The organism is Gordonia sp. BP-119, assembly GCF_016924115.1.
Lineage (GTDB): Bacteria > Actinomycetota > Actinomycetes > Mycobacteriales > Mycobacteriaceae > Gordonia > Gordonia hongkongensis.
Genome location: NZ_JAFFZF010000009.1, coordinates 1 through 55,390 on the forward strand (window position 1 = coordinate 1; position 55,390 = coordinate 55,390).

57 protein-coding genes and 1 tRNA gene (1 of these 58 cut by a window edge) are annotated in these 55,390 nt (G+C 68.9%); 37 read left to right on the plus strand and 21 right to left on the minus strand.

The features are described from left to right. Nucleotides 1-794, minus strand: a 794-nt coding sequence (locus JW364_RS07490; protein ID WP_205334513.1) for a TetR/AcrR family transcriptional regulator, incomplete at its 3' end; no start/stop codon positions are given. 41 nt (nucleotides 795-835) lie between these two features. Here JW364_RS07490 and JW364_RS07495 point away from each other — a divergent pair. The 6 genes from JW364_RS07495 to JW364_RS07520 all read left to right on the plus strand — a co-directional run bounded on the left by JW364_RS07495 (nucleotide 836) and on the right by JW364_RS07520 (nucleotide 6,411). Beyond that, nucleotides 836-2,176: a DUF445 domain-containing protein gene (locus JW364_RS07495; protein ID WP_058251273.1), complete on the plus strand. Its 1,341-nt coding sequence runs from the start codon at nucleotides 836-838 to the stop codon at nucleotides 2,174-2,176. 146 nt (nucleotides 2,177-2,322) lie between these two features. Beyond that, nucleotides 2,323-2,844: a helix-turn-helix domain-containing protein gene (locus tag JW364_RS07500; RefSeq protein WP_065630156.1), complete on the plus strand. Its 522-nt coding sequence runs from the start codon at nucleotides 2,323-2,325 to the stop codon at nucleotides 2,842-2,844. Between the two features lie 3 nt (nucleotides 2,845-2,847). Beyond that, nucleotides 2,848-4,020 (plus strand): heparin-binding hemagglutinin, encoded by a 1,173-nt coding sequence (locus JW364_RS07505; RefSeq protein ID WP_068970379.1) that lies wholly within the window; start codon nucleotides 2,848-2,850, stop codon nucleotides 4,018-4,020. Nucleotides 4,021-4,088: 68 nt separating this feature from the next. Continuing rightward, complete coding sequence (locus tag JW364_RS07510) at nucleotides 4,089-4,412, plus strand: DUF2516 family protein (protein WP_068970378.1); 324 nt, start codon at nucleotides 4,089-4,091, stop codon at nucleotides 4,410-4,412. 6 nt (nucleotides 4,413-4,418) lie between these two features. Next, a complete protein-coding gene (locus tag JW364_RS07515) occupies nucleotides 4,419-5,237 on the plus strand; it encodes a MerR family transcriptional regulator (protein WP_068970377.1) in 819 nt (272 codons plus the stop codon). 58 nt (nucleotides 5,238-5,295) lie between these two features. After that, nucleotides 5,296-6,411, plus strand: coding sequence for an alpha/beta fold hydrolase (locus JW364_RS07520; RefSeq protein WP_068970376.1), 1,116 nt, complete (start codon nucleotides 5,296-5,298; stop codon nucleotides 6,409-6,411). A 13-nt stretch (nucleotides 6,412-6,424) separates the two neighbouring features. Here JW364_RS07520 and JW364_RS07525 read toward each other — a convergent pair whose 3' ends face one another. Further along, nucleotides 6,425-7,519 (minus strand): UDP-N-acetylmuramate dehydrogenase, encoded by a 1,095-nt coding sequence (locus JW364_RS07525; protein ID WP_068970375.1) that lies wholly within the window; start codon nucleotides 7,517-7,519, stop codon nucleotides 6,425-6,427. Nucleotides 7,520-7,557: 38 nt separating this feature from the next. Here JW364_RS07525 and JW364_RS07530 point away from each other — a divergent pair, with 38 nt between their 5' ends. From JW364_RS07530 to JW364_RS07550, 5 genes are all read left to right on the plus strand, one after another. Further along, on the plus strand, nucleotides 7,558-8,064 hold the full coding sequence (locus JW364_RS07530; RefSeq protein WP_068970374.1) for a DUF2505 domain-containing protein: 507 nt from the start codon (nucleotides 7,558-7,560) through the stop codon (nucleotides 8,062-8,064). Between the two features lie 10 nt (nucleotides 8,065-8,074). Further along, entirely contained in the window at nucleotides 8,075-8,587 is a 513-nt protein-coding gene (locus tag JW364_RS07535; RefSeq protein WP_058251265.1) for a DUF2505 domain-containing protein, read from the plus strand. A gap of 110 nt (nucleotides 8,588-8,697) precedes the next feature. Then, nucleotides 8,698-9,396 (plus strand): methylase, encoded by a 699-nt coding sequence (locus JW364_RS07540; protein WP_068970384.1) that lies wholly within the window; start codon nucleotides 8,698-8,700, stop codon nucleotides 9,394-9,396. Between the two features lie 10 nt (nucleotides 9,397-9,406). Next, nucleotides 9,407-10,282 carry a carbon-nitrogen hydrolase family protein gene (locus JW364_RS07545; protein ID WP_068970383.1) on the plus strand — a complete coding sequence of 292 codons (876 nt, stop codon included), beginning with the start codon at nucleotides 9,407-9,409 and terminating at the stop codon, nucleotides 10,280-10,282. Then, entirely contained in the window at nucleotides 10,279-11,463 is a 1,185-nt protein-coding gene (locus JW364_RS07550; RefSeq protein WP_068970373.1) for a DUF2993 domain-containing protein, read from the plus strand. Before JW364_RS07545 ends, JW364_RS07550 begins: the two co-directional genes overlap by 4 nt. Before the next feature lie 13 nt (nucleotides 11,464-11,476). On the opposite strand, the gene JW364_RS07555 is transcribed toward JW364_RS07550, so the two are convergent. Then, on the minus strand, nucleotides 11,477-12,100 hold the full coding sequence (locus JW364_RS07555; RefSeq protein ID WP_068970372.1) for a hypothetical protein: 624 nt from the start codon (nucleotides 12,098-12,100) through the stop codon (nucleotides 11,477-11,479). A gap of 231 nt (nucleotides 12,101-12,331) precedes the next feature. Between JW364_RS07555 and JW364_RS24405 the strand changes: the two genes are divergently transcribed. Further along, nucleotides 12,332-12,460 (plus strand): hypothetical protein, encoded by a 129-nt coding sequence (locus JW364_RS24405; RefSeq protein ID WP_275892296.1) that lies wholly within the window; start codon nucleotides 12,332-12,334, stop codon nucleotides 12,458-12,460. Nucleotides 12,461-12,983: 523 nt separating this feature from the next. Here the strand turns inward: JW364_RS24405 and purU are convergent. Beyond that, nucleotides 12,984-13,880, minus strand: coding sequence for a formyltetrahydrofolate deformylase (gene purU / locus JW364_RS07560; RefSeq protein WP_205333407.1), 897 nt, complete (start codon nucleotides 13,878-13,880; stop codon nucleotides 12,984-12,986). A 27-nt stretch (nucleotides 13,881-13,907) separates the two neighbouring features. Here purU and deoC point away from each other — a divergent pair, with 27 nt between their 5' ends. Then, on the plus strand, nucleotides 13,908-14,585 hold the full coding sequence (gene deoC / locus JW364_RS07565; RefSeq protein WP_189340044.1) for a deoxyribose-phosphate aldolase: 678 nt from the start codon (nucleotides 13,908-13,910) through the stop codon (nucleotides 14,583-14,585). Between the two features lie 33 nt (nucleotides 14,586-14,618). On the opposite strand, the gene JW364_RS07570 is transcribed toward deoC, so the two are convergent. Next, on the minus strand, nucleotides 14,619-15,596 hold the full coding sequence (locus JW364_RS07570; RefSeq protein ID WP_068970371.1) for an NAD(P)/FAD-dependent oxidoreductase: 978 nt from the start codon (nucleotides 15,594-15,596) through the stop codon (nucleotides 14,619-14,621). After that, on the minus strand, nucleotides 15,593-16,486 hold the full coding sequence (locus tag JW364_RS07575) for a trans-aconitate 2-methyltransferase (RefSeq protein WP_205333408.1): 894 nt from the start codon (nucleotides 16,484-16,486) through the stop codon (nucleotides 15,593-15,595). The genes JW364_RS07570 and JW364_RS07575 overlap by 4 nt, the downstream gene beginning before the upstream one ends. 47 nt (nucleotides 16,487-16,533) lie before the next feature. Between JW364_RS07575 and JW364_RS07580 the strand changes: the two genes are divergently transcribed. Beyond that, nucleotides 16,534-17,136 (plus strand): helix-turn-helix domain-containing protein, encoded by a 603-nt coding sequence (locus JW364_RS07580; RefSeq protein ID WP_058251259.1) that lies wholly within the window; start codon nucleotides 16,534-16,536, stop codon nucleotides 17,134-17,136. Nucleotides 17,137-17,199: 63 nt separating this feature from the next. After that, nucleotides 17,200-18,456 (plus strand): Ig-like domain-containing protein, encoded by a 1,257-nt coding sequence (locus tag JW364_RS07585; RefSeq protein ID WP_068972262.1) that lies wholly within the window; start codon nucleotides 17,200-17,202, stop codon nucleotides 18,454-18,456. Between the two features lie 3 nt (nucleotides 18,457-18,459). On the opposite strand, the gene JW364_RS07590 is transcribed toward JW364_RS07585, so the two are convergent. Next, nucleotides 18,460-19,224 carry an SDR family NAD(P)-dependent oxidoreductase gene (locus JW364_RS07590; RefSeq protein ID WP_068972261.1) on the minus strand — a complete coding sequence of 255 codons (765 nt, stop codon included), beginning with the start codon at nucleotides 19,222-19,224 and terminating at the stop codon, nucleotides 18,460-18,462. 38 nt (nucleotides 19,225-19,262) lie between these two features. Between JW364_RS07590 and JW364_RS07595 the strand changes: the two genes are divergently transcribed. From JW364_RS07595 to JW364_RS07605, 3 genes are read left to right on the plus strand one after another with little or no spacing between them, the layout of a single operon-like run. Then, nucleotides 19,263-20,390, plus strand: coding sequence for an ROK family transcriptional regulator (locus tag JW364_RS07595; protein WP_068972260.1), 1,128 nt, complete (start codon nucleotides 19,263-19,265; stop codon nucleotides 20,388-20,390). 58 nt (nucleotides 20,391-20,448) lie between these two features. Then, nucleotides 20,449-21,258, plus strand: coding sequence for a transglutaminase family protein (locus JW364_RS07600; RefSeq protein WP_068972259.1), 810 nt, complete (start codon nucleotides 20,449-20,451; stop codon nucleotides 21,256-21,258). Nucleotides 21,259-21,262: 4 nt separating this feature from the next. Beyond that, entirely contained in the window at nucleotides 21,263-22,414 is a 1,152-nt protein-coding gene (locus tag JW364_RS07605; RefSeq protein WP_068972258.1) for a putative zinc-binding metallopeptidase, read from the plus strand. Nucleotides 22,415-22,572: 158 nt separating this feature from the next. On the opposite strand, the gene otsB is transcribed toward JW364_RS07605, so the two are convergent. The 4 genes from otsB to JW364_RS07625 all read right to left on the minus strand — a co-directional run bounded on the left by otsB (nucleotide 22,573) and on the right by JW364_RS07625 (nucleotide 26,723). Beyond that, complete coding sequence (otsB, locus tag JW364_RS07610) at nucleotides 22,573-23,361, minus strand: trehalose-phosphatase (protein WP_068972257.1); 789 nt, start codon at nucleotides 23,359-23,361, stop codon at nucleotides 22,573-22,575. Continuing rightward, nucleotides 23,358-24,845 (minus strand): trehalose-6-phosphate synthase, encoded by a 1,488-nt coding sequence (locus JW364_RS07615; RefSeq protein WP_068972256.1) that lies wholly within the window; start codon nucleotides 24,843-24,845, stop codon nucleotides 23,358-23,360. Before JW364_RS07615 ends, otsB begins: the two co-directional genes overlap by 4 nt. 46 nt (nucleotides 24,846-24,891) lie before the next feature. Further along, nucleotides 24,892-25,062, minus strand: a complete 171-nt coding sequence (locus JW364_RS07620; protein WP_165630609.1) for a hypothetical protein — start codon at nucleotides 25,060-25,062, stop codon at nucleotides 24,892-24,894. Nucleotides 25,063-25,226: 164 nt separating this feature from the next. Then, nucleotides 25,227-26,723, minus strand: a complete 1,497-nt coding sequence (locus tag JW364_RS07625) for a threonine/serine exporter ThrE family protein (protein WP_068972255.1) — start codon at nucleotides 26,721-26,723, stop codon at nucleotides 25,227-25,229. 189 nt (nucleotides 26,724-26,912) lie between these two features. Here JW364_RS07625 and JW364_RS07630 point away from each other — a divergent pair, with 189 nt between their 5' ends. Beyond that, nucleotides 26,913-27,299 (plus strand): RidA family protein, encoded by a 387-nt coding sequence (locus JW364_RS07630; protein ID WP_058251249.1) that lies wholly within the window; start codon nucleotides 26,913-26,915, stop codon nucleotides 27,297-27,299. Nucleotides 27,300-27,367: 68 nt separating this feature from the next. After that, nucleotides 27,368-27,442 (plus strand) — tRNA-Thr (locus JW364_RS07635). Nucleotides 27,443-27,514: 72 nt separating this feature from the next. On the opposite strand, the gene JW364_RS07640 is transcribed toward JW364_RS07635, so the two are convergent. Further along, nucleotides 27,515-27,868, minus strand: coding sequence for a hypothetical protein (locus tag JW364_RS07640; protein WP_058251248.1), 354 nt, complete (start codon nucleotides 27,866-27,868; stop codon nucleotides 27,515-27,517). Nucleotides 27,869-27,940: 72 nt separating this feature from the next. Between JW364_RS07640 and JW364_RS07645 the strand changes: the two genes are divergently transcribed. After that, on the plus strand, nucleotides 27,941-29,578 hold the full coding sequence (locus tag JW364_RS07645) for a carboxylesterase/lipase family protein (protein WP_189340147.1): 1,638 nt from the start codon (nucleotides 27,941-27,943) through the stop codon (nucleotides 29,576-29,578). A gap of 12 nt (nucleotides 29,579-29,590) precedes the next feature. On the opposite strand, the gene JW364_RS07650 is transcribed toward JW364_RS07645, so the two are convergent. Then, nucleotides 29,591-33,364 (minus strand): hypothetical protein, encoded by a 3,774-nt coding sequence (locus tag JW364_RS07650; RefSeq protein ID WP_068972253.1) that lies wholly within the window; start codon nucleotides 33,362-33,364, stop codon nucleotides 29,591-29,593. Nucleotides 33,365-33,863: 499 nt separating this feature from the next. Here JW364_RS07650 and JW364_RS07655 point away from each other — a divergent pair, with 499 nt between their 5' ends. Genes JW364_RS07655 through JW364_RS07670 form a run of 4 tightly spaced genes read left to right on the plus strand, consistent with a single transcriptional unit; the run spans nucleotide 33,864 to nucleotide 36,962 of the window. Continuing rightward, nucleotides 33,864-35,069 (plus strand): winged helix DNA-binding domain-containing protein, encoded by a 1,206-nt coding sequence (locus JW364_RS07655; RefSeq protein ID WP_068972252.1) that lies wholly within the window; start codon nucleotides 33,864-33,866, stop codon nucleotides 35,067-35,069. Nucleotides 35,070-35,111: 42 nt separating this feature from the next. Further along, nucleotides 35,112-35,474: a helix-turn-helix transcriptional regulator gene (locus JW364_RS07660; RefSeq protein ID WP_068972251.1), complete on the plus strand. Its 363-nt coding sequence runs from the start codon at nucleotides 35,112-35,114 to the stop codon at nucleotides 35,472-35,474. After that, complete coding sequence (arsB, locus tag JW364_RS07665; protein ID WP_068972250.1) at nucleotides 35,471-36,559, plus strand: ACR3 family arsenite efflux transporter; 1,089 nt, start codon at nucleotides 35,471-35,473, stop codon at nucleotides 36,557-36,559. The genes JW364_RS07660 and arsB overlap by 4 nt, the downstream gene beginning before the upstream one ends. Beyond that, on the plus strand, nucleotides 36,552-36,962 hold the full coding sequence (locus JW364_RS07670; RefSeq protein ID WP_068972249.1) for a low molecular weight phosphatase family protein: 411 nt from the start codon (nucleotides 36,552-36,554) through the stop codon (nucleotides 36,960-36,962). Before arsB ends, JW364_RS07670 begins: the two co-directional genes overlap by 8 nt. 62 nt (nucleotides 36,963-37,024) lie before the next feature. On the opposite strand, the gene JW364_RS07675 is transcribed toward JW364_RS07670, so the two are convergent. Continuing rightward, complete coding sequence (locus tag JW364_RS07675) at nucleotides 37,025-37,510, minus strand: ArsI/CadI family heavy metal resistance metalloenzyme (protein WP_068972263.1); 486 nt, start codon at nucleotides 37,508-37,510, stop codon at nucleotides 37,025-37,027. 101 nt (nucleotides 37,511-37,611) lie between these two features. On the opposite strand from JW364_RS07675, the gene JW364_RS07680 reads away from it, so the two are divergent. Further along, on the plus strand, nucleotides 37,612-37,974 hold the full coding sequence (locus JW364_RS07680) for an Rv2640c family ArsR-like transcriptional regulator (protein WP_068972248.1): 363 nt from the start codon (nucleotides 37,612-37,614) through the stop codon (nucleotides 37,972-37,974). 28 nt (nucleotides 37,975-38,002) lie between these two features. On the opposite strand, the gene JW364_RS07685 is transcribed toward JW364_RS07680, so the two are convergent. Further along, the gene (locus tag JW364_RS07685; RefSeq protein WP_058251240.1) at nucleotides 38,003-38,242 is read right to left on the minus strand and encodes a three-helix bundle dimerization domain-containing protein; all 240 of its coding nucleotides are present in this window, start codon (nucleotides 38,240-38,242) and stop codon (nucleotides 38,003-38,005) included. 172 nt (nucleotides 38,243-38,414) lie between these two features. Here JW364_RS07685 and JW364_RS07690 point away from each other — a divergent pair, with 172 nt between their 5' ends. From JW364_RS07690 to JW364_RS07705, 4 genes are all read left to right on the plus strand, one after another. Continuing rightward, a complete protein-coding gene (locus JW364_RS07690; protein ID WP_058251239.1) occupies nucleotides 38,415-38,624 on the plus strand; it encodes a hypothetical protein in 210 nt (69 codons plus the stop codon). 114 nt (nucleotides 38,625-38,738) lie between these two features. Further along, on the plus strand, nucleotides 38,739-39,425 hold the full coding sequence (locus JW364_RS07695) for a DUF899 family protein (protein ID WP_205333409.1): 687 nt from the start codon (nucleotides 38,739-38,741) through the stop codon (nucleotides 39,423-39,425). A gap of 93 nt (nucleotides 39,426-39,518) precedes the next feature. Continuing rightward, nucleotides 39,519-40,241: a response regulator transcription factor gene (locus JW364_RS07700; RefSeq protein ID WP_068972246.1), complete on the plus strand. Its 723-nt coding sequence runs from the start codon at nucleotides 39,519-39,521 to the stop codon at nucleotides 40,239-40,241. Then, nucleotides 40,225-41,709 carry an ATP-binding protein gene (locus JW364_RS07705; protein ID WP_374100801.1) on the plus strand — a complete coding sequence of 495 codons (1,485 nt, stop codon included), beginning with the start codon at nucleotides 40,225-40,227 and terminating at the stop codon, nucleotides 41,707-41,709. Before JW364_RS07700 ends, JW364_RS07705 begins: the two co-directional genes overlap by 17 nt. On the opposite strand, the gene JW364_RS07710 is transcribed toward JW364_RS07705, so the two are convergent. Further along, complete coding sequence (locus tag JW364_RS07710) at nucleotides 41,706-42,545, minus strand: hypothetical protein (RefSeq protein ID WP_068972244.1); 840 nt, start codon at nucleotides 42,543-42,545, stop codon at nucleotides 41,706-41,708. The genes JW364_RS07705 and JW364_RS07710 overlap by 4 nt on opposite strands. A 17-nt stretch (nucleotides 42,546-42,562) precedes the next feature. Next, nucleotides 42,563-43,558, minus strand: a complete 996-nt coding sequence (locus JW364_RS07715; RefSeq protein WP_205333410.1) for a DNA adenine methylase — start codon at nucleotides 43,556-43,558, stop codon at nucleotides 42,563-42,565. A gap of 200 nt (nucleotides 43,559-43,758) precedes the next feature. Between JW364_RS07715 and JW364_RS07720 the strand changes: the two genes are divergently transcribed. Beyond that, a complete protein-coding gene (locus JW364_RS07720; protein ID WP_004020640.1) occupies nucleotides 43,759-44,184 on the plus strand; it encodes an HIT family protein in 426 nt (141 codons plus the stop codon). Nucleotides 44,185-44,275: 91 nt separating this feature from the next. Here the strand turns inward: JW364_RS07720 and JW364_RS07725 are convergent, their stop codons facing one another. Beyond that, nucleotides 44,276-46,396, minus strand: a complete 2,121-nt coding sequence (locus JW364_RS07725; RefSeq protein ID WP_205333411.1) for an ATP-dependent DNA helicase RecQ — start codon at nucleotides 46,394-46,396, stop codon at nucleotides 44,276-44,278. A gap of 137 nt (nucleotides 46,397-46,533) precedes the next feature. On the opposite strand from JW364_RS07725, the gene JW364_RS07730 reads away from it, so the two are divergent. From JW364_RS07730 to purD, 3 genes are read left to right on the plus strand one after another with little or no spacing between them, the layout of a single operon-like run. Next, the gene (locus JW364_RS07730; protein WP_159370074.1) at nucleotides 46,534-47,799 is read left to right on the plus strand and encodes a bifunctional glycosyltransferase family 2/GtrA family protein; all 1,266 of its coding nucleotides are present in this window, start codon (nucleotides 46,534-46,536) and stop codon (nucleotides 47,797-47,799) included. Continuing rightward, entirely contained in the window at nucleotides 47,796-49,874 is a 2,079-nt protein-coding gene (locus tag JW364_RS07735; RefSeq protein ID WP_205333412.1) for a glycosyltransferase family 39 protein, read from the plus strand. The genes JW364_RS07730 and JW364_RS07735 overlap by 4 nt, the downstream gene beginning before the upstream one ends. 54 nt (nucleotides 49,875-49,928) lie before the next feature. Continuing rightward, complete coding sequence (gene purD / locus JW364_RS07740) at nucleotides 49,929-51,182, plus strand: phosphoribosylamine--glycine ligase (protein ID WP_203235892.1); 1,254 nt, start codon at nucleotides 49,929-49,931, stop codon at nucleotides 51,180-51,182. Between the two features lie 74 nt (nucleotides 51,183-51,256). On the opposite strand, the gene JW364_RS07745 is transcribed toward purD, so the two are convergent. The 3 genes from JW364_RS07745 to JW364_RS07755 are packed head-to-tail and all read right to left on the minus strand — an operon-like array spanning nucleotide 51,257 to nucleotide 53,582. Beyond that, nucleotides 51,257-52,201, minus strand: a complete 945-nt coding sequence (locus JW364_RS07745; protein WP_159370077.1) for an alpha/beta hydrolase family protein — start codon at nucleotides 52,199-52,201, stop codon at nucleotides 51,257-51,259. Then, entirely contained in the window at nucleotides 52,198-52,773 is a 576-nt protein-coding gene (locus tag JW364_RS07750) for a nucleoside deaminase (RefSeq protein WP_240198813.1), read from the minus strand. The genes JW364_RS07745 and JW364_RS07750 overlap by 4 nt, the downstream gene beginning before the upstream one ends. A gap of 53 nt (nucleotides 52,774-52,826) precedes the next feature. Continuing rightward, complete coding sequence (locus tag JW364_RS07755) at nucleotides 52,827-53,582, minus strand: DUF6882 domain-containing protein (protein ID WP_205333413.1); 756 nt, start codon at nucleotides 53,580-53,582, stop codon at nucleotides 52,827-52,829. A 181-nt stretch (nucleotides 53,583-53,763) separates the two neighbouring features. Between JW364_RS07755 and JW364_RS07760 the strand changes: the two genes are divergently transcribed. The 3 genes from JW364_RS07760 to purB all read left to right on the plus strand — a co-directional run. Beyond that, the gene (locus tag JW364_RS07760) at nucleotides 53,764-54,357 is read left to right on the plus strand and encodes a TetR/AcrR family transcriptional regulator (RefSeq protein ID WP_205333427.1); all 594 of its coding nucleotides are present in this window, start codon (nucleotides 53,764-53,766) and stop codon (nucleotides 54,355-54,357) included. A 99-nt stretch (nucleotides 54,358-54,456) separates the two neighbouring features. Next, on the plus strand, nucleotides 54,457-54,858 hold the full coding sequence (locus tag JW364_RS07765) for a hypothetical protein (protein WP_205333414.1): 402 nt from the start codon (nucleotides 54,457-54,459) through the stop codon (nucleotides 54,856-54,858). A 63-nt stretch (nucleotides 54,859-54,921) separates the two neighbouring features. Next, nucleotides 54,922-55,390 carry the 5' end (the start) of an adenylosuccinate lyase gene (gene purB, locus JW364_RS07770; RefSeq protein WP_058251227.1) on the plus strand. The gene runs 959 nt beyond the window's last position, so only the first 469 of its 1,428 coding nucleotides appear in the window; it begins with the start codon at nucleotides 54,922-54,924; its stop codon lies off the right edge, out of view.

Below are 55,390 nucleotides of genomic sequence, written 5' to 3' on the forward strand. Positions count from 1 at the left end.
GGCAGGGGGTCGGCGGGTGGGGGATCGAAGAGCGCAGGCGGCGCCGCCAGGAACTTCTCCCGGGACCCGTTGACCTGCCATACACCCACGACCGCGCTCCAGACCATCATGGTCAGATAATCCACGACTTCGTCGGCGCTGAGGGTGCGTTTGGTCATCCACCAGTCCACGACGTGCTGGATACCGCCCACGAGCGCGTGCGACCAGAGCTCGGCGCCGGTGGTATCTGCGCCGCGTTCGGCCATCCGCAGCTGGATGTTCCCCATCACCAACTGGGTGACCAGACGCACCGAATCGGCGGGCGCCGGTGACGAGGTGGGCGAACTGGCCAGGGCGAACCGGTACAGCTGCGGTTCGTCGTCGACGGCGTGCACGTACACCCCGATGATGGTGTGGGTGAGCGTGTACTCGTCGAGATCGTCGGCGATGGCCTCGGTCAGCCGCGGGTAGATCGTCTTCTCGAAGAACCGCACCGTCGTCGCGACGCCGAGGTCGCTCTTGTCGGCGAAGTAGCGGTACAGGACGGTCTTGGAGACGCCGATGTGGGCGGCGATCTCGTCCATTCCGACGTCGGCGCCCAGTTCACGGACCGCGGCGATGACACCGTCGGTGAGTTCGGTGCGTCGGGCGAGCTTGTGCTTCTCCCACCGCTGTTTGCGACCGTCGGGTTTGGCGCCGGTCTCGGCGACCGACTCGGTGACCGTCGTCAGGACCTGTTCCAGCCCGCGCGTCACGTTGGCCGCGGCCGCCACTGCGGCGCGCGCGGCCGCGGCGGGATTCGGGCGGTTGGCCATCACGCAGCCAGCGTAGTCGCTCGATGGGTGACACTGGTTCCATGGCATCGACAGTCATCCCAGGAGTCGCCGGTCAGCACGACGGTCCGCCGGCCACGGCGTCCGCGCCCGGATTCGGCGGGAACAGCGCCGGCGACGAGGGCAGACGCAGGGACCTTCGCAAGATGAAAGCGGTGGCCACCGGCTTCCTGGTCTTCGCCGCGATCGTGTATCTGTTCACCCGCTACCTCGAGCATCGCGACGGCGCCGACGTCGCGGCCTGGGTCGGCTACGTCCGCGCGGCCTCCGAAGCCGGGATGGTCGGCGCGCTGGCCGACTGGTTCGCGGTGACCGCCCTGTTCCGCCACCCGCTGGGCATCCCGATCCCGCACACGGCTCTGATCCGCAAGAAGAAGGACGACATCGGCGAACAACTCGGCGGCTTCATCGAAGAGAACTTCATGACGCCCGATGTGGTGGTGTACCGAGCCGAGCAGCTGGATCTGCCCCGACGGTTGTCGACGTGGGTGGCCGACCCGCGCAACGCGCCGCGGGTGAGTGGCGAAGCCGCCCGAGCGATCAAGCTCGCCGCGGAGATGCTGCGCGACGAGGACGTCGAACAACTCATCCAGGCCGCGTTGAAGTGGGCGGCCGAACCCCAGTGGGCGCCGCCCACCGGCCGCATCCTCGAACAGCTGATCGCCGAGGATCGTCTGGAGCCGGTATTCCAGCTGCTGTGTGACCGGGCTCATGAATGGGCGGTCGGCAGCCAGGATCTGATCGATCGGGTCGTGGACCGGGACGGACCCCAGTGGACGCCGAAGTTCGTCAACAGTCTGGTGGGGGACCGGATCTATCGCGAGCTCGTCGACTTCACCTACAAGGTGCGAGTGGATCCCGATCACGAATTACGGCGTGCCATGCACGAATTCGTGGAGAAGTTCGCCGACGATCTGCAACACGACCCCGAGATGATCGCCAAGTTCGAGGCTCTCAAGCTCGAACTGGTCGGGCGCGACGAGGTGACCGGTGCCGCGTCGACGGCGTGGCAGACCGGCAAGGCCGTCATCGAGGAGATGCTGTCGGACCCGAACAGCACGCTGCGGAACACTTTGTCGGACTCCATCATCCAACTCGCGGAACGTGTCCGCGACGACCGGCCGCTGCAGGAGAAGATGAACGGCTGGGTGGCGCGGGTCGCGCACCACGTCGCCGCGAACTACTCACAGGAGATCATCTCGGTCATCACCGAGACCGTGCGTGGTTGGGATGCCGATGACACGAGCCGCAAGATCGAACTACAGGTCGGCCGCGACCTGCAGTTCATCCGGATCAACGGCACCGTCGTCGGCGCACTCGCTGGGCTCGTCATCTACTCCACCTCGGTGCTGATCTTCTCCTGACGCATCGTCGCCGCATCGTTCGCGGCGTCGAACCGGGAGTTTGCTGTGTGCTTGCACGGGCTAGCACTGGTGTTGATACTGGGAGAACGGGCCGAAAGTCGGACACATCGCCGAACGTCGGGCCCCACCATGAGAACGGAGCGTTGATGCAGTCCGAGAAGGATGAAGCGTCCCCCGGCGCGGACCACGCCTCGGTCGCCGACTCCGCCGCACCGGGTGAAAGCTCCACTGCTGACCGCGTTTCCGGCGCCGAGGTGGCCGGCGACGACCCTGATTCGACGACCCCCATCGCGGTGGAGGCGGTCGAGGCCGTCGCCAACGCGGCCCAGGACATCGGTGCGTTCATCCGGTCCCAGCGGGTCGCGGGCAAGGTCTCGCTGCGCCAGCTCGCCGAGCGGGCGGGCGTGAGCAACCCCTACCTGAGCCAGATCGAACGCGGCCTGCGGAAACCGTCGGCGGAAGTGCTCGCCCAGATCGCCAAGGGTCTCCGCGTGTCGGCCGAGGTCCTGTACGTGCGGGCGGGGATACTCGAAGAACGGCCCGCGAGCCCGGTCCGTGATGCTCTCATCGCAGATGACTCCATCAACGAACGTCAGAAGCAGATGTTGCTGGAGATCTACGAGTCGTTCCGGAAAGAGAACACGATCGAGTCGACCGGCAAGGAGTAGTTGATGAGCGAGAACCCGTTGACCACAGCCGTGGGGCAGGTGGCTGCCTTGCTCGCAGACGTGCGTGAGCGCGGCGAGGCCGCGAGCGAGCAAGCCCAATCGAAGCTCGTCGAGACCGTCGGGTCGACCCAGGCGAAGGTCGCCGACGCGCAATCCAAGATCGCCGAGACCGTCGAGAACACCCAGTCCAAACTCGCCGAGACGGTCGGTTCGACACAGTCCAAGCTCGAGGCGCGGATCACCGGTTCGCGGGACGACGCCCAGGCCCGGATCGACGAGGCGCTAGCCACGGCACTGGCCATCTTCGAGGACGCGAGGACCAAACTGTCGGCGCTGCCGGTCGAATTGCCCGCCGAGATCGAGGATCTGAAGGCGCGGTTCTCCCCGGAGGAACTGCGCAAGGTGGCCGAGGCGTACCTCGCGGTGGCCGCGGGACTGCTGACTGCGCTGGCGGAACGACGCGACGAGGCGGTGGAGAAGCTCAAGTCACAACCGCTCGTCGGCGAGAACCTGCCGAAGCTCGAGAAGGTGTACAACGACGCCGTCGGTCTCACCGAAGACGCGCTGGGGACGATCTCCGAGCAGACGCGGGCGGTCGGCGAACGTGCGCTGAAGCTGGCGAACCGGGCCGACGATGCGCCCCGCGACGAGAAGCCACGCATCGAGCCGCCGGTGAAGTCGGGAGGCGACATCGTTCCGCCGGCGAAGGCCGCGACGAAGGCGGCGCCGGCGAAGAAGGCGGCACCCGCCGAGAAAGCCGCAGTCAAGACGGCGCCGGCCAAGGAAGCGGCGAAGAAGGCATCGCCGGCGAAGGAAGTGGCGAAGACGGCCCCGGCGACAAAGACTCCGGCGACCAAGGTCCCGGCCAAGAGTGCGCCGGCCAAGAGCACTCCGGCGAAGAAGGCGGCGACGGAGAAGGCGGCGCCGGCCAAGGCGCCCGCCAAGAAGGCCGCCGCCGTCAAGGGTCCGGCCGAGCGGGCTGCCGCGAAGACCGCCGCCAAGAAGGCACCGGCCAAGAAGACCCCGGCGAAGAAGGCTCCGGCGAAGAAGGCTGCGACCACACAGACCGCGGTCAAGAAGACCCCGGCGAAAAAGGCCGCCGCGAAGCAGACCCCGGCCAAGAAGGCTGCTACCCAAAAGGCCCCGGCGAAGAAGGCGTCTCCCGGCGCCGAATGATCGTCGACGTGCCGGGTGACCGCACCGCGTCGTAGGGTGTCGCAGCAAACGGCACTCGCGCGACTACAGTGTTCGACGTGGACTTCTTGATGGTTATGGCAGCTGGACAGAGCTTGATCTTGTGGGCGCTTACTGTGGTCGCGGGTGTCGCAGCGGTCGTCGCTCTCATCCACGCGGCAATTCAACGTCCGGATGCGTTCCCTGCGGTTGACCGCCAGAGCAAGGTCATTTGGGTGTCGATCCTTGCTGCGGCGGTCCTATTCATCTGGTTTTTCCAGGCGCCGACGTTGCTGTACATCATCGGAGTGGTCGCGATGCTCGTCTACCTCGTCGACGTACGCAAACGGGTCGACGACATCCAGGGCAAATCCTGGTTCAGCAAAAGGGCCTGACGCATCGTGGCGGAGTATCGGATCAACGACCTGGCGGAGGCGTCCGGGGTCAGCGTTCGCAACATCCGGGTCTATCAGGACCGCGGACTGTTGCCGCCGCCCACCATTCGCGGACGCGCCGGTTGGTATTCCGACCAGCACCTCGTCCGGCTGAACCTGATCTCGCGCATGCTCGAGCGCGGTTACACCTTCGCCACCATCAGTGAGCTGCTGCACGCGGCGCATCACGGCATGCGGGTGGAGCAGATCCTGCGCGGCACACCGAAGGGCGGCCGGTTCCGCAACTTCAAGCGCGCGGCGACGATCACCATCACCGAGTTGCGCAAGACGCTGAACGCCAGCGACCGGTCGATCGCGCTCAGCCAGAAGCTCGGACTGCTGGCGAAGGACGGCGCGCACTACGCGATTCGCAACCCGGAATTGCTCGAGGGGGCCGAGATCCTGGTCAAGAGCGGGGTCGACATCGATGTCCTGCTCGACCGGTGGGTCCGCGTCCAGGAAGACCTCGAAGATGTCGCCACCAGCTTCGTCTCGATCATCACCGACAAGTACTTCGACGAGAACCTCCCCGACCTGGGCGAGGCCGGCGTCAGCGAGATGGCCGACCTGATCCAGACGGTTCGGCCCATCGCCCACGAGATCGTCGAGACGACGTTCCGCAAGGCGCTCGACGAGCAGATCTCCAAGGCGATCGGGGAGGCGGCGACCTACTTCGACGCCGAGGTGCCCCCGCCGGTCCTGCCCGCCGACGAGGAGTCGGAGCCGGCACAGACGGACTATGAGACAACGGACGTTGGTACATTGAACCCCGAGACGGGGCGCTGAGCCGGATTCGGTGCCTCGCAGAGGACCAGTGAGGTCCTCGACAGGTGAGGAGTGCCGGATGAACACGAAGTCTGTGGCCAGTGCGGGCAGCGTTGCCACCGCGATCGGGGCGGGCGTGGTCGCGCTGGGAATCGGAACCGTCTTCGCGCGACTCGCGCGCGAGGCACTGCAGGCCGAATTCGCCGTCGACGACGGCCCGGACGATCTCCTCACCCGCCCGGACAACGCCCCGCAACGTCTCGAGGTCCCGACCGCGGACGGGGCCCGTCTCAATGTCGAGGTCTACGGTGACCCCGACGGCCCCGGCGCCGACGACACCGGCGACGTCATCGTGATGGTCCACGGCTGGACCTGCAACACCGCCTACTGGTACCCGCAGATCAACCACCTGGCCGCCTCCGAGGGCGGCTCCCGCCGGGTCGTCACGTACGACCAGCGCGGCCACGGTGGCAGTGAGCGCGGCCACCGCCGACCGACCGTCGCCATGCTCGGTGAGGACCTCGACGCGGTGCTCGAGGCGGCAGTGCCGGCCGGTCGCCGCGCAATCCTGGTGGGGCACAGCATGGGCGGCATGACCATCATGTCGTGGGCGGCCCAATACCCCGAGAAGGTCGGATCGCTGGTGTCGTCGGTGGTGCTGGTCTCGACCGCCGCCAAGGCGGTCATGGACAACCACCTGCTGATCCCGGTCGATCTGCCGGTGTACGCCAAACCGTTCGCGCCGGCCGCCGCGAAGATGATCACCTCGGTCCCGGTTCCGATCCCGAAGACGTCCTACGGCGTCCGCTTCTCGCACTACGTCGCCCTCGGGCCGCACGCCCGCCGGGCGCACGTCGAGTTCGTCGACGAGATGATCGGCTCGTGCCCGCCGCGCGCTCGGGCCGGGTGGGGTTCGGCGATGGGGAAGCTCGATGTGACCGCCGGACTCGAGGCGTTGACGGTGCCGACCACCGTGGTCGTCGGCACCGAGGACCGGCTCACCCCGCAGGTACACGCCGAGCAGATCGCCGAGGTGTTGCGCCGCAACGGTTCGCTGCGAGAGCTGGTCGTCTACGACGGCGTCGGACACATGTCGAGCATCGAGGCCGCCGAGCGCTTCAACGCCCTGCTCGACGACGTCGTCGCCGAGAGTTCCCGGGAGACAGCGGATCTGAAGGACGCCCAGTCGGTCTGACCGGTCCTTCCCGTCACAGACTGCAGTTGACCAGAACCGGCTCGGGCCGCAATGTCACCCCGAACGCCTCGACGACGCCGTCGCGGACCTCGCGAGCCAGATCGAGGAGCTGGGCGGTGGTGGCGGCGCCCCGATTGGTCAGCGCCAGAGTGTGCTTCGTCGAGAGTCGGACCGCCGCGTCCGGGCCCGGGTGCCCACGGTGGAAGCCTGCCCGTTCGATCAGCCACCCGGCCGACAGTTTGATCGCCGCGTCGGTGTCATCGGTGCCTGCGCGATAGGCGGGGATCGCGACATCGTCGCCGACGCGCGCCGCGATCCGGTCGAGCACCGCCGGGGCGTCATCGCCCGGCACGATCGGGTTGGTGAAGAACGAACCGGCGCTCCAGGTGTCGAAGTCCGTCGCGTCGAGCACCATGCCCTTGCCCGCGCGCAGGTCGAGCACGGCTGCACGCACCGTGGCGGCGTCGACCCGATCGTCCGGCTCGACCCCCACGCAGGTCGCGAGTTCGCGGTAGCGGATCGGCTGGCTCACGCGATCGTCGTTGAGCCAGAACGAGACCGCGACGACCACGAAGTCGTGCCGGTGCTTGAGATTGCTGGTCCGGTAGCCCAGACCGAGCTCGGTGGGGGAGACCCACCGCAGGTTGCCTGAGCGTCGATCGAGGACCTGAACCGATCGGAGGATGTCGGCCACCTCGACGCCGTATGCCCCGACGTTCTGCACCGGGGTCGCCCCGGCCGCGCCGGGGATCCCGGAGAGGCACTCGAGCCCGCCGAAACCGGCGTCGACCGTCGCGGCGACCAGCTGGTCCCAGCCCACGCCGGCGTCGGCGACCACGTGCGGCCGTCCCGACTCACGGCCAGAACCGAACTCGACGCGGCCGCTGGCGAGTACGACCGCCGTCCCGTCGAACCCGGCGTCGCCGATGACGAGGTTGGAACCGCCGCCGACGACGAGGACCGGCTCGGACCGTGCATCGAGGTCGAGGATGGTCTCCACGATGGTGCGGGTGTCTTCGCAGCGGATGATCTCGCGGGCGGGCCCACCCAGACGCAGGGTGGTCAGCTCGGCGAGGGGCGCGCTCAGCGGCGCCTGCGTGTCGGTCACGTCCTCAACGTTAACCGGCGGGCGGTAGCGTTCTCATCATGGCGAGCAAGCTGCAGCACACGGTGTCCTATCCCTTCTCCACCGCGCGTCTGTGGGCGATCTACACCACCGAGAAGTACTGGCACGACCTGGTGGAGCGTATGAACTCCGGGCACGGGCATGTCGAGAAGGTGACCATCGGCGAGGACACGGTCACCGTCGAGATCCAGCAGGGCATTCCCGCCGACAAGCTGCCCTCCGCGGTCACCAAGGTCATGCCGGGCGACCTCCGAATCCCGCGCAAGAACACATACCGCCTGGTCGGCGACCGGATCGAGGGGGAGACGCATGCCACGGTCGACGGGGCGCCGGTGCCGGTCGACGTCACCGGCACCACCGTGACGTCGGGTGACCCGGCGACCACCGACAACCGCGCCGAGGTGTCGGTGAATCTCCCGCTGTTCGGCGGGAAGATCGAGAAGTCGGTGGTCAGCGAGCTGTCGGCGCTGCTCGACGCCGAGCGCGGACACACCGTCGAGTGGGAGACCGAGAATCCGCTGACGTAGCCTGGTCTGCATGGCACGACGGCTCAGCTACTCCGCTCGGTACACGCAGTCCGCGGAGAAGCTCTACCAGGCCCAGAGCATCAAGCAGTACTGGGACGACATGATGGCGGGCTTCCAGATGATCTCCCCGCATTGCGAGGTCGATTCCTTCGTCTCCGACGAGACGGGTATCCGGGTGGTCCTCAAGCAGACGATCGGGCGCGACCAGCTGCCCGCGCTCGCGCAGACGGTGATGAAGAAGGACATGGTCATCACCCGCGAGGAGACCCTGGGCCCGTTCGACCCGGACAACACGAAGGGCACCTACAACGCCTCGATCCCGGCGGGACCGGGCAGCCTCAACGGTTGGCAGGAACTCTTCCCCACCGAGAACGGTGGCTGCACGATCCGCCGGACCAGTGAGGCGAAGGTCTTCGTCCCGTTCGTCAACGGCAAGCTCGAGCAGATGATCCTGATCAACCTCGTCGACCTGTTCCGCGCCGAGGCGGAGTACGCCAAGGACTGGGTCGACAAGAACTTGTGATCCGAGCCGGCCGCCCGTCCGTCAGGTCCGAGCGCATCGAGCACAGACCGCAGGGCCGGGTCACCCGGGGCACGACGAACATCAACCGGCTCCGGCGGGTGGACAGGTGGATGGTCCACTCCCCGCGGGTGCGTGCCGCCCTGGACGTGCCCCGGCCGCTGGTCGTCGACCTCGGCTACGGTGCGCGTCCGGACACGACCGTCGAGATGGCCGAACGGCTCCGCGCGGTCGCCCCGGATCTGGAGATGGTCGGTCTCGAGATCGACCCTGCCCGCGTGGTCGAGCCCCGTGCCGGCGTGCGGTTCGGTCTCGGCGGCTTCGAGCTGGGCGGCCTGCGACCCCGGGTGGTGCGCGCGTTCAACGTGCTGCGTCAGTACGACGAGAACGAGGTCGACGACGCATGGGCACGAATGCGCTCCGCGCTTGCGCCGGGCGGGGTCATCGTCGAGGGCACGTGCGATGAGATCGGCCGACGGTGCAGCTGGGTCCTGCTCGACGTCGACGGGCCGGTGAGCCTGACCCTCAGCTGGGCGCCGGAGCATTCGGACCGTCCGTCGGACCTGGCCGAGCGACTGCCCAAGGCGCTGATCCATCGCAACGTGCCGGGCGAGCGGATCCATACGCTGCTGGCCCTGGCCGATCAGTGCTGGGACATCGCCGCGCCGCTGGCGCCGTACGGCCCGCGCGCCCGCTGGGTGCATGCGGTCGGTCTGCTGCGCGACCGTGGGGTCGACTGCGAGGTGCCGCGGCGCCGCCTGTCCGACAACGTGCTCACGGTTCCCTGGGAGACCGTCGCACCGGCTGGATAATGTGGCCGTCATGCGTGTCGCGATGGCCCAGATCAGTTCGACCGACGACCCCACCGCCAACCTCGAGACGGTGCGTGCGGCCACCGCCGACGCGGCGTCACGCGGCGCGGAGCTCGTCGTCTTCCCCGAGGCCACGATGTGCCGGTTCGGGGTGCCGCTGAAGCCGGTCGCCGAGGATCTCGACGGTCCGTGGGCGCGCGGGGTGTCCGAAGTCGCCGCGGCGTCAGGGGTCACGGTGGTGGCCGGGATGTTCACACCCGCCGGCGACGGCCGGGTCCGCAACACCGTCGTCGTCGCACACCCGGACGGGACACGCCGCGGGTACCACAAGATCCATCTCTACGACGCCTTCGGATTCACCGAGTCGAAGAATGTGGCCGCCGGAGCGGAGCCGCTGACCTTCGCGGTCGGCGACGTCACCGTCGGCGTGGCCACCTGCTACGACATCCGATTCCCCGCCTTGTTCACCCACCTCGCACGGAGGGGCGCCCAGGTGATCGTGGTACCCACGTCGTGGGGTTCCGGACCGGGCAAACTCCGTCAGTGGGAGGTGCTGGCCTCGGCCCGAGCGCTGGACTCGACGACCTTCGTCGTGGCCGTCGACCAGGCGTTTCCCACCGACGAGGCGGCCGCGTCGTCGAGTGCGCCGACCGGAATCGGACACAGCCAAATCACAGACCCATTCGGTACGTTGGTCGCCGCGTATCCGGATAGCATCCGGGTGGACGTGCACGACCTCGACCTAGCACTGGTCGACCAAGCCCGTACGCAACTGGCAGTCCTCGCCAACGAGCGCCCACTGCCGGTCGGCGGCGAGACGGACAACGACGTGACGCCGGCCCACACGCGGCTCCGCGAGTCAGACGACCCAGGACGGAACCCATGAGCGACAGCAACACGCCCCGCCCCGATTCCTCATCCGGGGACCCCGCCGACGCAACCGGCAAGCACGATCCGAACACGAACAACCCCGGCGATCCCGATCCCGCGACCGGTGAGCCGACCTCGACGGGCCAGGGCGGCGAATGGCGTCCGGTGTCCGGCACCGAACAGGGCGAGCCGCCCGCGACCGAGCAGTTCGCGACCGAACCGATCGTCCCGGGAGCACAGGCCTACTCGGCCATCCCGCCGTCCGACGCCGACACCGGCACCATCGGCGGTGCCAAGCCCCCCACCTCGCAGTTCGCGCCCGGCGAAGACCCGTACGGGGCCGGGACGGCCGCCTCGGGACCGATTCCTCCGGGACCCGCCGACTCCACCGGCAGCGGACCGGTCCTCACCTCCCCGCGCAAGAAGCGGAGCACCCGCAAGATCGTCGCCCTCAGCGTCGTCGGTGTGCTGCTCCTCGCGGTCATCGCCGCGGTCGGCAGCGAGCTGTACCTGCGCAACAAGGTCACCAACTGTCTCGAGGAATCCTTCAGCGGGCTGACCGGCGTGCCGACCGAGGTGTCGCTCAGCCGTAAGCCGATCCTCCTGCAGGGCAGCGGCGACATCCCGTTCGTACAGGTCGACACCGATGACAGTGCCGGGGGCGTCCGTCTGCACATGCGTGCGGACGGAATCTCGGGCACCGAGAACTCCACCGACATCCAGAGTCTCGACGGCACGGGTTTCATCCCCTACGAGCGGATCGTCGAACTCAGCAAGGAGCAGGCCGGGGCGTCCGGTCAGAGCACCGGCACCCCGACCGGTGGCGTCGGCGCGGTCGAGCAGATCACCGGCAATGCGGCCGACGGCACCTTCGAGGTGCAGGCCGCCTTCCCGGTCATGGTCTTCCAGGTGCCGGTGTCGGCGACCATCAAACCGGTGCTGAACGACGGCCGGGTCGACTTCGAGGTCGTGAAGGCCAGCGCCCTGGTCTTCGGCATCCCGCCGGACTTCGCGCAGCAGATCGTCGACCAGATCACGACGTCGTCGCTCGGCCCGTTCTTCGACGAGGTGCAGGTCGACTCGCTCGAGGTGACCGACAGCGGGCTAGAGTTCGCCATCAGCGGTTCGGACGTGCAGCTGACCAGTGAGATGACCGGCACGTCGTCGCAGAGCCAGTCGGGCGGTTGCTCGGTCTGACCGGGACTGGGACTCAGACCGCCGGCGGCGGGTCGACGGTCAGGAACCAGACCGTCGGTCCGTCGGTCAGCGTGAACTCTTCGTAGACCCGGCCGCCCCACTTCCGTGCGTACACGTCGACCATGTGGGCGTCGGCCGTGCTGGCGGTGACCGGCGACCCCGCGCCGAGGGCCTCCTGCAGGACGGGTTCGAGCATCGCCGCGAGAGTGCCGTTCCTTCGATGGGCCGGGTGGACGAGCGCGAACACGATGCTGTGCGCGGAATCGATCGCGAGCGCACGCGATTTCTCCTGGAGTTCACGGAATCGTGGAATCAAACCATCCAGGGCGGTCACGAAATGGCGTGTACGGTTCGCCAGTTCGTCGTCGACCGGTTGGGTCCGATGATCGGGGCCCGCCACCGCGATCAGTCCGGTCAATTCCCCGGTGGTGGCGAACAGGCCCCGCAGGCCCGGTAGGAGATCGGTGAAGAGGACGTCGCCATACCACCGGAACACTTCGGGCGGGGAGTTCTCGCCCAGGAGCCATCGATAGACCGGGACCTCCTGCATTCCCGCCGCGAGAAGGTCGAGCGCGGGCGGGCGGTCGGCGGCCGTCAACGACCGTGATCGAGTCCCGGTCGCGTGAATGCTGACCATTGTTCCATGCCACCATGAAATCCCCGCGAATGTTTCCGGTCGGGTGTATTCCGCGGTCGATGGCACGAGATTCATGTGTTGTTTAGAACGGCATTTGAGAACCCAAACCAAGAATTATTCATATCGCAGGACGATTCCGTGATCGGTCTGTAACGTCGCCCCCGAGTCGTGTGACCAGGTGAGACGCGCGACCGACACTCAGGCATCTCACCATCATCAGAGGAGACGGATATGGCAGGCATAGTCGAGGGCGGTCTCGCGGGTGCGATCGGAGGCGCGGTCGAGGCGATCATCGGCGGGCTCGGTGACGCGGGTTCGATCGGCGGCGGTTCGCTCGATGGCAGCGATTCGGAGACCTGAATCGACCCGACTCACCACCGGTTCAGCAGTTGATGGCCCCGACGGCATCAACTGCTGAACTGTTTCTGGGCCGAGTCTGTATTTGACGCAGGCGTCCGGACGTTGCATTTTCGATGCATTACACGGGTGATCACATTCGATTTCCGATGATTTCAATTCGGGCAACGTTGCGCTTTCAGCAGGGAAAACGCTGTTTCCGTGGGTCCGATTGTTGCGATATGCGAAAGCTGGTTTCGCTGATAGGGGAGACATTCCCGAAATGAATATGTAACGTCGGCGTCGAGCCGACGCACGGGTGAGAGCGGACGGTGATCAACGAACAATCTCACCGATGACGAAGGGAGCAGATATGTCTGACGCAATCGAGGGTGGCATCTCCGGCGCTATCGAGGAGATCATCGGCAACCTGGTCACCGGTTCGCTCGGTGGCGACGATGGCGGAACCGTCGAGTAGTCGCCTACGACACAGACTTCACACCGCCCCGCGACGCCACGTCGCGGGGCGGTGTGCTGTGTAGGGACCTCAGGTGAAGACGACGGTCTTGCGCCCGTGGACCAGTACGCGGTCCTCGAGATGCCAGCGCAGACCGCGGGAAAGCACCAGGGCCTCGATGTCGCGACCCTGTCGGACCATGTCGGCGACCGAGTCGCTGTGGTCGACGCGGATGACGTCCTGTTCGATGATCGGACCGGCGTCGAGGTCGGCGGTGACGTAGTGGCAGGTGGCGCCGATCAGTTTCACACCGCGCGCGAAGGCCTGATGATAGGGCCGGGCGCCGATGAAGCTGGGCAGGAAGCTGTGGTGGATGTTGATGGCCCGCCCGGCCCACGCATCGCACAGCTGCGGCGGCAGGATCTGCATGAAGCGCGCGAGCACCACGGCGTCGGGGTCATAACCCTCGACGATCCGCCCCAGCTCGCCGAAGGCCTCGGCCTTGCGCTCGCTCGCGAACGGAACATGGTGGAACGGGATACCGAACCGAGTGGCCAGGTCTTCCAGCTCGCGGTGGTTGCCGACGACCGCCCGGATGGCCGCCGGCAGTTCTCCACGATGTGCACGTCCGAGCAGGTCGATGAGGCAGTGGGTCTCCTTGCTCACCAGGAGGACCACGGACTTCGTCTCTCGCGAATCGGTGAGGCGCCACTCCGTTTCGGGTCCGAGTTCGGCGGCCACCTCCGACGCGAAGCGCGCGCGCAGTTCGTCCGCGGTCGACGACACCGAATCCGCGCGGATGGCCTGGCGGGTGAAGAACCACCCGGTCTCCTCGTCGGAGTGATAGGCCGCCTCGGTGATCCAGCCCCCGACATCGGTGAGGAAGGTCGAGATCCGCGCCACGATGCCGGTGCGGTCGGGGCAGCCGAGCGTCAGCACGTAGCGGCGCTCGGTCTGGTCTGTCGGGATCGTCTGTGCGGGGGCCACGACAGTCAGTGTGCCAAGCTCGTCGGTGTGACGAACAAGGACCTGCGACGCGGCGACGTCGCCGCCATCATCGACCACACCTTGCTCAAACCCGAGGCGACCCGGGCCGACGCGGAGGCCACGGTCGCCGAGGCCGCACGACTCGGGGTGCTCGCCGTCTGCCTCTCGCCGTCGATGTTGCCGATCGACACCGGGGAACTGCGGACCTGTGTCGTGGCCGGGTTCCCGTCAGGGAAACACCACTCGCTGGTCAAGGCGGCCGAGGCGCGTCTGGCCGTCGACTCCGGGGCCGACGAGATCGACATGGTGATCGATGTGGGTGCGGCCGTCGACGGCCGGTTCGACGAGGTGTTCGCCGACGTCCTGACCGTCCGGGAGGCCGTCGGCGACGACACCCTCCTGAAGGTGATCATCGAATCGGCCGCGCTGCTGCAGTTCGCCGGGCCTGACACCGTCACCGAGGTGTGCCGCCGCGCCGAGCGGGCCGGTGCGTCGATGGTGAAGACGTCGACCGGGTTCCATCCGGCGGGCGGCGCGAGCGTCGAGGCGGTGCAACTGATGCGCGCCGCGGTGAGCGACCGGGTGGGAGTCAAGGCGAGCGGTGGCATCCGGACCGCCGAGGCGGCCGCTGAGCTCATCGCCGGGGGGGCGACCCGGCTCGGGCTGTCCGCGTCGGCCGCCGTGCTCGACGGATTCCCCGAGTAGGCGGCCGGCCGCGGATCTGCGGACCGGCATCGGTCACGCCAGGGCGGAGACCTTGGCGTCGAGGTCGGCCATGACCAGGCTGGCGTTGACCGCGGCACCGGCGGACACGCCCTCGCCCATGGCGACGGTCACCATCGCATGCACGGTGGTGGTGTTGCCCACTGCCCACACGCCCGGCAACGCGGTCTCGCCCATCGGGCCGGTCCCGACCAACCCGCCCATCGGGCCGTCGTCGAGGGTGCCGCCGAGTCGCTCGTAGAGGTCGCCGCGGACGATGAATCGCGGCGAGACGACCACCGCGTCGGCCTCGACCACGGTGCCGTCGGTCAGGAGCACGCCGTCGAGGTGGGCAGAACCGTTCTCCGCGCGCGTCCGGACGCGCTCGACGCGGGCGTCGACGATGTCGATGCCGACCGCGGCGAAGTGCGACCGGTCGTCGTCCGACAGGGCGTCGGGATCGTGCGCGACCACGGTCACCCGGTCGCTGAGCTGGCGGAACATCAGTGCCTGATGCGCCGACATCGGGCTCGTCGCGATCTGCACGATGCGTGTTCCGCGGACCTCGTAGCCGTGGCAGTACGGGCAGTGCAGCACATCGTGTCCCCACAACTCCGCGACGCCGGGGAGGTCGGGGAGTTCGTCGACCAGGCCGGTCGCCAGGATGAGGCGACGGGCCGCGACGACCTCGCCGGAGGACAGACGCAGGGTGAAGTCGTCGACGGTGCCGGCCGCGTCGGCGACTGTGCCGGAACGGATCTCGGCGCCGTATCCCGTCGCCTCCGCCCGGCCGCGGGCGAGTAGCTCCAGGGGTGCGATCCCGTCCTGCCCCAGCACATTGTGGGCGCCGGCCGCCGGTGCGTTGCGCGGTTGCCCCGCGTCGATGACCACGACCTTGCGCAGTGATCGCGCGAGGACGGTCGCGGCGCTGAGTCCGGCAGCTCCGCCGCCGACGATGGCCACGTCGTATTCGGTTGTGGGGAAATCTTTTCGGGCGGATGAGGAGTTGGTCATCGTTGCTCGCTCTCGGGGGTGGGAATGGGGGAGGTGCGCGGCCGGGCGATCCAGAGGAGTCGTCCGGCGGCGAGGGTCAGGTCATCGAGACGATTCCGCGCGTCTGCCTCGGTCAAGTCGTCGAGCAGGGCGAGGTCGGCGGGATCGAGGGTGTCGGCCAAGCGATGCCGGAACTGGGCGAACCAGTGCCGGGCGTACCGCGCGACCGACTGGCTCGGGTCGCTGCGCCGGACGTGGACGGTCTCCGCGCGGAGTACCTCGTAGTCGACGTCGTGAAACGCGTCGGTCCAGTCCACGAGCGCCTCCCACCCGGCCCCGGCGGCCGCGGTCTGGCAGCGGTCCTGCAGCCCGAGCAGTTCGGCGTCCTCGTGGGCGGGGACGAAACGCGGGACGCCCGCCATCTCGGTGATCACGACGATGCCCTCCGGTCCGAGCGAGGTCGCGGCCTCCCGCAACAGGCGCCGCGGATCGGCGACGTGATGCAGCGACATCGCCGCCCACACGACGTCGGGCGTTCCGAGCGGCGGCAGTCCGTCGTCGAGATCGGCGACGACGGCGGTCACCCGATCGTCGAAACCGCCCTCCCGTGCGCGTCGTTCGACGAGCGCGACCATGTCGGACGACCCGTCCACCGCCAGGATCGAGGCGTGCGGGAAGCGGCGGGCGAGTGCCTCGGTGCCGGTCCCGGTCCCCGCCCCGAGATCGGCGATTCGCGCGGGTACGCGCCCCAGGGTCTCCGCGACGAGGCGGGCGGCGTCCTCGAGGTAGTCGGCCATGAGCTCGGCGTCGAGGTCGAGGACCGCGGCGAGCCGGGCGTGGTTGTGGTGGTCGGTGTGGTTCGCGTGCTCGTGATGTCCGGCGGTCGGATGGGGATGGTGCGTGCTGGTCATGACCCCACGGTAGCGCCGCCATGCCCGGATGGCATAGCATCTTGCCAATGACGCAAGAACTCGACGCGGTCGTCCGCCAGCGCATCCGCGGCCTCCGCATCGCCAGGGGCTGGACGCTCGACGCGCTCGCCGCCCGGTGCTATCTGTCGCCGTCCACACTGAGTCGGATCGAGACCGGGCATCGGCGGGTGGCGCTCGACCAGCTCGTACCGATCGCCCGCGCGCTGGGCACGACCCTGGATCAGCTGGTCGAACCGGCGGACGACACCGATGTCGTGATCCGGCCCCAGCCACACGAGGTGGAGGGCATGACGATGTGGCTGCTCTCGCGGGAGAACGCCCCACAGGGTGTCACCGTGGCGAAGATGCGGTTCGACCGCGAGCAACCCGTCGGTGACCTGCGCGTCCATCCGGGCTACGAATGGTTCACGGTGCTGTCGGGAACCGTGAGGCTGTGGCTGGGCGACCGCACGATCCTCGTGCCCGAAGGTGACGCCGCGGAGTTCTCGACGATGATCCCGCACGCCATCTGCGCGTATCAGGGCCCGGCGGAGGTGCTGTCGATGATGGACCACGCCGGCGAGCGCGCGCACCTGCCGTCCGTGCGAACCGGACGCGCGGCCCGCGACGACGACGCCCCGGACGCCTGACCACCTGCCCCGCGGCCGCACACCACCGATGCGAGGCGGCGCATCGGTACTGTTGTTGCGGTGATGACTCCCCAGACCTCGGTGAACCGACGCTCCGTGCTCGCCGCGGCCGGGGTCGGAGCGCTCGGGGTCGCGGTGGCGGCCTGCTCCGGCTCCGGCCTCGGCCCCGGAGACGACACACCGGCCGACCCGCCGGTCACCCTGACTTTCACCCCGGCCCTCGATGCCGAGCCGGCCACCCCGACCGCCGAGTTCTCGGTCAAGGCGACCGACGGTTCCCTCAACCCCGACGTGAAGCTGACCAACCCGCGCGGCGTCGTGGTGAAGGGTCAGTTGTCGGAGGACCGGACGACCTACACGATCGGCGAGCCCCTCGGTTACGGCACCGAATACACCTGGAGCGGAACGGCGGTGGGTCTCGATCGCAAGGTCGTGCCGGTCGCCGGGACGTTCACCACGCTGCAGCCGTCGAGTCAGGTGAACGTCGTCGTCAACATCGGCGACGGTCAGGAGGTCGGCATCGCGGCGCCGATCATCCTGAAGTTCAACGGGACGGTCGAGGACAAGGAGGCCGTGGAGCGGGCGCTGACCGTCACCACCACACCACCCACCGAGGGGTCGTGGGCGTGGCTCGGCGAGGACAACGGCTCCCGCGTGCACTGGCGCCCCCGCGAGTACTACGCACCCGGCACGAAGGTCAGCATGGCAGCCAAGCTGTACGGCCTCGACCACGGCGGCGGCGCGTACGGCGCGGCCGACGTGACCAGCGACTTCGCCATCGGGCGGGCCCAGGTGGTGAAGGCCGAGGAGTCCTCGCACCGGATCGTGGTGCTCCGCGACGGTGTCGAACTCATGGCGCTGCCGTGCAGCTACGGCGGCGGCGACCTCGACCGGAACGTCACGCGCTCGGGCATCCACGTGGTCACCGAGAAGTACGAAGAGTTCTTCATGAGCAACCCGGCCGCGGGTTACTTCAACATCCGCGAACGCTGGGCCGTGCGGATCTCCAACAACGGCGAGTTCATCCACGCGAACCCGGCGACCGTGAACGTGCAGGGATCGGCGAACGTCACCAACGGATGCATCAACCTGTCGGAGGCCGACGCCGAACGCTACTTCCGGGTCGCGGTCTACGGCGACCCGGTGGAGGTGACCGGGACGCGGATCGCGTTGTCGGAGGCCGACGGCGACATCTACGACTGGATCTACGACTGGGAGACCTGGCAGGGCATGTCGGCCATCAAGGGCGAGGTCCGCGAGACCTCGGTCCCGGCCACGCCCAGCGGGGCGCCCACCTCGAACGCCCCGGCCCCGCGCTAGCCGTTAGCCGGTCTTGATGTTCCGCCGGGCCGAGGCCTGATCGCGCGGCTTGAGGATGATCTGGTCCAGGTTGACGTGCGGCGGCCGGGACGCGACGAACCCGATGACCTCGGCCACGTCCTCGGCGACGAGCGGTGTCAGGCCCTCGTAGACCTTGTCGGCGCGTTCCTGGTCGCCCTCGAAGCGGACGAGGGAGAAGTCGGTCTCGACCATGCCCGGCGCGATCTCGGTGAGCCGGACCGGCTTCCCGAGGAGTTCATAGCGCAGGGTCCGGTGGGTGACACCCTGCGCATGCTTCGCCGAGGTGTACCCGGCGCCGTTGTCGTAGGCCTCGAACGCCGCGATCGAGGTGACGGAGACGATCAGGCCGTCACCCGAGGCGATGAGTGCGGGGAGCAACGCCTTGGTGACCCGCAGGCTCCCCAGCACGTTGGTCTCCCACATCCAGCGCCAGTCGTCGAGGTCGGCGGTCGACACCGGGTCGAGACCCTTGGCGCCACCGGCGTTGTTCACCAGCACGTGCACCGTGTCGAGGCCGTCGACGAAGGCGGCCACGGACTGCTCGTCGGTGACGTCGAGTTGCCTTCCGGTGCCGCCGATCTCGTCGGCGAGCGCGGTCACCCGATCGACCCGGCGCGCCCCCAGCACCACGTGGAAGCCCTGCGAGGCGAGCTGCCGCGCGGTGGCCGCGCCGATCCCCGAACTCGCGCCGGTGACCACGGCGATCGGTCGGTTGTCCTTCGACTGGGAGGCGGTGTCGGTGCTCATGGGCTCAACCTTACGGACCGCGCTGCTACATTCGTCGCATGCGTGGGGGAGTGATCCCGGCGGCGCTGCAACTGACCTCCACCCCGGCGGCGGCGGTACTGCACGCGATCCGGGTCGGCGGACCGGTGACGCGGGATCAGCTCGCCGCGACGACGGGTCTGTCGCCGGCCACCATCAACCGTCAGGTGCACGCGCTGGCCGCTCACGGTCTGGTCGTCGAACGCCCCGATCTCGCCGGGCCGAAAGCGATTGGCCGGCCCAAGAATCCGCTGACCATCGACCGCGACTCGCTGTGCGTCGCGGGTATGCACATCGGCGCCCGCCGGACCGTGCTCGTCATCGCCGACCTCGGCGGCCGCACACTGCACAGTCACGCCGTGCTGACGCCGACCGGCGATCAGGAGGACGCGCTCGCGCACCTCAGCGGACTGCTCGCCGAACTCGCCGCCCGGTTCAGCGGGCGGCGGGTGCTGTGGGGAGGTGTCGCGGTCGGTGGCGCGGTCGACGCCGAGACCGGGGTGGTGAACCACCGGGTCCTGGGCTGGCATCAACTCGCCGTGGGCGCAACACTTGCCGGGCGCCTCGACACGCCGGTGTCGGTCTGTGAGCACGTCGAGGCGATGGCGGCCGCCGAGTTGCTCCTGTCGCATCCGCGCGACGACGGGGGCTCCGGGCTGTTCTTCTACGCCCGCGAAACGGCCGGGATGGCAATGACTCTCGACGGCCGCGTGCACGTACCGGAGCGTGGCGCGGGCACCATCGCGCACCTGCCGGTCACGGCTCCGGTGCTCGCCCCCGGTCTCACCCGGGTCCGGTTGCAGAACGTCATCGGCAACGACGCCGCGGAGGCCGCGGCGCGTCGGCTGAGGATCAGCCCCACGGCCGCCCGGATCGCCGACGAGCGGGCCCGCGTGCTCGGCGAATCGGTCGCGCTCATCCGGGATGTGATCAACCCCGATGCCATCGTCGTGGCCGGTGATGCCTTCGCCGCACACCCGCACGGGCTCGCGCCGGTGCAGGCGGCCTTCGACGAGGCGACCACCCTGACCTGGCCGCTGGAGATCGCGCCGTCGAGATTCGGTGTGCGCGTGCAGGAGAGCGCAGCGGTCGTGGTGGCGCTCAGCGTCATCTACGCGGATCCGATCGCGGCGATGGCGACGCTGTAGACAGGCCGTCGGCCCGCCTGCCGCTGCCGTCCGCGCCGGTATCCCCTACGGTGTGTCCATGACGCTGCCCCGCGATGTATCCGCACGGCTCGAGCTGCGGGTCGACGACCCCACCGAACTGGAGATGCAGATCACCGTCGCCCGACTGCCCGGCCTCCAGTTGGAAGAAGAACTCGAGGTCGAATTCGACGGCCAGTCGGTGACGCCCGAGGAGATCATCGGGCCGCACGGTTCCCGGATCCATCGGCTGCAGCTCGAGCGGGGTGTCCTGAACATCGACTACTGGGCGTCGGTCCTCACCCCGGCCGATCCGCTGCCCGTCGACATCACCGACCGCTCGACCTATCTGCGCCCGAGTCGATATGCCGAGTGCGACAAGTTCTTCGGCTTCGCCGCGGGACAGTTCGACGCGTCGCTGCCCGACGGGGAGATCCTGAACCAGGTCGCCGCATACGTCTCGGACCGCCTCAGCTACATCCCCGGGACTTCCGACCCCATCGACGGCGCCGCCGACACCCTGCTGGCCGGTGCCGGGGTCTGCCGCGACTACGCACACCTCGTCGTCGCGCTGCTGCGGGCGCTGAACATCCCGGCCCGCCTCGTCGCGGTGTACGCCCCGGGATGTTCGCCGATGGATTTCCACGCCGTCGCCGAGGCGATCGTCGACGGTGAGTGGGTGGTGGTCGACGCGACCGGGCTGGCCCCACGTCAGAGCCTGGTGCGGATCTCGACCGGCCGCGATGCCGCCGACACCGCGTTCCTCGACAACCATCGCGGATCGATCAACCTCAACTCCTACGAGGTGACGGCGACGGTGCGCGGCGAGCTTCCGATCGACGACGGGAATGCGCGCGTCCGGATAGGGTGAGCGCGTGCATGCGCTCACCTGTCCGGTCTGCAATGCGTTGTCGGGCTTCGATCGTCAGACCTGCCCGAACTGTGCGACGACCGTGGGCGTGCACCTGCCGTCGCGGTCGCTGTACGCGGTCGGCGAGGAGGGGGTCGAGATCGACGGTGCCGGCGCCGGGAGCGGAGCGAGCGGGCCGAAGAAGCAATTGTGGGTGTGGTGTGCGAATCGGGATCGGACGCACTGCAACTGGCTGACGCTCGCCGAGGTCACCGAGGACAGCATCGGCCTGAGGGGTCGGTGTCTCCCCGAGTCGCTGATCCGGCGTCAGCCCGACGCCGAGGACACCATCGCGCTCGAGAAGCTCGCGCCGGCATCGTTCGACCTGCGGCTGCTGGTGTACCAACTCGTCGATCTGGGTCTGCCGGTGGAGCCGTTCTGGCGCACCGAGGGCGGCCTGGCCTTCGACCTGTTGTCGAGTCAGACCCTCGGCCGGCCGGTGATGATCGGGCACGCGGGCGGGGTGGTGACCATCGACCTCGCCGAGACCCAGGACGCCTATCGGGAGCGCCTCCGGGTCGACCTCGGCGAGCAGTACCGCACCCTGCTGGGTCATTTCCGCCACGAGACCGGGCACTACTACGAACACGTCCTCGTCGAGACCGGCCCGGGCGCGGAACGCTACCTCGACCGGTGTCGGGACCTGTTCGGCGACGAACGCGCGAGCTACGCCGACGCGATCAACCGCCACTATCGGTTCGGGTCACCGGAGAACTGGCGGGAGTCGTACATCTCCGAGTACGCCACGATGCATCCGTGGGAGGACTTCGCGGAGCGCTTCGCGCACTACCTCCACATCACCGGGACCATCGACACCGCCCGGGAATCCGGGCTGAATCTCGACGCGCAGCAGGTCCAGTTCACCATGGACCGTGACATCGTGCCGCTCCGGTCGTACGCCGACAAGCCGATCGAACGGCTGCTCTACGACTGGAAGTGGTTGTCGCTCATGCTGAACCGGGTGAACGTGGCCATGGGACGCCGCCCGCTCTATCCGTTCACCATCCCCGAACCCGTCGTGCGCAAACTCGGCTTCGTGCACGAGGTGATCCGGGAGAGCGCCCGGCGGGCGGTGACGACGGACCCGCTCGTCGTCGCACCCGCCCAGCCGGCCTAGTGGTGCGTCTCGGAAATAGGCGACTGGTCTCCGGCGCTCGATCGGCGCCTGGCTGCGTTGTCGTCGGTCGAGATAGCTCCGCTATCCCTCCCTCCTCCGCCTTGCCAGACCACCGATCGCTCCACCGGATACCGGCCACCTATTTCCAAGACACACCACTAGCGAGCCGAGGCCGTCCGCGCCCGCTGCTCGGCCACGAACGCGAGAACCGTTGCCACATCGTCGGTGTCGGCGATGCGATAGTCGGCGGCGGTGTCACCTTCGCCGACCTTGATGCCGATGTCACCGGTCTGGGGACGCAGGTGCGCGAAGGCCTTCTCATCGGTCACGTCGTCGCCGAGATAGATGACCGCGTCGGCGCCGACGGCCGCGCGCAGGGTGTCGAGGGCGTGGCCCTTGCTGGTCTCGATCACCGCGAGTTCGAGGACGGCCTTGCCCTCGGTGGTGTGCACCCCCGGCCAGGAGGCCGGACCGGTGCGGGCGCGATCGAGCGCGGCGACGGCGTCGGACGCCGACGCGTTGCGCACGTGCAACACCGTGCTCGCCGGTTTGACCTCGACGGTGCTGCCCGGGAATTCCGCGGCGATGGCGCGCAACTCGTCGATCAGGCGGGTCAACAGCGCGCGCGCTTTGTCGGTGACCTCGACCGCGAACCCGGACTCGAACTCACTGCCGTGACTACCTACCAGCACGACCGGGGCGGTGAGGCCGGACAGTTCCGCGAGCACGGCCCGTTCGCGGCCGGACACCACGGCGACGACGGTGTCGGGAAGTGCCGCGGCGGCGACGAGCGCGTCGATCGACGCGGGTTCGGGGACGGCGTCCTCGGGACGCGCGACGATCGGCGAGACACATCCGTCGTAATCGCTGGCCACGAGCAGCACCCCCACGCCGGCGGCCCGGACCAGCGCGTCGGTGAGTTCGGCGGGAATCCCGGTGTGGTTCACTCGGGCTCGTCCACCAGATGAACACCCCGGTTGGGCGACAGTTCGGTGTCGGAGTCGGCGCCGAGGGTGCCGAGGAAGCTCTCCGCCCACTTCGCGACGTCGTGGGCGAGGACCTGCCTGCGCAGCGCGCGCATGCGCCGCCTGCCCTCGTGTTCGCTCTGTTCGACCGCGGCCTCGATCGCGTCCTTGACGCCGTCGAGGTCGTACGGGTTGGCCTGGTACGCCGAGCGCAGTTCGGCTGCCGCGCCGGTGAACTCGCTGAGGACGAGTGCGCCGCCCAGGTCGCCCCGGCAGGCCACGTACTCCTTGGCGACGAGGTTCATGCCGTCGCGCAGGGGCGTGACCAGCATGACGTCGGCCGCGACGAAGAAGGCGACGAGTTCCTCACGCGGCACCGGTCGGTGCAGGTACTGCACCACCGGCTGGCCCACGGTCGCGTGGGTGCCGTTGATGTTCCCGACGAGTTGCTCGATACCGGCGCGCATCTGCTTGTAGCTCTCGACGCGCTCGCGGCTCGGCGTCGCGAGTTGCAGCATCACCGTGTCGGCGGGATCGAGTCGCTTCTCGGCCAGCAACTCGGAGATGGCCTTGAGCCGGACGTCGATGCCCTTGGTGTAGTCGAGCCGGTCGACGCCGAGCATGATCGTCTTCGGATTGCCCAGCTCGCGGCGGATCTCGGCGGCGCGCTCCCGGATCTTGCGGGTCTTGGACAGTGCGTCGAGCTTCCCGGAGTCGATCGAGATGGGGAACGCGCCGACGCGCACGGTGCGGAATCCGACCTGCACCACGCCGAAGCGCGACCGCACCCCAACGGTGCCCTTGCTGGTGGCCTGCCCGGCGAGGCGTCGGGCGAGGAAGAGGAAGTTCTGTGCCCCACCCGGCAGGTGGAAGCCGATGAGATCGGCGCCGAGCAGGCCTTCGACGATCTCGGTCCGCCACGGCATCTGCATGAACAGCTCGACCGGCGGGAACGGGATGTGCAGGAAGAAGCCGATCTTGACGTCGGGCCGCAGCATGCGCAGCATCTTCGGCACCAGTTGGAGCTGGTAGTCCTGCACCCAGACGACGGCCCCCTCGCCCGCGGCTCGCGAGGCCGCCTCGGCGAAGCGCCGGTTCACCTCGACGTAGGTGTTCCACCATTCGCGGTGGTACTCGGGCTTGACGATGACGTCGTGGTAGAGCGGCCACAGGGTGGCGTTGGAGAAGCCCTCGTAGTATTCGGCGATCTCTTGCGCCGACAGCGGGACCGCGTGGATGTCGATGCCCTCGATGTCGGGGTTGTCATCGGAGTCGGGGATGCCCGACCAGCCGACCCAGGCCCCGGTGTTGGCGCGCAGGATCGGCTCGAGCGCGGTCACGAGTCCGCCGGGGCTCTGCTTCCAGTTGACGGTGCCGTCGGGAAGGACCTCTTTGTCGACGGGCAGGCGGTTCGCGACGACCACGAACTCGGCCCCGTCATGGGTGGACCGGTCGGTGCCGGTCACTCCGCCGGTGTCGGGGTTGGTTTCTCCTGCTCGCGGAGCCACCTGCTCAGGCGTTCTCGCCCGGCGCGATCCCCAGCATGGCGAACAGCATCCGGCACTCGTCGGCGTCGGTGGCGTACGCGGCGACGACTCGGCGCGCCGAGTTGGCGGTCTCGTCGGCCACCGGCTCCAGTTCGTCGTCGGTGATGTCGGTCGCGTCGGTGGTCTTCGCGGGCATGTGAGTCCCCTCGTTGTGCGGCATGGTGTGCGGTTCGGTGCGCGGTGACGAGGCGCAGCCGTGCGGTGTCTCGGTCCGTTGCTGACTGGAGCGGCCGTCCGATGACACGCCCGACTCCGCATTCTACCCGGACATCGGTGGTGCTCACGGCCACCCGTCCGGCGTCAGCGTCGTGGCGGTGGCGGCCGCCACCGGTTCGCCCGGGCCCGGCGTGCGGCCGCGTCGGCCTGCCGCGCCTCACGGGCTTCGCGCAGGGCGATCCGGCGGCGGAGACGCCAGTCCGGACGGGGTGGCAGCTGAGGGCGACGCAGCGACCGGGCGACGAACTCGCCCAGCGTGACCCCCGCAGCGAGGGCGCAGCCGATGGCCAGCGCGTTCGCGATCCAGGTGAATCCGTCGAGCGTCTGGTCGCCGAGGATGCCGTAGAGGCCGCGATACACCGCGAGACCGGGCAGCAGCGGGGTGATGCCGGCCACCGCGACGACCAGCGGCGGGGTCAACGCGCGGCGTGCCAGCAGGCCGCCGATCAGTCCGACGAACGCCGCCGCGAGACCGTTGGCGATGACGTCGCCGATGTCGGTGAACGTCGAGGCCGCCGCGACCGCGGTGCCGATGAAACCGCCGAGGAACGCCACGCCGAGGGCGCGCGTCTCGGCGTAGCTGGCCAGCGCGTAGGCGCAGGCGGCGACCGCGCCGGCGACCACCCGGATCGGCAGTTCGACGACCTCGAAGCTGGTGGTCGTGGTGATCGTGGGCAGGAAGATGCCGCCCGCCTCCAGGATTCGGATCGCGACGCCGACACCGGCGATGATGCCGCCGGTCATCAGCAGCAACTCGAAGAACCGGGCGACACCGGTGATCGGTGCGCCGGTGATCGCGTCCTGGACCGAGCCGACGAGGGACAACCCCGAGAGCAACACGACGATGCCGGCCGCGATGACCTGCGACGGCGCGATCTGCACACCGAGTCGTTCGGCCGCGGCGAAGACCAGGGCGGCCGGGACCACCGCGATGAAACCGCCGGTCAGCTGCTGGAAGAAGACCGGTGTCCCGATGCGGTTGAGCCAGCGGTTGACGGTGACCGTCACCACGGTCGTCAGGAAGGCGAGCGCGGCGACGAGGTATTCGCCGCCGAGGAGCACCGCGATGCCCGACGCCATGATCCCCCAGGCGGTCGTGGCCAGCCAGTGCGGATAGGGGTGCGGCGCGGTGATGATCTCGTCGACCATCTGGTGGGCGGTGGACGGGCTGATGAACGAATCGCGGATGCGGCGGACGAGCCGGTCGACCTGCGCGAGCCGGGTGAAGTCCATCGACCGGTAGTAGACCTGCTCCATGGTCGTGATCGGCGGGAGCGTCGCGCCGCGCCGCGCGCTGACGACGATCGTGTTGTAGGTGACATCGACGTCGACGTCCTCGAGGCCGTACACGCCGGCGACGAACTTGATCTGCGTCTGGGTGTCGATGGCCCCGGTGCCCGAGTCGAGCAGCACCGCCCCGATCTTCGTGGCGAGATCGAGGACCTCGGTGATCGCCGCGACGTCGAACGGTTCGATCGGCTTACGTGGCGACACCATGATGCTGCCCGGTTCGATGGTGTCGATCGTCGCCTGCCGGCTGCCGCTGAGCCGACGCAGGACACGGCCGATCTGTTCGCGCACGCAGGCCTCCTCGGGTCGATGGTGGAGTGCTCGCGGGGTAACCGACACCCGGCCGGTGCAACCCTGACAGGAGACTGGATACACCTCGTCCGTCCGGACGACTCCGGCAGGGTCGGCGGAGGAGCCGGGAGCGGCGGTGAGCGCCGGTGACCGGGGTGACGACGGCGACCACTCGTCTACGATCGCGGCATGTCCTCGGTGCAGATCAACGGTCCGCGAGACGGCCACACCCGCAGTGCCACGGTGAGTCCCGGGAGTCTCGTCTTCACCGCCGGTGCGGCCCCCATCGACGACGACGGCGCCACCGTCGCACCCGGGAACGTTCGCGAACAGGCCGTGCAGTGCATGAGAAACCTCGAGGCCGCGCTGATCGAGTCCGGCGCGACGCTGCGCGACGTCGCGAAGGTCACCGTCTTCGTCGCCGAACACCTGCAGGCCGATCTGGTGGTCGCGTGGGACGCGGTGACCGAGGCCTTCGGCGATCACAAGCCGGCCGGCAGCCTGCTGGGCGTCTCGGTCCTCGCCTACGACGATCAGCTGGTGGAGATCGAAGCGGTCGCGGCCATCCGGGGCTGATCGCGGCCCGGCCGGTCCGCCGGGTGCGGATGAAGCGGAAGAGGTCCGGCGGATATACTCGCTCGCGCGCCTCCTTAGCTCAGTGGTAGAGCACTCGCCTTGTAAGCGAGCGGTCGTCGGTTCAATCCCGACAGGGGGCTCCACGCACGAACGCCGCGCACCTCTTCCGGTGCGCGGCGTCTGACATTTCGTGGGTTTCGGCTCGCCGGCCGGGGCTACCAGATCACGGCGAGGCCCGCGGCGAGCAGGGACAGGGCGCCGGCGGACCAGAAGAGGGCGCGCGGTACGGGTTCGCCGGTGCGCTTCTGCCGAGCGCTGCCCATGCCGAGGATTCCGCCGAGGACGAGCAGGATCACCAGCTTGATGCCGATCTTCGGGTAGTTCAGCTCGATACCGGCCGGCCACGGCGCCGCGAGCGCGAGCCCGGTCAGCAGGGACAGCAGCAGTCCGTAGTCCATCACGCGGGTGAACCGGAACTCGCGAGCCACGAGTTGGGTGACCCAGCCACCGAAGGTCACGGCGAAGCCGATGATGTGCAGGAAGATTACGACGTTGCGTAGTAGCTCCATGCGGTCACCATACCCAGCAGACACGGCCGAGTTCTGGATTACGAGAACAGGTTCACGGTGCACGATGGACGGATGAAGCACGACGAACCGGGCACCTCCGCCAACTCGACGTCCCCGACCGACGGCGTGGCTCCGGACGGGACCCGCCCAACGGCCCAGACCCGGGTCGGCACCTTCCGCGGGGTCGCCGGGGAACGGGCCGACGTGTGGCGGGGAATCCGGTACGCCCGCCCGCCCGTGGGGGAGTTGCGCTGGCGCCGTGCGGTTCCCCTCGAGGAGGCCGATGCGCCCGAGGACGTGGTGGACGCCTCGACCTTCGGCGCGGTCTGCCCGCAACAACTCAACCCCGCCGTGCGTCTCGGTCCCGATGTGGTCATGGACGAGGACTGCCTGTTCCTCAACGTCTGGACCCCGCCGGGGGCCGCGGAGCACGCCGACGACGCCGTCGGACTCCCGGTCATGGTGTGGCTGCACGGCGGCGCCTACGTGCTGGGGTCGGGAGCCCAGCCGTTCTACGAGGGTTCGAACCTCGCCGCCACCGGCGACGTGGTCGTCGTGACGTTGAACTATCGGCTCGGCGTGCTCGGGTTCGCCGATCTGTCGTCGATCGACCCGCGGTTCGAGTCGAATGCCGGCCTCAGCGACGTGCTCACGGCGTTGCGCTGGGTCCGCGACCACATCGCTGCCTTCGGCGGTGACCCCGACAAGGTGACGGTGTTCGGCGAGTCGGCCGGCGCGGGACTGGTCACCGCGCTGCTCACCATGCCGGCCGCGGCCGGGCTCTTCGGCCGGGCCATCGCGCAGAGTTCGCCCGTGACGTCGATGTACGGCGCCGACCGGGCCGCGCGGGTCGCCGACCAACTGCTCGAGGTCGCCGGGATCGACGCCGGTGAACTCGACACCGGCGAGATCGTCGGGCGTCTCGAACAACTCGACGGCATGACGTGTTCGGCAATCACCACCACCCTGTTCGAGAAGGTCCCCACCGAGGTGCCGGGGACCATCGCGTTCGCGCCGGTCATCGACGGCGATCTGCTGCCCGAACATCCCCTCGACGTCTATCGCGCGGGTCGGGCGCATCCGGTGCCGCTGATCATCGGGACCAACCGCGACGAGGCGAATCTCTTCAAGTACATGAAGTCGCCGCTGATGCCGATCACCACCGCCGACATCGAGCGCATGTTCGCCGGGATGGCGAAGGAGTATCCGGACGTCGTCCTGCCCGAACGTGCGCAGGTGCTCTCCGCGTATTCCGGTCTGCGCCCGAAGGTCACCGGGCTCGGCGTCGCGCGTGACGTGGCGTTCCGCATGCCCACGCTGTGGCTCGCGGAGGCGCATGCGCGTTCGGCGCCGGTCTATGTGTACCGCTACGACTGGACGACGCGGATGTTTCGGCTGCTCGGTCTGGGGGCCGCCCATGCGACCGAGGTCCCGTACGTGTGGGGGAATCTGGGCAACGGGCCGAAGGACATCACGTTCTTGCTCGGCGGGCGTAAGCAGGGAGAAGCGGTGTCGGAGAGGATGATCCGACGGTGGACCGCATTCGCACACGGTCAGGAGCCGGACGCCGGGGCGCTCGGGGATCCCTGGCCGACCTACGACACCGGCCATCGCCCGGTGCTGCGCATCGACGCCGAGGATCGGGTCGTGCAGAACCTCGACGGCGACATCTGGGAGGCGTGGGGCGACGAGGTGCTCGGCTTCCGCTGAGTCGCAACGGCCTCAGTCCCGACGGCAGTCCGCACGAACGTCGATGTGCGGGAGATAGGCGTCGCGCTGGGCGTCGGTGACGGGTGCGGTGCTGGCGCAGATCCAGTCGCGGGCTTCGTCGAGATCGAGCGTGTGCAGGTAGACGTTCCCGGTGGTGTCGCCGCCGGAGATGATGTCCTCGTCGGTGGGGAGTTGGGCGGGTAGTTGCCAGGTGGTGGTCGTGTCCGTGGTCGCGAGCAGCGTCCCGACCGGTTGCGGGTCGGTGAGCCGGCCGTCGTCGTCGAGGGCGAAGCTGATCAGCTCGTGCGTCGCTGTACCCACCGTGAGGCGGTTCGGCGCGACGGACACCGTCGAGGCGAACATGTCCTCCTCCCGGTCGATCAGTTCGGGTTCGGCGTCCGTGCCGGCCGGCGGGAGCCGCCACGTGGAGAGGTCGCGGGAGGCGACCACCAGCACATCGCCGTCGAATACGGCCTGGGCGGCCGGCGCCTCGGCGGTGATGACGTCGACCGGGTCCGCGCCCGGCGACGTCAGGTCGTACAGGTAGACGCGTTTGTCGTCGGAGGTGACCGCGAGCCGCGCGCCGTCGGAGCTGAAGGCGACATTGCGGATGAGGTCGGTGGGTCCGCGCAGCGGTGCGCCCACGCGTCGCGGGGAGCCGGGCACCGAGGTGTCCCACAGGGCCACGGTGGTGTCGGTGTCTCCGGTCGCGAGCAGATGGCCCGACGGCGCGAAGGCGACCGGGAACGAATAGCGGGTGGCGACGTCGAGGGCCGCGGCGCGTCGCGGGGCCGCGGTGTCGGTGATGTCCCACAACTCGACGAGCCCGCCGTTGTTGTTCGCGGTCGCGGCGAGGGTGCCGGGGCCGTTGAGGCTGACCCGCGGATGGTCGTTGACCCGACGCTGGATGGGCGTGCGCGATCGCAGGGTGAGGCCGTCGGACATCGTCCACAGGTTCAGGGTGGTGTCGGCGCCGACCGTCGCCAGGACTCGTTGGGCGTCGTCGGTGTCCACGCCGGTGATGGTCCCGCCGCGGTCGGGTTCGGTTCGGCCGGGCAGGCTCCAGACGTCTATCGTCCCGTCGGAGCGGCCGGAGACGAGTTGGCGGCCGCTGGGGTCGAACCGGGCCGCGAAGGTCCGCACCGAGCCCTGTTCGGAGGTCGTCTGCAGCGCCCACTGCAGGATCGGCGAGGCCGGGTTCGCGGTGTTCCACACCCGGACCAGGCCGTCGGCGCGGGCGGAGGCCAACTGCGCACCCGAACCGTCGAAGGCGATCGACCACGACCCGGCCGTGCTGTTGGGCAGCGACGTGCTCAGCGGGCGGGGTGCGAGTGGGTCGGCCACGTCCCACAGCTGGGTGTTCGGACTGTCGCCGGTGACTGCCAGCGAGCGGCTGTCCGGGCTGAACGCGACGGCATGGGTGATGCTGGGGAAGCCGGTCAGCGGCCCGCCCAGCGGCTGCGGCGATTCGCCGGTCGTCCACAGCCGGACGGTCCGGTCGTCGCCGCCGCTGGCCAGGACGCGTCCGTCGGGGCTGAAGGAGAGGGTGCGCGCCGCGGCGGTGTGGCCGCGCAGGACGGCCGTCTCCCGGATCGCTCCGGTCGGTGAGACGGCGTACATCGTGATCGTGCCGTCGTCGGACGATGCGGCCAGGGTCCGCCCGTCGGCGGCGAACCGCACCATGTAGACGGTGCCGTGGCCCGGGGACACCGTCGTCGCCAGCCGCGGGTTCAGTGCGTCGGTCAGGTCCCACATCCGGACGGAACCGTCCCCGCTGCTGCTCGCCAGCAGTTGCCGTGTCGGGTGGAAGTCGGTGCTGGTGACGTAGTTGCCGAAGCCGCGCAGGACCGCGACCTCCCGATAGTCCGACGAGCCGGACCGGGCCCAGACGCGCACGGTCCGGTCGCCGCTCGCCGACGCGAGCTGCGTGCCCGTCCGGTTGAACGACAGGTCGTAGACCGGGCCGGTGTGGCCGGTCAGCGGGGCCACCAGGGGCGTCGTCGCGGCGCCGCGCAGACGGCTCTGGACGGTCGGGTCGTCGGGATAGACCTCGTGGGCGACGAGCAACAGTCGCGCGGCCAGCGACGGGTTGGAGTACTGGATGCTGTCGATGTGCGACAACAGCGCCGAGCGTTCGGCGGCGTTGCGCTGTTCGCGCAGGTCGTGGGCCTGTCGGAAGCCGATGGCGGCGGTGATGGACGCCGCGATGGCCAGCACGACGATCACCGACACCGCGCCGACGCGCGTGATGCGGCGCCGCTGCTGCATGGCGACCGCCGCGTCGAGGAAGGCGTCGTTCTCGTTGCTCAGCAGATGCAGGTAATCGCTGCGCAGGGTTCGTCGCCGGCGCTTGGCGTCCTCGAGGCGCGACCCGGTGTAGAGGAACGACCGGCCGCGCCCGTTGGCCAGCCACGCCGCGGTGTCGGCGTCGACCTGCTGACGCCAGAGGTGGTTGTCGGTGTCGTCGGCGATCCACTCGGCCAGACGTGGCCAGGCGGTGAGCACCACGTCGTGCACGAGCATCACTGAGTCGGTGGACACTGTGAGCAACCTGGCCTGGGCGAATTCGTCGATGACGGTCGCGACCTCGGGCGGGAACCGGTTCGCGATGGTCGCCGTGGAGAGCGGCACGCGCAGCGCGATGCCGGCCGGCCCGACGTGCACCAGGGCGAGGAGGACCGCGCGTGCGAGATCCCGATGACGCGGATCGATCGCCGCCCAGGCCGTCTCGGCGGTGTCGGCGACCGCGCGGGCGATACCGCCGGTGGCCCGGTACCCGGACAGGGTCATGCGGTTACCGGTCCGGCGTGCCCAGGTCGCCTGGAGAACGTGCGCCAGCAACGGCAGGCGGCCGGCGCGGTCACCGCCGGTCGACGCCTCGTACAGCTCGGTGATCATCACGTCGGCGAGTCCGGTCTCGATGCGGCCGCCGGCGAGTCGGACGGGCGCGGTGATCACCTCGCGCAACTGCGTGCGGGTCATCTCCGAGACGATCACGCAGCGGTGCTGCCACGCGTCGGCGAGGAACGGATGCTCGACGCACTGACTAAAGAAGTCGGCTCGCACGCCGACCACGACCACGACGTCGGACGCCAGTTCTTCGACCTCGCGCAGCGTCTCGGTCCGCAGCGGGTCCTCGAGCGAGAAGACGTTCTCGAACTGGTCGATGACGATGACCGCGTCCCCGGTCGTCGAGGCCGGCGCATCGGTGGCGCCCGGCTCGTCCGGGTCGGCGATGGCGAGTCCGCTGGGGGTGATCTCGCCGAGTCGGGGCGACGACAATCGCGCGTCCCGGGCGAGGCCGGCACGGAGCAGCGACGACTTGCCCGATCCCGAGACCCCGGTGACCACCACCAGCCGCGACGCGGGGGACAGCGGCGGCGGTCCGGAGCGGGCCGACAGGATCGCATCGACGAGGGTGCTGACGACTTCGTCCCGGCCGAAGTACATCTGACTGTCGGCCGCGGTGAGGGTGGCGAGGCCGGGGAACGGCCGGGCATGCTGCGGTGCGGGCGGCTCGGCGGTGGGGGTCTCGTCGGGCGTCCGGCGGTCCCACATCTCCCGCCACTGCGGGATGGTCAGCACCTCGTCGGCCCCGGCGGCGACGGCGCGTGCGGTCAGCCAGACGAGCAGCGGTTCGACGGTCGCGAAGTCGCGGGGGAGATGACGGCCGTTGCGCCAGTCACTGATCCGCTGCGCCGAGACCCGGGCCCGCGTCGCCGCGGCGCGCAGCGTGGGACGGCCGGCTTGCACGAACAGACGCGTGAGTGCCTGACCGAAATCCACTCAGCTGTCCTTGTGCTCGCCCCGACAGATCGACCGCACCATCATGCGATAGCCGATCCCACCGCGCCACCATCGGCGATCCGATGTGGTGACGGCCACACCCTGGACCGCGGATCGCCGGACGTGGCAAGCGGATCCGGAACCGGTTCTGTCCGGTCCGGATAGTCCGTTAGCGGCTTGATCTGCGCTTATGTACCGGTTTCCGGAACGGGGGTGGAGTGGGTCGCGTTCGTGGGGTCTGCTGGTGGGGCGCAACTCGACGGGGGTCGGGAAGCGCACAGGTTGCGTCGGTCGAAGGACACACCGAAAGTGTCGCGAAACACTGCCCGTCGGGGGCTGTGTGTCGTTCGGCCCACACGACCGCGCGGGTGCCGGACACCGGGTCGACAGGGGTCGGCGGTTTCCGGCACCCGCGTCCCCTCCTCGCCTGCCGGGTCACCCGTGCTGTGGGCGTCGATCACTACGATCTGTCCATGCGACCACCCCGGGTGCCCGTGCGATGAGCCGCCTGTTGATCTCCGACTCGCAACGCCGCACTCGCCTCATGCGCCGGCAGCACCTCGATGTCTCGTCTCGAGCCGCCGACTCCGTAGAAGCCGCCGCCACGATGGTCGGTTTGCACGCCACCACACCGTCGACCGTCCACCTCGCCGCATGGGCACGGGTCGGTCCGGAGCTCTCGCGTGAGTCGGTCGACGCCGCCCTCTACGACGACCGGACGCTCGTCAAGCACCTCGCGATGCGTCGCACGCTGTTCGTCTTCCCGCGGGACATCCTGGCCGAGTCCGTCGGAGCGCTCGGGCCGCGGATCTCGGCGTCGGAACGTACGAACATGTTGCGCGACCTCCGGCGCAGTCCCGACTTCGACGACCCGGAGGGCTGGATCGAGACCGCCCGGCAGGCGGTCCTGGCCGAACTCGCCGGTGGTGAGTCGCTGACCTCCACCGAACTCCGCGAACGTCTGCCCGCACTCGACGGTTACATCAGTCACGGTGCGGGCACCACGTGGGCGGGACGTGCCCCGATGGGGCCGCGCGTGCTCAACATGCTCGACGCCGAGGGGGCGATCGTCCGCGGACCCAACCGGCTGCGCTGGCACCTGTCGCGGCCGGCGTGGACGTCCATGCCGCTCTGGCTCGGCGAGGATCTGCGGCCGATGAGCGTCCACGACGGGCACTGCGCGCTGATCGGACGCTGGTTGCGGACCTACGGGCCCGGCACCGAGACGGACCTGGTGTGGTGGCTGGGGTCGACGAAGACCGCGGTCCGCGCGGCCCTCGCCGAACTCGAGACCGTCCAGGTCGACCTGGAGGGTGGCGGAGTCGGCCACGTCCTGCCCGACGATCTACCCGACGGCACCGGGGTCGACGGCACGGGGGACGAGCCGGTCGAACCGCAGGCCGTGCTCCTTCCGGAGCTCGACCCGACCACCATGGGCTACAAGGAGCGCGGCTTCTATCTCGGCGGCCACGCGCCGCAGGTCTTCGACTCCGCGGGCAACGGGGGCCAGACCGCCTGGTGGGATGGTCGTATCGTCGGTGGCTGGTATCGCCGCGCCGACTCGACGATCGACGTCGTCCCGCTCGAACCGTTGTCCGGAGAAGCGCGACGGGCGCTCGATGCCCGGGCCGAGGAGCTCGCGGCATGGCTGGGGGACGAACCACTGAAGACCGGCTACACCGCGCCGTATGCGAAAGGGTTGTAGGTCGACGCCTCCGCTTGGTTCGACATCTGTCAATATTGATGAATGTCGAACCAGAACCTGCTGGCGACGGTCTCCCGCGGCATGACGACCGACGAGGCGGAGACCGTCGCTCCGGCGTTGAAGGCACTCGCGGACCCGGTCCGGTTGCGGTTGTTGTCCGAGATCGCCGCGCATCCGGGAGGTGAGGCGTGCGTGTGCGACATCTCCGGACCGTTCGACCTCTCGCAGCCGACGATCTCGCACCATCTGAGAGTGCTTCGCGAAGCCGATCTGGTGACGAGCGAGCGACGCGCGACCTGGGTGTACTACCGCGTGAACACTGGTGCGCTACAAGAACTGTCGGGGCTGCTCGGCTGTCTCGCCGCAGTCCTGGGGGAAGCACGTTCGTGTGAGGCCGGACGATGAACGTCACGGAAACCGCCGTCGCGGGCAGGCTGTCGATGCTCGACCGGTTCCTGCCGGTGTGGATCGGCGCCGCGATGGTGGTGGGTCTGCTGCTGGGCCGCAGTGTTCCCGGAGTGGGCAACGCGCTGGCGGCCGTCGAGCTCGACGGCATCTCGCTGCCGATCGCACTCGGGTTGCTGATCATGATGTATCCGGTGCTGGCCAAGGTGCGCTATGACCGGCTCGACTCGGTCACCGCCGACCGTCGCCTGCTGCTCGGGTCGCTGGCATTGAACTGGATCATCGGCCCGGCGTTGATGTTCGCGCTGGCCTGGCTCTTGCTGCCGGACCTGCCGGAGTACCGGACCGGACTGATCATCGTCGGGCTCGCCCGCTGCATCGCGATGGTCATCATCTGGAACGACCTGGCATGCGGCGACCGCGAAGCCGCTGCCGTCCTGGTCGCGCTGAACTCGGTATTCCAGGTGATCATGTTCGCCGTGCTGGGCTGGTTCTACCTCTCCGTGTTGCCCGGCTGGCTCGGCCTCGAACAGACGACCATCGACGCCTCGCCGTGGCAGATCGCGAAGTCGGTGCTGATCTTCCTCGGCATCCCGCTGGTGGCCGGATACCTCACCCGTCGTATCGGAGAGCGCGCCAAGGGCCGCGAGTGGTACGAGTCCGCGTTCCTGCCGCGTCTCGGGCCGTGGGCCCTCTACGGTTTGTTGTTCACCATCGTCATCCTGTTCGCATTGCAGGGTGAGCAGATCATGTCGCAGCCCTGGGACGTCGCGCGTATCGCTCTGCCGCTGCTGATCTACTTCGCGGTGATGTGGGGCGGTGGGTTCGTGCTCGGCGCCGCGATGGGTCTGGGGTATGCGCGCACCACCACGCTCGCGTTCACCGCCGCCGGCAACAACTTCGAACTCGCCATCGCCGTCGCGATCGCCACCTACGGTGCGACCTCCGGCCAGGCCCTGGCCGGGGTCATCGGACCGCTCATCGAGGTCCCCGTCCTCGTCGCCCTGGTCTATGTGTCCCTGGCACTGCGGAAGCGGTTCTCTGCAACACCCGACTCGGCCGGGGAGCCCGTGCGCCATGTGTGACCCCCTCAATGTGCTGTTCGTGTGCGTCAGCAACCGTGGCAAATCTGTGATGGCCGAACGTCTCTCGTCAACGGTCACCGACCGGATCGCGGCGTCGTCCGCCGGAACCAGCGCGAAGATCGGCGGGCAGGTCAACGAACTGTCCGCGCGGGTGCTCGCCGAGGTCGGAGCCGACGCCGGCGGACACCGGCCACGACAGCTCACGGACGAGATGATGCGAGCCGCGGACCTGGTCGTGGTGGTCGGCACTGCCGAGGTCACCCCGCCCGACGGGGTGAGTGTCGAGGTGTGGAACACCGACGAACCCTCCGATCGAGGCATCGACGGCCTCGAACGGATGCGGTTGATCCGCGACGACATCACCACCCGCATCCGCGATCTCGCCGACCGCCTGGAGCGGTGAGCGGTTCAGAACGGTGGTGGGTTGGCGGCGTTCCACCCACCGACAAGTACGACGACGCTCGGTCAGCAGCAGGCTGTGCGAGCGTCGGCGGGGTCGGTGGCGCTACCGCCGCAGCACACCGACCCCTCGGCGGATTCGTCGACACCGCTCTCGGCCAACAGCTTCGGGCTGGTTCCGAAGGTGTCGGAGTCCGCGAGCACGGTGTAGATCTCCCACTTTTCCTCGCTCGGACCGGTGACCCACACCTTGTCTTGCGTTGCAAAACAACAGGCGGAGTTGATCTCCTCCTGCGTGAACAGGCCCTCGCCGGACAGTCGGGCAATCTCGGCATGCACCGTCTCGCTCGATTCGACCTCCACCCCGAGATGGTTGATCGTGCCTCCCTGACCCGGATTCTCGAGGAGCACCAATTTCAGCGGGGGTTCGACGATCGCAAAGTTCGCGTATCCGGGCTTTCGCTTGGCCGGCGGGGTGTCGAACAGCTTGGAGTAGAACTCGATCGCGGTATCGAGGTCATCGACATTGAGTGCGAGTTGCATGCGGGACATGAGGGGAACCACCTTCACCTGTGAGACATATGTCGAATAATGACGTTTTTGCAGAATGCCACCTTTTCGACATATGTCAATAGTGGGGGTAGGGTCGGACCATGCCCAAGACTTTGCCGATGGTCGACATCAGCGCACCTATCTGCTGTGCGCCCGTGTCGGCAGCGCCACTCGACGACGCCACGGCTCTCGAGATCGCGTTGCGGCTCAAGGCTCTTGCCGATCCGGTGCGGATCAGGCTGGTCTCGATCCTTCTCGCCGACGGCGGTGACGGGATCTGCACCTGCGACCTCGCGACCGCGGTCGGGCTCACCGAAGCAACGACGAGCCATCACCTGGGGCAGCTGCGAAAGGCCGGCATGGTGGCGCCCGAGCGTCGCGGCATGAACGTCTACTACCGTGCCCGGCCAGAATCGCTGGAGGCCGTGCGCAACGTTCTCAGCGCGACCGCCGGCTGCTGCTGAACGCGGGGGCCCTACGACTGGTCAGGGGTCACTCACCGACATGCGGCGGGACGGCGGCGGGGTCGGCCATCACGTCGGTGCCGCCGAGTGCCTTGTTCGCGCGGCGTTCCACCAGGAGAGGTACGAAGTCGCGGACCTCGGTCCCGTCGAAGTGCTTGTACGCCTTTTCCACAGCCGCGGCGACGTCGTCCGGTGACCGGTGCGAGTAGAGGCCGATCAGCCGGTGCTGCACTTCGCTGATCTGACGAAGTTCGTCATTCGCATCCATGGACACAATTTAGTTCGAACACGACGAAGCGGTCTCTCCTGACGAATGGGTTCACGCACCGTTCATCTCGCCGCTATCGGCGCTCCACCTCGATCGGGGAGTGAGTCGACTGCCCGCAGGGCGAGACGGGGAGGGTCGGCGGTGAACGATCCGAGAACCTACGATGTCAGCCATGGTTCGTTCCGGCCGTCCCGTCGATCCCGTCGCACAGGCGCAGGCACGCGTGCTGATGGAGGAGCTCGAACGTGTCGCGGATTCCCTCGTGGACAGGCTGCAGAACGGAACCGGGGGCGAGAAGGCCCTCCGCACGGCGCGTCGGGAACTCTACGAAGTCCGCGAGCACGTACGACGCCTCCAGGACAGATACGAACTCTCCGCCTGACCGCGCGCCCCGCGTTTCGATGAATTCGAGGGTCGGACCGGGTCTGACCCGGTGGACTGTACTCACCACCGACATTCACCGAGCGAAAGGCACCGTCATGCGAGAGGAATCGTCATGAGCGCGGCATTCCCACCCGTCGCCGACCGCGACACCTGGGCGGCGGCGCTGGCCGACCTGCGGCGCCGCGAGAAGGCGGCGACCCGCGAACTCGACGCCATCGCCGCGCAGCGTCGTCGACTCCCGATGGTCGAGATGGACGATTACGTCCTCACCGGGCCCGACGGGCCGATTCGACTCGTCGACGTCTTCGACGGACGGTCACAGCTGATCGTCTACAACCACATGTGGACCGACGGCGCCCGGTTCCAGTGCCCGGGTTGTACCGGGTTCACCACCCAGTTCTCTCGGCTCGACTACCTCGCCGACTACGACGCGCGGTTCGTCATCATCACGCACGGGCCGATGGACGAGATCCTGGCCTACAAGCGGCGCGTCGGAAACCGCATGGACTGGTACTCGTCGGCGGGTACGACCTTCTCCGCAGACGTCGACGCCGCCCCGGGCGAAGGCTTCGCCCTCAACGTCTTCCTCCGCGACGGTGACACCGTGTATCGCACCTGGCACTCGACCGGTCGTGGTACGGAACAACTCGGATTCACCTTCGGACTCCTCGACGTCCTGCCCTACGGACGCCAGGAGGAGTGGCAGGCTTCGCCGGACGGCTGGCCGCAGGGCCCGACCTACTCGCGCTGGCGCGGTTCGGAGGAGATGGCCGCTGCGTACGGTGACCCCGACGCGTGACCCCCGGCCGCGCAGAACCCGCTGGTCAGCGTTCACAGGAATTTCCCAGCGTGCCTACAGTGAGGTTCCAGGGCCGGCTGGGACTCTGGTCGTGTGAGTGAAGTGGCGAAACAGAACAGCACGCGCGGGGCGAAGGTCCTCGTGGTCGACGACGAGGAGAACATCCGTCAATTGCTGTCGGTGTCGCTGAAGTTCCAGGGCTACGAGGTCGAGACCGCCGCCGACGGTCCGGCGGCCCTCGACCGATGCCGCACCGCCAAACCCGACGTCCTCGTCCTCGACGTGATGATGCCGGGGATGGACGGGTTCGGACTGCTGCGCCGGCTGCGTGCCGACGGGGTCGAGGCGCCGGCCCTGTTCCTGTCGGCGCGCGACACGGTGGAGGACAAGATCAACGGCCTCACCATCGGCGGGGACGACTACGTCACCAAACCCTTCAGTCTCGAAGAGGTCGTCGCCCGGCTACAGGTGTTGCTGCGCCGCAGCGGTTTCGACGACCAGAAGCGCGCGTCGTCGAAGATCACCTTCGCCGACATCGAACTCGACGACGAGACCCACGAGGTGTATAAGGCGGGCGAACTGGTCGCCCTCTCGCCGACAGAGTTCACGCTGTTGCGCTATTTCATGGTGAACGCGGGCACGGTGTTGTCGAAGCCGCGCATCCTCGACCATGTCTGGAACTACGACTTCGGCGGCGAGGTGAACGTCGTCGAATCCTATGTGTCGTACCTGCGGCGCAAGCTCGACACCGGGGACAAGCGACTCATCCACACCCTCCGCGGCGTCGGCTACGTGATGCGTGAGCCCCGTGACTGAGGTCTCGGCGGCGGGACCGGATCAGAAGGCGCGCAAGCGTGGTGTGCCACTGCGGATCTCGCTGGTGGCCCTCACCGTGTTGCTCGCTGTCGTCGGATTGCTCGCCTCCGGGGTGGCGGTGACGTCGTCGATGCGCCAAGACCTCATCTCCCGCGCCGACGCCGGGCTCGAGAACGCGGTGCGCACCTGGGCCGAGCCCCGGGGTTTCCTGGGGGACGGGCCCGGTCCGCCCGGACCCCGCCGGCCGCCGTCACCCTACTATGTCGAGTCCATCGTCTACGGTCCCGGCGGGGTCTCGGCCGACAACGTCTACAACCAGTTCGACGACGCGCCCGATCTCGACGCGCTGAGCGGCGACAATGCCGGACCGCAGACTGTCCCGTCCGTCGACGCCGACGGGCCGCAGTGGCGGGTCATCAAGCGCAGCAATGACTTCGGCAGATCCGTCGTCGCCACGCCGATGTCCGACATCGACGACACGGTGAGCAGGCTGATCTGGTTGCAGATCGCGATCGGTGCCCTCGTGGTGCTGCTCATCGGTGTGCTGAGCTACGTCCTGGTGCGGACCAGCCTGCGCCCGCTGCGCCGGGTGGAGGAGACCGCGTACGAGATCGCCGAGGGCAACCTGACGCGGCGTGTGCCGTCGGCCCCGCTTAACACCGAGGTCGGGAGTCTGTCGGAATCACTGAACCGGATGCTCGGCCAGATCCAGCATGCGTTCGCCTCGACCGCCGCGTCCGAACAGCAGGCCCGCGCCTCCGAGGAGCGGATGCGCCGTTTCGTCGCCGACGCCAGCCACGAACTGCGGACCCCGCTCACGTCCATCAAGGGCTTCGCCGAACTCTATTCGCGCAGCGGCGTCTCCGACGTCCCCGATCTTCCCGATGTCACCGACGCGATGCGGCGCATCGACGACGAGGCCGGCCGGATGAACCTGCTGGTGGAGGATCTGCTGATGCTCGCGCGCCTCGACGCGCAGCGGCCGCTCGACTCGGCGCCCGTCGATCTCCTCGGCCTGGCCGCCGATACCGTGCAGAGCGCCCGTGTCGCCGCCCCCGAGCGCGAGATCCGGCTCGACGTCGTCCCGGGCGACCGTCCGCCGGTCGTCCTCGGCGACGGGCCGCGCCTCGTGCAGGTGCTGCGCAACCTCATCGGCAACGCCGTCAACCACACCCCGCCGGACGCCTCGATCACGGTCGGGGTGGCCGTCGACGACGGTGCAGGCGAAGCGGTGCTGACCGTCGCCGACACCGGGCAGGGACTCACGCCGGAGGACGCCCAGCACGTCTTCGAGCGCTTCTACCGCGGCGACTCCTCCCGGCATCGTGGCTCCGGTGGCGGCAGCGGTCTCGGCTTGTCGATCGTCGCGGCCCTGGTGGCCGCGCACGGCGGACGCGTCGGTGTGGACACGAGCCCCGGTGCGGGAGCCACGTTCTGGGTGCGCCTACCGCTCGCGGAGGCCGATTAGATCAACCGGCGCAGCTTCGCGAACTCGGTGACGTCGTCGCGGAACCGGTCGAGTCCGACCAGCGTGTACATGCCGTCGATCTGCCGGTTGGCCCACAGCTGATGGATGCGGCGCAGGTCGGATTGCCGTGACTTCCAGCCGATCCCGTCGATCACCGCGAGTACCAGCTGGGTGGGCAACCGCACCTCGGCCATCTCCTCGATCTCACGGACCGCGTCGGTGAGTTTGGAACCGGTCGAGTCGAAACCCTTGGCCGCCACCACGATGTCGGCCGACGACGGGTCGCCGACGATGAGGTCGGCGGGCGCGGTCCGGCCGTTGCGTCCCGCGAACCGCGAGCGGGTGACGTAGTCGAGGCCGATGTCGCGGGCGATGTCCTCGATCTCGTCCTCGATACGCCGGCCCGACGCGCCCGCGCGAGTGGCGGTGGCGCGGGTGCCGGCGCGGGCCACGAGGATGTCGGCGAAGGTGAACGTGCGGGACAGCTGGGTGCGCAGCATGCGGACCAGGTCGAACTCGGTGTCGAGCCAGGTCACCAGCTCGACCGGTTGTGCGCGCGCCAATGCATGCCAGCCGCTGGTGTCGAACCGGTCGCGTAGGGCGTTCTTCAGCTTCTCCTGGGACAGCCCGACGGCGAGCCCCAGTACAGGGACATCGGTGGGGTTGTCGCGCACCCACGCCGCCAGTCCCGCGACGTCGGTGTCGAGCAGTTCACCGAGACGCGCCGTGGCCTGGGTTATCCGCTCGGCCTCCGGCGTCGATGCGGTCGGGTCGACGTGAGAGGTCAACCGTCCCAACGATTGCAGATAATCGTCGAAGTCGCCCGCGGTGCTCATCGTGGAGAGTCGTCCGCTCAGTCCCGGCCGATGAACAGGTACTCGCTCACGTCGCGGCGGGTCGCTGCCGCGTGGGTGCCGAAGCTGTACTTGTGGTCGATCGCGATGACCTCCACCGACGGCTTGACCTTCCCGAGCAGGTCGACGATTCGGTCCTTGCCCGGCAACGCATTCGACGAGTACGACAGCACGATGGCGCCGGCGTCCTCGAAATGCTCGAAGGTACGCAGCAGCGCGTCCTCGATGGTCCGCTTGTAGGCGAACGGCGTGAAGCGTTTCGGCAGCTTCTTGGTCTTGGTGTTCTCCATGATGCTCATCCCGCGCCAGTAGGCCGACAGGCCTTCGAGGAAGTGGTAGCGCTTGATGTAGTCGTTGTCGTCGGTCGGCGGGGCGTACGGAGGATCGAGGTACACGAGGTCCGGTGCTGCCCAGGGTAATTCGAGGTCGAAGATGTCGCCCTGCACGCTCCGGTTGTTGCGTCCGTTGCTGAACACGGTGGCGTTGTAATCCGCGGCCGCCCGCAGACGGAAGTGGTCGCGCAGCGACATCGTCAGGTCGCGACGACCGTCGGCGTAACGCGTCGAGTCGGTGAAGGTGAACACGCCACGGGGTTGTTTGCGGGCGGCCGAGAGGACGAGGGCAGCGATCGCGAGATCGCGTCGATAACCGCGCAGTGCGTCGATGTGCGACCACGCGGAGTCCAGGAACGCACGGTCCTCGGTGGTGAAGTACAGCCCGTCGAAGGTCCGCGAGATGTAGTCGCGGTCGTCGGCGGGGGGACCGCAGATGGTCTCGATCAGTTCGGGTTCGAGCCGGACACTCGAGTTGGCCACCGACGCCCGGGTGATGATGTGCGGGAAATTGAGGAAGTCGTTGCTGACGACTTCGAAGCCCTGCGCCTTCAGCAGGTAGGACACGACTCCCGAACCGGAGAACGCGTCGACCGCGGTGGACCCGCCGACCTCGGCGAAGGTGCGTTCGAGGTGGGGCAGCAGCCGGTACTTGGATCCCATGTACCGAAGACGCGGGAATCGCTGGGCTCGGGCCAGGACGTCGCTGGATCCGACGGCGGCTCGGGACGTGCGTCCTGCCCGGGATGATTCTGGCCCACTCACACCGAAAAGAATGTCATGGACCCCCGACATCCCGGGACAACACTCGCCGTCGCCCGCAGCGTCACCGTGGCGACGCCCGCAACACCTAGACTCGGCCCATGGCATCGGTCTTCAGCATGATCATCAATGGCGATCTCCCGGGTCGATTCGTCTGGAAGGACGGCGAGGCGGTCGCGTTCCTCACGATCGAACCGGTCACGCCCGGTCACGTCCTGGTGGTTCCCCGCGCCGAGGTCGACCACTGGGAGCAGATGGACACCGCCGCGTTCGCGCACCTGAGCGCCGTCGCGCAGAACGTGGGTCGCGCGGTGAAGGACGCCTTCGACGCGCCGCGGATGGGCCTGCTCATCGCCGGCCTCGAAGTCCCGCACGTGCACGTCCACGTGTTCCCGGCGCTCTCGATGCAGACCTTCGACCTCGCGAACGCGAACAAGAACGCCCGCCCCGAGGACCTCGACGCCGCGGCCGAGAAGATCCGCGCCAGCCTCCGGTCGCTCGGGTACGGCGAGTACGTCGCCGATTGACCCGACCGTCCGGCAAACCCACCACTTTTCGGCGAACCCACCCCTCGTCAGGGTGCTGGGTATGCCGAAAAGGGGTGGGTTTGCGGAGGGCTCACACCGTCCGGTGGATCAGCAGCGGTAGCACCGCGGTGGCGCCGGCCTCGCGGAGGGCGGCGGCGGCCAGGGTGATCGGCCAGCCCGAGCCGTTGGCGTCGACCACGAGCAGCACGGCGCGGCCCGCGACGTCGGGCGGGTCGCCGAGGTGGTCGCGCCAGTACGCGGCCTCGACCGCGCCGGTCGCGTCGGTGGGCGGATCGCCCATGCGCACGGAAAAGCTGTCGCCCTCGCGTTTCCCGACCTTCCGCAGGTGGTCGGCCAGGGTCTCGGCCAGGACGGTGCCGGTCAGCCGGAGCGACACGATGACGTCGGCCCGGATACCGGTGTCGCGCACCCACGCGGCCAGCGTCGCAACCGCGGCGTCGCTCAACTCGGCGAGCGCGCGCTCGTCGCCGTTGCGGGCCGCGGCCAGCACCTCGACCCACTCCGGGGCGTCGGCATGGGCCAGGACACGACCTGGCTCGGCCAGGAGATCGGCGGGAATCCTTCCGCGACGGCCGAATTCGCCGCCCGGCCACATCTTGCGGGGGTCCAGGGTCTGGGCCTTGCGACGCAGCGTCGAGGTCACGGTGCGGACGATCTCGGCGTCGACCGAATCGGGGAGTCCTTCGCTGAGGGCGCCCCGGCAGACCGAGCAGCGACCGCAGTCCGCGGCCTGCGGGTCGTCGAGTGATTCGGTCAGCAGCCGCATCAAACAGGTGCGCCCCGCGATGTAGGCGCGCATGATGTCGGCCTCCCGACGGCGCACGGCGAGGATGCCCTCGTAGTGCTCGGCGTCGTAGGTCCAGGGCTTGCCCGTGACAACCCACCCGCCTGGGGTTCGGTCGGTGACGCCGTCGACCGCCAGCTGCTTGAGCATCAATTCGATTCGGGTGCGCCGGAATCGGGTGGCAGCCTCGAGCTGCACCACCGACTGCGGCTCGTCCGCGGACTCCAGCGCGCCGAGCAGATCTCGCATCTTGTCCGGGTCGGGGATCGTCGCGGTGGCGAAGTGGTCCCAGATCCGATCGTCGGTCTGTGACGCCAAGAGCATCACGACGGCGTCGTCGAGGGCGCGTCCGGCACGGCCGACCTGCTGGTAGTAGGAGACCGGCGACGGCGGGGACCCGACATGCACGACGAATCCGAGATCGGGTTTGTCATAACCCATTCCGAGCGCCGACGTCGCGACGAGGGCCTTGACCTCGTTGCGCAGCAACGCGTCTTCGAGTTCGTGGCGGCGGTCGGCGTCGAGCTGGCCGGTGTAGGCCGCCACCGCGACGGAGTCACCGTGGACCGCCCGGATGGCCTCGACCAGGCGGTCGGCGTCGGCGACGGTCAGCACGTACACGATGCCCGACCCCGGCAGGGCCGGCAGCGCCTGGGCCACCCACCCGTACCGCTGGACCGGGGAGAGGCCGTCGAGGACGTTGAGGTGCAGAGACTTTCGCGCCAGCGGGCCGCGGAGGACGAGGGTGGGCTCACCGCCGGCCCCGGCGTCGAGCTGGGCAGCGACGTCCTCGGTCACACGGGCGTTGGCGGTGGCGGTGGTGGCCAGGACGGGCGTCGTCGGGTTAACGGTGCGTAGCACGTCGGCGACACGGCGGTAGTCGGGGCGGAAGTCGTGACCCCAGTCGGAGACCGCATGCGCCTCGTCGATGACGAGCAGACCCAGGTTGCCGGCGAGGGCGTCGAGGACCCGGCGGCCGAAGCCCGGGTTGGCGAGCCGCTCCGGCGACACGAGCAGGACGTCGAGGTCGCCGGCGCGCAGCTGTGCCTCGATCATGGACCACTCGTCGACATTGGACGAGTTGAGCGTCGCCGCCGACAACCCACCGCGAGCGGCGGCGGCGACCTGGTCGCGCATGAGCGACAGCAGCGGCGACACGATGAGCGTCGGCCCCCCGCCACCCGCCCGGATGATCGCGGTCGCCGACCAGTAGACCGCCGACTTGCCCCACCCCGTCGCCTGGACGACCAGCACGCGTGCGCCGCGCTCGGTGGGATCGGCGGGCCGGCCGGCCAGTGCGGTCACGGCCCGGAGCTGGTCGTCGCGCAGCGCGGCGCCCTCACCGGCCAGGCTGGTGATGACACGGTTGGCGGCGGTCAGCTGGTCCGGGGCGAGGGTTGCGGCCATGCGCCCCAATGTAGTGGCGCCCTCGGACACGCCGACGCGGTCCGTCCACACCGCGGCGTGTACCCGGCGAAGCGTTCACAGGAACCTGGCAGTTCACATGCAGGGTGACGCGAGGCTGGGAATCGAGAGTTGTCCGCATGATCCCAGAAGCACCGCCGGGCGCCCCGGCGCAGATGTACACCGTCGCCGACACCTCTACGCCGAATCCAGTACTCGACATCGTGGTCCCCGTCTACAACGAACAGGACGACATCGCCTCGTCGGTGCGACGCCTGGCCGACCACCTGCGCGCGCATGTGCCGTACGCGTCGCGGATCACCGTCGCCGACAATGCCAGCACCGACGAGACCCTCGAGATCGCCGTCGCACTGGCCGGTGAACTCGAGGGCGTTCGGGTCGTCCATCTCGAGCAGAAGGGCCGCGGACGCGCGCTGAGCGCGGTGTGGCAGCACAGTGACGCCGAGATCGTCGCGTACTGCGACGTCGACCTCTCGACCGACCTCAACGCCCTGATGCCGCTCATCGCCCCGCTGGTGTCGCGGCACTCCGACATCGCGATCGGGACGCGCCTCAACCGCTCCGCACGCGTGGTCCGAGGACCCAAGCGCGAGTTCATCTCCCGCTCGTACAACCTTATGCTGCGTACTGCGATGGGCGCCCGGTTCTCCGATGCGCAGTGCGGATTCAAGGCCATGCGCACCGACATCGCCCGCGAACTGCTGCCGTTCGTCGCCGACACCGGCTGGTTCTTCGACACCGAGCTTTTGGTCCTCGCCGAACAGATCGGTCTGCGCATCGCCGAGGTGCCGGTGGACTGGGTCGACGACCCCGACAGCACCGTCGACATCGTGCCGACCGCGATCGCGGATCTGAAAGGCTGTGCGCGCGTGGGCCTCGCACTCGCCATGGGCCGGTTGCCGATCGCCCAGCTGCGCGCCTCCATCGGCCGCGACCGGGCCGCGGGACCACAGCTCGACGGGGTGCCGACGGGCATGGTCGGGCAGCTCGCCCGCTTCTGCGTGGTGGGCGTGGCCTCGACGCTGGCCTACGCGGTCCTGTTCCTGGCGCTGCACTCGTTCTTGGGCGCCCAGGTCTCCAACGTGGTCGCGCTCGCGATCACCGCGGTCCTCAACACCGCCGCCAACCGGCGCTTCAGCTTCGGCATCCGCGGACGCGACAACGCCCTGCGTCACCAGCTCTTCGGCCTCGGCGTCTTCCTCTTCGGCTGGGTCGTCACCTCGGGTGCGCTGTTCGTTCTCCACACCGTCGCCCCCGACGCGACGAAACACATTGAACTGATGATCCTGGTGATCGCGAACCTGGTGGCGACGCTCACCCGGTTCGTCGGTCTCCGCTGGGTGTTCCGCAAGGCGCCCGCTCACCACACGGAGGTTGCCGCATGAGTACCACCCTCGTCTCCCCGTCGGGCTCGGTGGCGCCCGCGGACTCCTCAGAAGCAACGCGTTCACCGGCGAAAAGTGCCATCTGGGAACGTCTCTCGCTGGCGGTGCTGCTGATCGGCACCACGGTGGCCTACCTGTGGAATCTGTCGATCAACGGGTGGGCCAACTCCTTCTACTCGGCTGCGATCCAGGCCGGTTCCCAGTCGTGGAAGGCGTGGTTCTTCGGGTCGTCGGACATGGCGAACTCGATCACGGTCGACAAACCGCCTGCTTCCCTGTGGATTCCGGGGCTCAGCGCCCGGATCTTCGGGGTCAACCCGTGGTCGATCCTGGTGCCCGAGGCGCTGATGGGCGTCGCCTCGGTGGCGCTGCTCTACGTGATCACCCGGAAGTACTTCGGCCACTGGGCCGGCATCGTCGCTGGGGTGACCCTCGCGGTGACACCGGTCGCGGCGATGATGTTCCGCTTCGACAACCCCGAGGCGCTGCTCATCCTGCTGATGATCGCCGCGGTCTGGTCGATGATGAAGGGACTCGAGGACGGACGGTGGCGATGGCTGGTTCTGACCGGCGTGTTCGTCGGCTTCGGTTTCCTCACCAAGCAACTCCAGGTCATGCTGATCGTGCCGCCGCTGGCGGTCACCTACCTCGCCTTCGGGCCGCGTGGTTGGTTGCGCCGGATCGGACAACTGTTCGCCGCGCTCGGCGCGATGATCGTCAGCGCCGGCTGGTGGATTCTCGCCGTCGAGCTGTGGCCCGCGTCGTCGCGTCCGTACATCGGTGGCTCGCAGAACAACTCGATCCTCGAGTTGACCCTCGGCTACAACGGCCTCGGCCGGCTCAACGGCAACGAGACCGGCGCCGTCGTCCCCGGTGGTGGGGGAAACGCGATGGAGGGCATGGGCGGTGGACCGGGTGGCCCCGGAGGCGGGGGCGGCGCGTGGGGCGAGACCGGCTGGCTGCGGATGTTCGAACCCGCGCAGGGCGGTCAGATCGCCTGGCTCATCCCGACCGGCCTGATCCTCGCTGCCGTGGCACTCGTACTGATCGGCAGGGCCCGACGAACCGACCCGCGCCGTGCGTATCTGGTCGTCTGGGCGCTGTGGCTGCTGGTCACGATGGGTGTCTTCAGCTTCATGGCCGGGATCTTCCATCAGTACTACACGGCGGCACTGGCTCCCGCGGTCGCCGCGGTCGTCGCCGGCGGCGCGGCGGTGTGCTGGTCGCACCGGGACCGGCTGTGGGTGCGGATCGCGCTCGGGATCTCCGTCGCGGCCGCCGCGATCTGGGGCTTCGTCCTGCTCGATCGCACACCCGACTTCGTGCCGTGGCTGCGATACGCGGTCCTCGTCGTGGGACTCCTCGCCGCGGTGGCCATGGTCTTCACCCAGCGTCGGACCGTCGCGGCCGCAGCGCTCATCGGGGCCATCATGGCGGGCCTGGCCGGGCCGGTCGCCTACACCGTCGACACCATCGCGACCGAGAAGAGCGGATCCATCATCACCGCCGGACCGCGCGTCGAGGGCGAATTCGGTCCCGGTGGCGGTGGGCCGGGTGGACGAGGTGGCCCGGGTGGTCCCGGCGGACGGGGCATGCCCGGCATGCCACCGCAGGGATTGGGAGCACCCGGGCAGGGGATGCCCGGTATGGGTCAACAGGATGGGGGCGGTCGCGGTGGCGACGGAGCCGCCGGGGGACTGCTCCGTGGTTCGACGCCGTCGGCGGCGCTCGTGGACAGGCTCACCGCCGACGCCGACGAGTACACGTGGGTCGCAGCTGCCGTGGGCTCGATGTCGGCGTCGGGCTACCAGCTCGAGACCGGACACTCGGTGATGCCGATCGGCGGATTCAACGGCAGCGATCCGTCGCCGACCCTGGCCGAATTCCAGCAGCTCGTGGCCGCGAAGAAGATCCACTACTTCATCGGTGGCGGTTCTGGTCCCGGTATGGGGGGCGGCATGGGCGGCAACTCGTCGCAACCGTCGTCGCAGATCAGCACCTGGGTGCAGGAGAACTTCACCGCCGTCACCGTCGACGGCGTGACCCTGTACGACCTCACCCAGCCCACGAGCTGACCGGCGCCGACACCGTTTGGGCGGTCACGGGTACCGGCGTTTAGAGTCATGGACGTGCGCGTACTCGTGATCGGCTCGGGCGGCCGCGAACATGCCCTCCTCATCGGTCTGGCGAACGATCCGGCGGTCACCGACCTGCACGTCGCCCCGGGCAACGCCGGCACCTCGTCGATCGCCACGAACCATCCCGTCGACGCCGTCTCCGGCGACGCGGTCGTCGCGCTGGCACGCGAGATCGGCGCCGACCTCGTGGTCATCGGTCCCGAGGTGCCCCTGGTCCTCGGGGTCGCCGACGCCCTGCGCGCGGCCGGCATCGCGACCTTCGGTCCGAGTGCCGAGGCCGCGCAGATCGAGGGGTCGAAGGCCTTCGCGAAGGACGTCATGAAGGCCGCGGGGGTCACGACCGCCCACGCCGAGATTGTCGACAATCCCGCCCGGCTCGACGCCGCACTCGACCGGTTCGGCCCGACCTGGGTCGTCAAGGACGACGGTCTGGCCGCGGGCAAGGGCGTCGTCGTCACCGCGGACCGTGACGTCGCCCGCGATCACGCGGCCGAGTGCCTCGAGAGCGGCCACCCCGTCCTGCTGGAGAGCTTCCTCGACGGGCCGGAGGTGTCGCTGTTCTGCCTCGTCGACGGTGAGACCGTGGTGCCCCTGCTGCCCGCGCAGGACCACAAGCGCGTCGGCGACGACGACGCCGGACCGAACACCGGCGGGATGGGTGCCTACACGCCGTTGCCCTGGCTGCCCGCCGAGATGACCACGCGCATCGTCGACGAGGTCGTCAAACCCGTTGCCGCCGAGATGGCTCGACGCGGCATCCCGTTCTCCGGCCTGCTGTACGCCGGCCTGGCGATCGGGTCGGACGGGCCCGCCGTCGTCGAATTCAACTGTCGCTTCGGCGATCCCGAGACCCAGGCGGTGCTGGCCCTGCTCGAATCGCCGCTCGGGCAGGCGCTGCACGCGACCGCCACCGGCACCCTCGCCGACCTCCCGCCGCTGCAGTGGCGCGACGGGGCCGCGGTCACCGTCGTGGTCGCCGCGGAGAACTACCCCGGCAAGCCGCGCACCGGCGACCTCATCACCGGTGCCGACACCGACGGGGTGCTGCACGCCGGCACCGCGCGCAACGCCGACGGCGCCGTCGTCTCCTCGGGTGGGCGGGTGCTCGCGGTGGTGGGTACCGGCGCCAATCTCGCCGAAGCTCGTGAGCAGGCCTACGCGCGGATCGCCAACATCAAGCTTCCCGGTTCGCACTTCCGCCGCGACATCGGCCGCAACGCCCTCGAGGGCCGGATCAGCATCTGAGCCGCGCTCACTCGTCCCCGTTCCCGCTCACCGAAATCGGTTGAGCGAGAACGAAATAGGGAACGACGGTCGACTCAGACCGCCAGGTTCCGCCCGAGGAACTCGACTTGCTCGGGCAGGACGCTGCGCCAGTAGCGGTTGGTGTGACCACCCGCCGCGGTCCCGAACGCCGCCGGCGGGCGGAGTCCGGCGGCCCACTGCCGCGTGTAGGTGTAGAACTGGTCGCTCGAGCCGATGTTGATCAGCAGCGGGATCTTCGCGAACTTCGGCTGGGCCCCGAACAGCGAGTTCGCCTGGTAGTCGGCGAGGCCGTCGAAGGCGCGCGGCGGGAAATTGCGCGGGTCGGCCCACATCGCGGGGGAGCTGACCGCGACCGCGGCGACCCGCGGCGAACCCAGCATGGCCGCCAGGCGCAACGCGCCGTACCCACCCATCGACCATCCGAACAGGCCGATGCGTTCGGTGGACAGGTCCAGGTCGGGATTGCTCGCGAGCATCGGCAGGAACTCGTCGAGGATCATCGCGCCCCCGTCGGCGCCGTCGGTGCGTCGGTGGTAGTAGTTGCGCCCGATGTCGGCGGCGGCCAGCGCGAACGGCGCGTTCCCGGCGTCGACGTACTGCTGCATCACCGACTGCATCTCGAGCTTCGGCCCGAAGATCGACTTCTCGTTGGTGTTGAGCGCGTGCAGCACGACGACGACGGGCAGGGTGCCCGTCACCCCGTTGGGCCGGGCGACGGCCCAGCGGGTGTCGCGCCCGCCCATGCGCGCCGAGCGGAAGCTGCCGGTGATCAGCGGTGGGCCGCCGGTGACCGGTGGCGGCGACGCCTCGACCGGTAGTTCGTCGTCGGCCCGACCCTCGAGCTTGCGGGGCTCCACGGACGTCGGCGGGGTCGACCCCGAGCACGCGGCGACCCCCAGGGCGGCGGCGCCGAGGCCGGCGGCCAGGACAGCACGACGCCCGACGAACGCACGGGCGTGTTCGTCGGGATTGCTCGGGAGGGGTGGCACTCGGGTCATCGAGTCAACAGGGTAATGGCCGACCCCCGTCCCGCCGCAACGGAATGGCTCCCGACGCGCACCGTTGTGAGGAATCTCCTCTCAGCTGTGCTGCCAGAAACCGGCGTGGACCTCGTGTGCGGCGTCGATTGCGAACGGACCGCGTACCACGATCGGCCGACTGCCCGCCTCGAAGACCGTCGGCACGGCATCGCCAGCGTGGGATTGGCGGGATCGTCGCCGGTCATCTCCCGCAGGTCGTCCTCGCCGAGCGCGTAGACGACCGTCCCGACCCCGGCCCAGTAGATCGCGCCGGCGCACATGGCGCACGGCTCGGTGCTGGTGTACAGCGTCAGCTCGGCGCGCGTGTCGAGATCGAGGTGCCCGACCGCGCGGACGACGTTCGTCTCGGCATGCCCGGTCGGGTCACCCGCGGTGTCCACGGAATTCATCGCTTCGGCGACCACGCTGCCGTCCGGCGCCAGCAGCAGTGAGCCGAACGGGTGGTCGCCGCGCGTCCGGGCCCGGGCGGCGAGGTCGATCGCCTGCCGGAGATGGGTGATGTCTGGGTCCTCGTGACTGTCGGGGGACATGTCCCGATCGTCGCACGGTTCCGCACGCCGGCGTGGGGCGAACGGCGAGTGTCTCAGGCCTGCCCGACGAGTTCACAGCTGAAGTCGACGGGCCGCGCGCGCCGGTCGAACTCGACGTGCGCCACCGACTCGCCGTCGGTGACGTCGCAGATCGGCGACCGGCCGCCGTCGGAGCCGGTGCGCCAGCTGATGTGCCAGCCGCGGCGGGCGGCCATCCCGTGGATCGCCACCCGATGATCGTTGACCGCAAGTGATCTCATCACCGTCGGCATCGTGGTGGCGAAGTCGGCGAAGGTCGGTTCGGGCAGCGCGACGTCGTCGAGGAGGTACACCGCGAGATCCCCGTCGTCGTGCTGTGCCGTCCAGTACGGACTGATCCCGGTGCTCTCGACCGCGGCCGCGGCCACGATGTCGATCGCCTGTGTCCGGTAGTCGGCGATCTGGTCGCGAGAGAGGCTGGGCGGCAACGACACCCGGGGAACGGCGAAATCATCGACGCCGAATCGGGCGCCGACGTCGCGCAGCGCGGCGGCTGGACCCGCCGGTTCGCCGCGGGGATGGGCCCACCCCCACACGATCGCGTCCGATTCGATGACCGCGATCAGGGTGGCACGTGAACGGACACAGTCGCGCTGCCCGTCCGGGTCGGACGAGGCCGTCGAGGTGAAGACGACGGACCGCTCCGCCGGGTCGCAGCGCGACTCGAAGCTACCGAGCCGTTCGCGCAGGAAGTCGGCGAACGCGACCTGCCGCAGACAGGTGTAGAGCGCCGCGTAATCGGCGACAGCATGGAGGCCGTCGAACTGCATGAGGTCACGGTAACCGCGGGTATGGTCGTCGTACCCCTCTGTCCGACGTCCGACTGACGGCCGACCGCCGTCGGGCATTTCGCCGAGGTCAGCGGGCTTATACGGGAATCCGCCTGGGCGTGTATCGCTTTGGTGAAAGCGATACGACGGTACCGGCCCTTTGGCAGCATTGACTCCCATGATGACCTCGGCGGCGACACCGAAGGGTGCGCGGCGGCGGTCTCGACTGATCGAGGCTGCCGGCGAGTTGCTGCTCGAAGGAGGCTTCGATGCGGTGCGTCATCGCGCGGTGGCCGAGCGTGCGCAACTACCGCTGGCGTCGACCACCTACTACTTCGGTTCCCTCGACGACCTGATGGCCGAGGCCGCCGCCAATCTGTGCGCGCACGACGAGACCGCAGTCGCCGCCCGCTGCAACGCTCTTCCGCGCCGGCACCGGGGCAGCACGGCGACGGCGGGTGCCCTCGCCGACGTCTTCGTCGGTTCCGACACCACCCTTCAGCAACTGTCCGCGCGGTACGAGATGATCGCGCTCGCGGCGCGGTATCCGCTACTGCGCGAGGTCGTCGCGAGTCGGGGACAATCGCTCGCGTTCCATCACTGCGAGGTCCTGGTGAAGTCGCACCGGGTCGCCGATCCGGCGCACATCGCACAACTGATCGGCATCGAGGACGGAGCGATCGTGGGAGCGTTGTCCCAGACGGCCGTACGACCGGTCGACGCGGTGCGCGACGCCCTGCTCAACGTCGTCGACGTCCTCGCCCCACGGGAGTGACCGGACGGAGTGTCCGGGCCGAACCTCGCGAACTCACCGCGCGGTGGACCCAGCGATGACACGATGGGTCGTCAGGTCACCGACGGGGAAGGGGATCGCGTGTCAGCGAGACGATGGATGGTGGGAGTCGGGGCCGCGCTCGGCGCGGCCGTCATGGCAGCGACGGCGTTCGTCGCCCCGACAGCGCAGGCCGCGCCGGCCGGGCGGGTCGATGCGTCGGTTCCGTTCTCCTCGGCGGTCTACGGCACCGGCTGCACCTATCCGCTGACCGTGGCGGTCAACTCGTCCGGCTGGGTCGAGTTCTTGGAGGTCAAGGCGGGTCTGCCGCCGCGCTTCGTCGGACGCGACCTGCCGCAGGGTGCGCTCGCCTCGACCACCTGGGTGCCGCACCGGACCGGTGACAAGTATCTGTATGCCGTGCAGAACGGGAAGGTGTCGGCGCCGACGTTCGTCCGCGTGCGACAGGGTTACGGGTCCAACGGGGCGTGCATCGCGTTCTGACGGTGTGTGCGCGGCCCTCTCCGGGTTTTGAGGATCGCGACGGCCGCGACCTACACTGACCGGGTGTCGAAGCCCGTCATCGCCAACGTCCTGGCCAGCCGCTATGCCTCCGCCGATCTCGCCGAACTGTGGTCGGCGAGCACCAAGATCGAGCTCGAACGGCGACTGTGGATCGCGGTCCTCAAGGCGCAGCGCGACCTCGGCATCGACGTACCGGCCGACGCCATCGCCGACTACGAGCGCGTCGTCGACCAGGTCGATCTCGCATCCATCGCCGAGCGTGAACGGGTCACCCGCCACGATGTGAAGGCCCGGATCGAGGAGTTCAACGCCCTGGCCGGCCACGAGCAGATCCACAAGGGCATGACCAGCCGCGACCTCACCGAGAACGTCGAGCAGCTGCAGATCCTGCGTTCGCTCGAACACGTCCACGCCCACGGCGTGGCAGTGCTCGCGCGCATCGTCGCACGCGCCGCCGACTACTCGTCGACGGTGATGGCCGGACGCAGTCACAACGTCGCCGCCCAGGCCA

Excerpts from the sequence above, each read along its gene's own strand:
- JW364_RS07495 (WP_058251273.1), top strand. The coding sequence starts at position 836 with ATGGCATCGACAGTCATCCCAGGAGTCGCCGGTCAGCACGACGGTCCG.
- JW364_RS07670 (WP_068972249.1), top strand. The coding sequence starts at position 36,552 with ATGTGTGACCCCCTCAATGTGCTGTTCGTGTGCGTCAGCAACCGTGGC.
- JW364_RS07680 (WP_068972248.1), top strand. The coding sequence starts at position 37,612 with ATGCCCAAGACTTTGCCGATGGTCGACATCAGCGCACCTATCTGCTGT.
- JW364_RS07630 (WP_058251249.1), top strand. The coding sequence starts at position 26,913 with ATGTCCTCGGTGCAGATCAACGGTCCGCGAGACGGCCACACCCGCAGT.
- JW364_RS07760 (WP_205333427.1), top strand. The coding sequence starts at position 53,764 with ATGACCTCGGCGGCGACACCGAAGGGTGCGCGGCGGCGGTCTCGACTG.
- JW364_RS07645 (WP_189340147.1), top strand. The coding sequence starts at position 27,941 with ATGAAGCACGACGAACCGGGCACCTCCGCCAACTCGACGTCCCCGACC.
- JW364_RS07545 (WP_068970383.1), top strand. The coding sequence starts at position 9,407 with ATGCGTGTCGCGATGGCCCAGATCAGTTCGACCGACGACCCCACCGCC.
- JW364_RS07535 (WP_058251265.1), top strand. The coding sequence starts at position 8,075 with ATGGCACGACGGCTCAGCTACTCCGCTCGGTACACGCAGTCCGCGGAG.
- JW364_RS07550 (WP_068970373.1), top strand. The coding sequence starts at position 10,279 with ATGAGCGACAGCAACACGCCCCGCCCCGATTCCTCATCCGGGGACCCC.
- JW364_RS07520 (WP_068970376.1), top strand. The coding sequence starts at position 5,296 with ATGAACACGAAGTCTGTGGCCAGTGCGGGCAGCGTTGCCACCGCGATC.
- JW364_RS07695 (WP_205333409.1), top strand. The coding sequence starts at position 38,739 with ATGAGCGCGGCATTCCCACCCGTCGCCGACCGCGACACCTGGGCGGCG.
- JW364_RS07620 (WP_165630609.1), bottom strand. The coding sequence starts at position 25,062 with ATGCCCGCGAAGACCACCGACGCGACCGACATCACCGACGACGAACTG.
- JW364_RS07690 (WP_058251239.1), top strand. The coding sequence starts at position 38,415 with ATGGTTCGTTCCGGCCGTCCCGTCGATCCCGTCGCACAGGCGCAGGCA.
- JW364_RS07590 (WP_068972261.1), bottom strand. The coding sequence starts at position 19,224 with ATGAGCACCGACACCGCCTCCCAGTCGAAGGACAACCGACCGATCGCC.
- JW364_RS24405 (WP_275892296.1), top strand. The coding sequence starts at position 12,332 with ATGGCAGGCATAGTCGAGGGCGGTCTCGCGGGTGCGATCGGAGGCGCG.
- JW364_RS07685 (WP_058251240.1), bottom strand. The coding sequence starts at position 38,242 with ATGGATGCGAATGACGAACTTCGTCAGATCAGCGAAGTGCAGCACCGG.
- arsB (WP_068972250.1), top strand. The coding sequence starts at position 35,471 with ATGAACGTCACGGAAACCGCCGTCGCGGGCAGGCTGTCGATGCTCGAC.
- JW364_RS07730 (WP_159370074.1), top strand. The coding sequence starts at position 46,534 with ATGATCCCAGAAGCACCGCCGGGCGCCCCGGCGCAGATGTACACCGTC.
- JW364_RS07710 (WP_068972244.1), bottom strand. The coding sequence starts at position 42,545 with ATGAGCACCGCGGGCGACTTCGACGATTATCTGCAATCGTTGGGACGG.
- JW364_RS07675 (WP_068972263.1), bottom strand. The coding sequence starts at position 37,510 with ATGTCCCGCATGCAACTCGCACTCAATGTCGATGACCTCGATACCGCG.
- JW364_RS07720 (WP_004020640.1), top strand. The coding sequence starts at position 43,759 with ATGGCATCGGTCTTCAGCATGATCATCAATGGCGATCTCCCGGGTCGA.
- JW364_RS07655 (WP_068972252.1), top strand. The coding sequence starts at position 33,864 with ATGAGCCGCCTGTTGATCTCCGACTCGCAACGCCGCACTCGCCTCATG.
- JW364_RS07540 (WP_068970384.1), top strand. The coding sequence starts at position 8,698 with ATGGTCCACTCCCCGCGGGTGCGTGCCGCCCTGGACGTGCCCCGGCCG.
- JW364_RS07735 (WP_205333412.1), top strand. The coding sequence starts at position 47,796 with ATGAGTACCACCCTCGTCTCCCCGTCGGGCTCGGTGGCGCCCGCGGAC.
- JW364_RS07750 (WP_240198813.1), bottom strand. The coding sequence starts at position 52,773 with ATGTCCCCCGACAGTCACGAGGACCCAGACATCACCCATCTCCGGCAG.
- JW364_RS07575 (WP_205333408.1), bottom strand. The coding sequence starts at position 16,486 with ATGACCAGCACGCACCATCCCCATCCGACCGCCGGACATCACGAGCAC.
- JW364_RS07580 (WP_058251259.1), top strand. The coding sequence starts at position 16,534 with ATGACGCAAGAACTCGACGCGGTCGTCCGCCAGCGCATCCGCGGCCTC.
- JW364_RS07595 (WP_068972260.1), top strand. The coding sequence starts at position 19,263 with ATGCGTGGGGGAGTGATCCCGGCGGCGCTGCAACTGACCTCCACCCCG.
- JW364_RS07745 (WP_159370077.1), bottom strand. The coding sequence starts at position 52,201 with ATGACCCGAGTGCCACCCCTCCCGAGCAATCCCGACGAACACGCCCGT.
- JW364_RS07555 (WP_068970372.1), bottom strand. The coding sequence starts at position 12,100 with ATGGTCAGCATTCACGCGACCGGGACTCGATCACGGTCGTTGACGGCC.
- JW364_RS07725 (WP_205333411.1), bottom strand. The coding sequence starts at position 46,396 with ATGGCCGCAACCCTCGCCCCGGACCAGCTGACCGCCGCCAACCGTGTC.
- JW364_RS07570 (WP_068970371.1), bottom strand. The coding sequence starts at position 15,596 with ATGACCAACTCCTCATCCGCCCGAAAAGATTTCCCCACAACCGAATAC.
- JW364_RS07640 (WP_058251248.1), bottom strand. The coding sequence starts at position 27,868 with ATGGAGCTACTACGCAACGTCGTAATCTTCCTGCACATCATCGGCTTC.
- JW364_RS07660 (WP_068972251.1), top strand. The coding sequence starts at position 35,112 with ATGTCGAACCAGAACCTGCTGGCGACGGTCTCCCGCGGCATGACGACC.
- JW364_RS07505 (WP_068970379.1), top strand. The coding sequence starts at position 2,848 with ATGAGCGAGAACCCGTTGACCACAGCCGTGGGGCAGGTGGCTGCCTTG.
- JW364_RS07715 (WP_205333410.1), bottom strand. The coding sequence starts at position 43,558 with ATGGGATCCAAGTACCGGCTGCTGCCCCACCTCGAACGCACCTTCGCC.
- JW364_RS07500 (WP_065630156.1), top strand. The coding sequence starts at position 2,323 with ATGCAGTCCGAGAAGGATGAAGCGTCCCCCGGCGCGGACCACGCCTCG.
- JW364_RS07755 (WP_205333413.1), bottom strand. The coding sequence starts at position 53,582 with ATGCAGTTCGACGGCCTCCATGCTGTCGCCGATTACGCGGCGCTCTAC.
- JW364_RS07600 (WP_068972259.1), top strand. The coding sequence starts at position 20,449 with ATGACGCTGCCCCGCGATGTATCCGCACGGCTCGAGCTGCGGGTCGAC.
- JW364_RS07530 (WP_068970374.1), top strand. The coding sequence starts at position 7,558 with ATGGCGAGCAAGCTGCAGCACACGGTGTCCTATCCCTTCTCCACCGCG.
- JW364_RS07585 (WP_068972262.1), top strand. The coding sequence starts at position 17,200 with ATGACTCCCCAGACCTCGGTGAACCGACGCTCCGTGCTCGCCGCGGCC.